The sequence below is a fragment of the Aurantimonas sp. C2-5-R2 genome, assembly GCF_036549495.1.
Classification (GTDB): domain Bacteria; phylum Pseudomonadota; class Alphaproteobacteria; order Rhizobiales; family Rhizobiaceae; genus Aurantimonas; species Aurantimonas coralicida_A.
In genome coordinates this window covers 115344-171945 of sequence record NZ_JAZHLJ010000002.1, presented here as the reverse complement: position 1 = coordinate 171945, position 56602 = coordinate 115344, and the positions used below count along the sequence as shown (strand labels likewise).

General features: G+C 64.6%; 55 protein-coding genes, 1 tRNA gene and 2 pseudogenes (1 of these 58 running past the window's edge). 33 read left to right on the top strand and 25 right to left on the bottom strand.

The annotated features are described in order from the left end of the window. The 3 genes from clpA to VQ044_RS01820 all read left to right on the top strand — a co-directional run. On the top strand, nt 1–319 hold the final stretch of the coding sequence (clpA, locus tag VQ044_RS01830; RefSeq protein ID WP_331827595.1) for an ATP-dependent Clp protease ATP-binding subunit ClpA. It extends 2180 nt beyond the left edge of the window; 319 of the gene's 2499 nt are visible here — the last part of the coding sequence; its start codon lies beyond the left edge, outside the window; its stop codon occupies nt 317–319. 71 nt (nt 320–390) lie between these two features. Then, the gene (locus VQ044_RS01825; protein WP_327646341.1) at nt 391–1128 is read left to right on the top strand and encodes an AzlC family ABC transporter permease; all 738 of its coding nucleotides are present in this window, start codon (nt 391–393) and stop codon (nt 1126–1128) included. Continuing rightward, on the top strand, nt 1128–1484 hold the full coding sequence (locus tag VQ044_RS01820; protein ID WP_327624060.1) for an AzlD domain-containing protein: 357 nt from the start codon (nt 1128–1130) through the stop codon (nt 1482–1484). The genes VQ044_RS01825 and VQ044_RS01820 overlap by 1 nt, the downstream gene beginning before the upstream one ends. Nucleotides 1485–1513: 29 nt before the next feature. Here the strand turns inward: VQ044_RS01820 and VQ044_RS01815 are convergent, their stop codons facing one another. The 4 genes from VQ044_RS01815 to VQ044_RS01800 all read right to left on the bottom strand — a co-directional run bounded on the left by VQ044_RS01815 (nt 1514) and on the right by VQ044_RS01800 (nt 4501). Further along, a complete protein-coding gene (locus tag VQ044_RS01815) occupies nt 1514–1936 on the bottom strand; it encodes an HIT family protein (RefSeq protein ID WP_327646342.1) in 423 nt (140 codons plus the stop codon). A gap of 96 nt (nt 1937–2032) precedes the next feature. Continuing rightward, nucleotides 2033–3259, bottom strand: coding sequence for a GNAT family N-acetyltransferase (locus VQ044_RS01810; protein ID WP_327646343.1), 1227 nt, complete (start codon nt 3257–3259; stop codon nt 2033–2035). A 38-nt stretch (nt 3260–3297) separates the two neighbouring features. Then, entirely contained in the window at nt 3298–4032 is a 735-nt protein-coding gene (locus VQ044_RS01805) for a glycerophosphodiester phosphodiesterase family protein (protein ID WP_327646345.1), read from the bottom strand. Between the two features lies 1 nt (nt 4033). Further along, a complete protein-coding gene (locus VQ044_RS01800; protein ID WP_327624064.1) occupies nt 4034–4501 on the bottom strand; it encodes a RidA family protein in 468 nt (155 codons plus the stop codon). 135 nt (nt 4502–4636) lie between these two features. Between VQ044_RS01800 and VQ044_RS01795 the strand changes: the two genes are divergently transcribed. The 11 genes from VQ044_RS01795 (at nt 4637) to VQ044_RS01745 (ending at nt 17519) form a co-directional block, all read left to right on the top strand. Beyond that, complete coding sequence (locus VQ044_RS01795) at nt 4637–5470, top strand: EipB family protein (protein ID WP_327624065.1); 834 nt, start codon at nt 4637–4639, stop codon at nt 5468–5470. Nucleotides 5471–5680: 210 nt separating this feature from the next. After that, nucleotides 5681–6577, top strand: a complete 897-nt coding sequence (gene rpsB / locus VQ044_RS01790) for a 30S ribosomal protein S2 (protein ID WP_327624066.1) — start codon at nt 5681–5683, stop codon at nt 6575–6577. Nucleotides 6578–6916: 339 nt separating this feature from the next. After that, nucleotides 6917–7843 (top strand): translation elongation factor Ts, encoded by a 927-nt coding sequence (gene tsf, locus VQ044_RS01785; protein ID WP_327624067.1) that lies wholly within the window; start codon nt 6917–6919, stop codon nt 7841–7843. A gap of 334 nt (nt 7844–8177) precedes the next feature. Then, nucleotides 8178–9746, top strand: coding sequence for a DegQ family serine endoprotease (locus VQ044_RS01780; protein ID WP_327690977.1), 1569 nt, complete (start codon nt 8178–8180; stop codon nt 9744–9746). A 91-nt stretch (nt 9747–9837) separates the two neighbouring features. Next, complete coding sequence (locus tag VQ044_RS01775; RefSeq protein ID WP_327650888.1) at nt 9838–11100, top strand: replication-associated recombination protein A; 1263 nt, start codon at nt 9838–9840, stop codon at nt 11098–11100. Nucleotides 11101–11254: 154 nt separating this feature from the next. Then, nucleotides 11255–12871 (top strand): BCCT family transporter, encoded by a 1617-nt coding sequence (locus VQ044_RS01770; RefSeq protein WP_327646349.1) that lies wholly within the window; start codon nt 11255–11257, stop codon nt 12869–12871. Between the two features lie 96 nt (nt 12872–12967). Beyond that, on the top strand, nt 12968–13345 hold the full coding sequence (gene crcB / locus VQ044_RS01765) for a fluoride efflux transporter CrcB (protein WP_327624070.1): 378 nt from the start codon (nt 12968–12970) through the stop codon (nt 13343–13345). Nucleotides 13346–13380: 35 nt separating this feature from the next. Continuing rightward, a complete protein-coding gene (locus VQ044_RS01760) occupies nt 13381–14367 on the top strand; it encodes an RluA family pseudouridine synthase (RefSeq protein ID WP_327624071.1) in 987 nt (328 codons plus the stop codon). Beyond that, nucleotides 14367–15068, top strand: coding sequence for an HAD-IA family hydrolase (locus tag VQ044_RS01755; protein WP_327624072.1), 702 nt, complete (start codon nt 14367–14369; stop codon nt 15066–15068). The genes VQ044_RS01760 and VQ044_RS01755 overlap by 1 nt, the downstream gene beginning before the upstream one ends. Before the next feature lie 45 nt (nt 15069–15113). After that, complete coding sequence (locus VQ044_RS01750) at nt 15114–15836, top strand: ATP12 family chaperone protein (protein ID WP_327624073.1); 723 nt, start codon at nt 15114–15116, stop codon at nt 15834–15836. Between the two features lie 150 nt (nt 15837–15986). After that, entirely contained in the window at nt 15987–17519 is a 1533-nt protein-coding gene (locus tag VQ044_RS01745; RefSeq protein WP_327624074.1) for an acyl-CoA carboxylase subunit beta, read from the top strand. An 11-nt stretch (nt 17520–17530) separates the two neighbouring features. Here VQ044_RS01745 and VQ044_RS01740 read toward each other — a convergent pair whose 3' ends face one another. The 3 genes from VQ044_RS01740 to VQ044_RS01730 all read right to left on the bottom strand — a co-directional run bounded on the left by VQ044_RS01740 (nt 17531) and on the right by VQ044_RS01730 (nt 20410). Continuing rightward, nucleotides 17531–18484, bottom strand: a complete 954-nt coding sequence (locus VQ044_RS01740; protein ID WP_327646351.1) for a sensor domain-containing diguanylate cyclase — start codon at nt 18482–18484, stop codon at nt 17531–17533. Nucleotides 18485–18842: 358 nt separating this feature from the next. Next, nucleotides 18843–19625, bottom strand: a complete 783-nt coding sequence (locus VQ044_RS01735; protein ID WP_327646404.1) for a molybdopterin-binding protein — start codon at nt 19623–19625, stop codon at nt 18843–18845. Next, complete coding sequence (locus VQ044_RS01730) at nt 19625–20410, bottom strand: cytochrome b/b6 domain-containing protein (RefSeq protein ID WP_327646353.1); 786 nt, start codon at nt 20408–20410, stop codon at nt 19625–19627. The genes VQ044_RS01735 and VQ044_RS01730 overlap by 1 nt, the downstream gene beginning before the upstream one ends. 240 nt (nt 20411–20650) lie before the next feature. Here VQ044_RS01730 and VQ044_RS01725 point away from each other — a divergent pair, with 240 nt between their 5' ends. Beyond that, on the top strand, nt 20651–21709 hold the full coding sequence (locus VQ044_RS01725; RefSeq protein ID WP_327646354.1) for a type III polyketide synthase: 1059 nt from the start codon (nt 20651–20653) through the stop codon (nt 21707–21709). Continuing rightward, nucleotides 21702–22247 carry an isoprenylcysteine carboxyl methyltransferase family protein gene (locus VQ044_RS01720; RefSeq protein WP_327646355.1) on the top strand — a complete coding sequence of 182 codons (546 nt, stop codon included), beginning with the start codon at nt 21702–21704 and terminating at the stop codon, nt 22245–22247. The genes VQ044_RS01725 and VQ044_RS01720 overlap by 8 nt, the downstream gene beginning before the upstream one ends. 6 nt (nt 22248–22253) lie before the next feature. Here VQ044_RS01720 and VQ044_RS01715 read toward each other — a convergent pair whose 3' ends face one another. Beyond that, nucleotides 22254–22706, bottom strand: a complete 453-nt coding sequence (locus VQ044_RS01715) for a YaiI/YqxD family protein (RefSeq protein WP_327624080.1) — start codon at nt 22704–22706, stop codon at nt 22254–22256. Nucleotides 22707–22784: 78 nt separating this feature from the next. Between VQ044_RS01715 and VQ044_RS01710 the strand changes: the two genes are divergently transcribed. Beyond that, nucleotides 22785–23738 carry a DMT family transporter gene (locus tag VQ044_RS01710; RefSeq protein ID WP_327646356.1) on the top strand — a complete coding sequence of 318 codons (954 nt, stop codon included), beginning with the start codon at nt 22785–22787 and terminating at the stop codon, nt 23736–23738. A gap of 19 nt (nt 23739–23757) precedes the next feature. On the opposite strand, the gene VQ044_RS01705 is transcribed toward VQ044_RS01710, so the two are convergent. Beyond that, entirely contained in the window at nt 23758–24114 is a 357-nt protein-coding gene (locus VQ044_RS01705) for a helix-turn-helix domain-containing protein (RefSeq protein ID WP_442872876.1), read from the bottom strand. Nucleotides 24115–24303: 189 nt separating this feature from the next. Here VQ044_RS01705 and VQ044_RS01700 point away from each other — a divergent pair, with 189 nt between their 5' ends. Together VQ044_RS01700 and VQ044_RS01695 are read left to right on the top strand one after the other, a co-directional pair. Continuing rightward, a complete protein-coding gene (locus VQ044_RS01700; protein ID WP_327646358.1) occupies nt 24304–26319 on the top strand; it encodes an acetyl/propionyl/methylcrotonyl-CoA carboxylase subunit alpha in 2016 nt (671 codons plus the stop codon). Further along, nucleotides 26316–26593 (top strand): annotated as a pseudogene (locus tag VQ044_RS01695) (acylphosphatase). Before VQ044_RS01700 ends, VQ044_RS01695 begins: the two are co-directional and overlap by 4 nt. Here the strand turns inward: VQ044_RS01695 and lipB are convergent. Further along, a complete protein-coding gene (gene lipB / locus VQ044_RS01690; protein ID WP_327646359.1) occupies nt 26590–27318 on the bottom strand; it encodes a lipoyl(octanoyl) transferase LipB in 729 nt (242 codons plus the stop codon). The pseudogene VQ044_RS01695 and the gene lipB overlap by 4 nt on opposite strands. 182 nt (nt 27319–27500) lie before the next feature. Between lipB and VQ044_RS01685 the strand changes: the two genes are divergently transcribed. Continuing rightward, nucleotides 27501–27585: transfer RNA gene (locus tag VQ044_RS01685), tRNA-Leu, on the top strand. Nucleotides 27586–27601: 16 nt separating this feature from the next. Next, the gene (locus VQ044_RS25610) at nt 27602–27937 is read left to right on the top strand and encodes a DUF6538 domain-containing protein (RefSeq protein ID WP_442872878.1); all 336 of its coding nucleotides are present in this window, start codon (nt 27602–27604) and stop codon (nt 27935–27937) included. A 17-nt stretch (nt 27938–27954) separates the two neighbouring features. Here the strand turns inward: VQ044_RS25610 and VQ044_RS01675 are convergent, their stop codons facing one another. Further along, nucleotides 27955–28719, bottom strand: a complete 765-nt coding sequence (locus VQ044_RS01675; RefSeq protein ID WP_327646361.1) for a triose-phosphate isomerase — start codon at nt 28717–28719, stop codon at nt 27955–27957. A 65-nt stretch (nt 28720–28784) separates the two neighbouring features. After that, nucleotides 28785–29714, bottom strand: coding sequence for a sugar phosphate isomerase/epimerase family protein (locus VQ044_RS01670; RefSeq protein WP_327646362.1), 930 nt, complete (start codon nt 29712–29714; stop codon nt 28785–28787). Between the two features lie 225 nt (nt 29715–29939). Here VQ044_RS01670 and derI point away from each other — a divergent pair, with 225 nt between their 5' ends. Together derI and VQ044_RS01660 are read left to right on the top strand one after the other, a co-directional pair. Continuing rightward, nucleotides 29940–30401: a D-erythrulose-4-phosphate isomerase gene (gene derI, locus VQ044_RS01665; RefSeq protein ID WP_327624090.1), complete on the top strand. Its 462-nt coding sequence runs from the start codon at nt 29940–29942 to the stop codon at nt 30399–30401. 180 nt (nt 30402–30581) lie between these two features. Continuing rightward, the gene (locus VQ044_RS01660; protein ID WP_327624123.1) at nt 30582–31475 is read left to right on the top strand and encodes a sugar-binding transcriptional regulator; all 894 of its coding nucleotides are present in this window, start codon (nt 30582–30584) and stop codon (nt 31473–31475) included. Nucleotides 31476–31485: 10 nt separating this feature from the next. Here the strand turns inward: VQ044_RS01660 and VQ044_RS01655 are convergent, their stop codons facing one another. Together VQ044_RS01655 and VQ044_RS01650 are read right to left on the bottom strand one after the other, a co-directional pair. Further along, the gene (locus VQ044_RS01655) at nt 31486–32991 is read right to left on the bottom strand and encodes an FGGY-family carbohydrate kinase (protein ID WP_327646364.1); all 1506 of its coding nucleotides are present in this window, start codon (nt 32989–32991) and stop codon (nt 31486–31488) included. A gap of 79 nt (nt 32992–33070) precedes the next feature. Next, on the bottom strand, nt 33071–33985 hold the full coding sequence (locus VQ044_RS01650; protein ID WP_327624093.1) for a sugar-binding transcriptional regulator: 915 nt from the start codon (nt 33983–33985) through the stop codon (nt 33071–33073). Nucleotides 33986–34158: 173 nt separating this feature from the next. On the opposite strand from VQ044_RS01650, the gene VQ044_RS01645 reads away from it, so the two are divergent. The 8 genes from VQ044_RS01645 (at nt 34159) to VQ044_RS01610 (ending at nt 42502) form a co-directional block, all read left to right on the top strand. Next, nucleotides 34159–35505 carry a sn-glycerol-1-phosphate dehydrogenase gene (locus tag VQ044_RS01645; RefSeq protein WP_327646365.1) on the top strand — a complete coding sequence of 449 codons (1347 nt, stop codon included), beginning with the start codon at nt 34159–34161 and terminating at the stop codon, nt 35503–35505. 2 nt (nt 35506–35507) lie between these two features. Continuing rightward, a complete protein-coding gene (locus tag VQ044_RS01640) occupies nt 35508–36350 on the top strand; it encodes an HAD family hydrolase (protein WP_327646408.1) in 843 nt (280 codons plus the stop codon). Then, a complete protein-coding gene (locus tag VQ044_RS01635; protein ID WP_327624095.1) occupies nt 36340–37017 on the top strand; it encodes a class II aldolase/adducin family protein in 678 nt (225 codons plus the stop codon). Before VQ044_RS01640 ends, VQ044_RS01635 begins: the two co-directional genes overlap by 11 nt. 106 nt (nt 37018–37123) lie before the next feature. After that, entirely contained in the window at nt 37124–38017 is an 894-nt protein-coding gene (locus VQ044_RS01630) for a carbohydrate ABC transporter permease (protein WP_327624096.1), read from the top strand. Beyond that, complete coding sequence (locus VQ044_RS01625) at nt 38017–38892, top strand: carbohydrate ABC transporter permease (protein WP_327624097.1); 876 nt, start codon at nt 38017–38019, stop codon at nt 38890–38892. The genes VQ044_RS01630 and VQ044_RS01625 overlap by 1 nt, the downstream gene beginning before the upstream one ends. Before the next feature lie 91 nt (nt 38893–38983). Continuing rightward, nucleotides 38984–40528 carry an ABC transporter substrate-binding protein gene (locus VQ044_RS01620; RefSeq protein ID WP_331827594.1) on the top strand — a complete coding sequence of 515 codons (1545 nt, stop codon included), beginning with the start codon at nt 38984–38986 and terminating at the stop codon, nt 40526–40528. 138 nt (nt 40529–40666) lie between these two features. Continuing rightward, the gene (locus tag VQ044_RS01615) at nt 40667–41392 is read left to right on the top strand and encodes an SDR family oxidoreductase (protein WP_327624099.1); all 726 of its coding nucleotides are present in this window, start codon (nt 40667–40669) and stop codon (nt 41390–41392) included. A 42-nt stretch (nt 41393–41434) separates the two neighbouring features. Further along, complete coding sequence (locus tag VQ044_RS01610) at nt 41435–42502, top strand: ABC transporter ATP-binding protein (RefSeq protein WP_327624100.1); 1068 nt, start codon at nt 41435–41437, stop codon at nt 42500–42502. Nucleotides 42503–42594: 92 nt separating this feature from the next. Here the strand turns inward: VQ044_RS01610 and VQ044_RS01605 are convergent, their stop codons facing one another. The 11 genes from VQ044_RS01605 to VQ044_RS01555 form a co-directional block, all read right to left on the bottom strand. Next, on the bottom strand, nt 42595–43446 hold the full coding sequence (locus VQ044_RS01605; RefSeq protein ID WP_327646367.1) for a TIGR01459 family HAD-type hydrolase: 852 nt from the start codon (nt 43444–43446) through the stop codon (nt 42595–42597). Next, nucleotides 43443–43739, bottom strand: a complete 297-nt coding sequence (locus tag VQ044_RS01600; RefSeq protein ID WP_327646369.1) for a hypothetical protein — start codon at nt 43737–43739, stop codon at nt 43443–43445. The genes VQ044_RS01605 and VQ044_RS01600 overlap by 4 nt, the downstream gene beginning before the upstream one ends. Next, entirely contained in the window at nt 43736–44848 is a 1113-nt protein-coding gene (locus VQ044_RS01595) for a class II aldolase/adducin family protein (RefSeq protein ID WP_327624104.1), read from the bottom strand. The genes VQ044_RS01600 and VQ044_RS01595 overlap by 4 nt, the downstream gene beginning before the upstream one ends. Further along, nucleotides 44841–46418 carry a glycerol-3-phosphate dehydrogenase gene (locus VQ044_RS01590; protein WP_327646409.1) on the bottom strand — a complete coding sequence of 526 codons (1578 nt, stop codon included), beginning with the start codon at nt 46416–46418 and terminating at the stop codon, nt 44841–44843. The genes VQ044_RS01595 and VQ044_RS01590 overlap by 8 nt, the downstream gene beginning before the upstream one ends. A gap of 92 nt (nt 46419–46510) precedes the next feature. Further along, on the bottom strand, nt 46511–47551 hold the full coding sequence (locus VQ044_RS01585) for a 2-hydroxyacid dehydrogenase (RefSeq protein WP_327624105.1): 1041 nt from the start codon (nt 47549–47551) through the stop codon (nt 46511–46513). Next, nucleotides 47551–49134, bottom strand: coding sequence for an FGGY-family carbohydrate kinase (locus VQ044_RS01580; protein ID WP_327646371.1), 1584 nt, complete (start codon nt 49132–49134; stop codon nt 47551–47553). Before VQ044_RS01580 ends, VQ044_RS01585 begins: the two co-directional genes overlap by 1 nt. Continuing rightward, the gene (locus tag VQ044_RS01575) at nt 49131–50285 is read right to left on the bottom strand and encodes an ABC transporter ATP-binding protein (protein ID WP_327646373.1); all 1155 of its coding nucleotides are present in this window, start codon (nt 50283–50285) and stop codon (nt 49131–49133) included. The genes VQ044_RS01580 and VQ044_RS01575 overlap by 4 nt, the downstream gene beginning before the upstream one ends. Next, nucleotides 50282–51388: an ABC transporter ATP-binding protein gene (locus tag VQ044_RS01570; protein ID WP_327646375.1), complete on the bottom strand. Its 1107-nt coding sequence runs from the start codon at nt 51386–51388 to the stop codon at nt 50282–50284. Before VQ044_RS01570 ends, VQ044_RS01575 begins: the two co-directional genes overlap by 4 nt. A 4-nt stretch (nt 51389–51392) precedes the next feature. Beyond that, nucleotides 51393–52250, bottom strand: coding sequence for a carbohydrate ABC transporter permease (locus VQ044_RS01565; protein WP_327624109.1), 858 nt, complete (start codon nt 52248–52250; stop codon nt 51393–51395). Between the two features lie 11 nt (nt 52251–52261). Further along, the gene (locus VQ044_RS01560) at nt 52262–53197 is read right to left on the bottom strand and encodes a carbohydrate ABC transporter permease (RefSeq protein WP_327624110.1); all 936 of its coding nucleotides are present in this window, start codon (nt 53195–53197) and stop codon (nt 52262–52264) included. A 104-nt stretch (nt 53198–53301) separates the two neighbouring features. Then, the gene (locus VQ044_RS01555; protein WP_327624111.1) at nt 53302–54747 is read right to left on the bottom strand and encodes an ABC transporter substrate-binding protein; all 1446 of its coding nucleotides are present in this window, start codon (nt 54745–54747) and stop codon (nt 53302–53304) included. Nucleotides 54748–55185: 438 nt separating this feature from the next. Here VQ044_RS01555 and VQ044_RS01550 point away from each other — a divergent pair. Further along, nucleotides 55186–55739, top strand: a pseudogene (locus tag VQ044_RS01550) (integrase core domain-containing protein); the annotation flags it as partial. 341 nt (nt 55740–56080) lie between these two features. Beyond that, nucleotides 56081–56398, top strand: a complete 318-nt coding sequence (locus tag VQ044_RS01545) for a hypothetical protein (RefSeq protein ID WP_327646377.1) — start codon at nt 56081–56083, stop codon at nt 56396–56398. Nucleotides 56399–56602 lie beyond the last annotated feature (204 nt).

Genomic DNA, 56602 nt, shown 5'->3' with positions numbered 1-56602 from the left:
GGCGGATGAGGTGCTGTTCGGCAAGCTCAAGCATGGTGGGACGGTCAAGGTCACCGTCGTCGAGGCGGAGGACGGTGAAAAGCAGCTGAAGCTTGAGGCGATCGCCGACGTGGTTCCGCCCAAACCGAAGCGTTCGTCCAAGGCGAAGAAGCGGGTGAAGGTCGCGGCCGACGGACCGGACTTCGACGACGCTCCGTCCGAGGATGACGACGATGCGGCCGGCGGGGGCGACGCCGAAGGCGAGCTTGCAACGGTGGTGGCGGCGCGCGCCGGAAAACGCCCCGGCACCGTGCCGAAGGTCCCACGCAAATCCTCCTGATCCGCAAATCCAAAAGGGGTCGCTCCATCGGCGACCCCTTTTTCGTGCACATCCTTCCAGAGACCTGAACCATGCATGGTGAGACAGCCGCACGAGATCGTTCGTCCCTGTTCTGGGCGCTCCGGGGCATCAGGGGAATCGCCAGCCCGCCGGCGCTGATCCTGACCACCGCCTTTGTCGGCTTTGCGGCACTCTGCCGCGATGCCGGTCTGACCTGGGTCGAAGCCTCGTTCATGACCGCCACGGTCTGGGCGTTGCCGGCGAAAATCGTTCTGGTCGGGGCCATCACAGCCGGTGCCTCGCTCCCGGCGACCGCGTTGGCGGTCGGACTGTCGTCGCTGCGGATGATGCCGATGGTCGTCGCGTTGATGCCGGTGATCAAAGGACCGAAGACCCGAACCGGGACGCTGCTCTTCCTGTCGCATTTCGTCGCGATAACCGGGTGGATCTTCGCAATGGAGCGGATCGAGACCGTGCCGCGCGACAAACGCACCGTCTTCTTCGGCGCCTTCGCCGTAACCCTGACGACGATCAACACCGTCCTCGTCGCCCTTGTTTTTAATTTGATGGGCCAATTGCCGGCCCTGGCGACAGGCGCGCTGGCGTTTCTGACGCCGGTCTATTTCCTGACGTCGCTCTTCGGAACGGCTCGCGAAGCATCCGGCCGTATTGCGCTGTTCACGGGAATGGCGGCTCTGCCGCCGGCCCATTGGTTCATACCCGGCTTTGAACTCCTGGTCGCCGGAATTGCCGGCGGGACGGTCGCCTATATGGCCGGCCGGATCATCGAAGGGCGGCGGCTCGCGTGATGGGCGATTTGAGCTTCACCGCGATTGCGGAGCCCTGGTGGCCCTTCGTCTTCATCCTTTTGGCGGGATGGCTGCCCACCGACATATGGCGTTATCTCGGCGTCCTGTCGGCCGGCCGCATCGACGAGCACTCGCCCTTCGCGGCCTTTGCACGGACGATCGCGACATCGCTGGTGGCGGCCGTAATCGCGCAGCTGGTACTGTTTCCCACCGGTTCGCTCGCCGCGATCGCCCCGCTCATCCGGGTCGGAGCTCTTGCGGCGGGCTTCGCGGCTTACCTGCTGTTGGGCCGGCGGGTGCTGGTCGCCATTCTCATCGCCGAGGCGATTCTCATCGGCGGCGCCGTCCTGACCTGAGCACAATCTGCGGGCCAGGTTGCGGACAATCAGCCGAGGGCGGCGCGAATGCGGTCGGCCTGCTCGGAGAGGACAGCCTGGTCGAGCATGCCGCCGGCATGACGTTTCAACGGCACCCCGTCATAGATCGGCACCACATGGAAGTGCAGGTGAAAGACGGTCTGCCCCGCCGGCGTCTCGTTGAACTGCGCGATCCGCACGCCATCGGCCTCGAAGGCTTTCTTCACCGCGCGGGCGAGCTTCGCCACCACCGGCATGACCTTCGCCAAGGTCTCGTCCGTGGCATCGAGGAGATTGCGTGAGGGTGCCTTGGGAATGACCAGGCAATGCCCCTTCGACTCCGGCATCACATCCATGATCGCGATAGCCGCCGCATTCTCGTAGAGCGTCTGGCTCGGGAGTTCGCCGCGAAGGATTTTCGCGAAGATGTTGCCGTCGTCATAGGTGTCCATGAAAATCCTTCCCCTCTGTGCTCACCCGACGTGCGGGGATTGCCTCCACAGATGCGGCACCGCGCGGCTTTTGTCGACTGTGCCGCTCGCCGCGCATCAGGACGCATCTTTCTTGTAAGGCGTATGGCCGCCCAGAATCTCGCCGACACGCGCGACCTCGGTGCGTTCATGATCGAGATAGTCCTCGATCGCGCGGCGCAGGCCCGGATGGGCGATCCAATGGGCCGAATGCGTTGTCACCGGCTCGTAGCCGCGGGCCAGCTTGTGCTCCCCTTGGGCACCTGCCTCGACGACCGCCAGCCCATGTGCGACCGCATAGTCGATCGCCTGATGGTAGCAGACCTCGAAATGCAGATAGGGGTGGTCTTCCACGCACCCCCAATTACGGCCGTAGATCGTATCGGGGCCGAGGAAATTCAGTCCGCCGGCGATGTAGCGGCCGTTGCGCTTGGCCATCACCAGCAAGATCTGCGCGCCCATCCGCTCGCCGACGAGGCTGAAGAATTCGCGATTGAGATAGGGACGACCCCATTTGCGGCTGCCGGTGTCCATGTAGAACTCGTAAAAGGCGTCCCATACGGCCTCGGTGAGGTCGCGCCCGGTCAGCCATTCGATCGAGATGTCGTTGACGAGCGCCTGTGCCCGCTCTTTGCGCAGGGCTTTGCGCTTGCGCGAGGCGAGGGTGCCGAGAAAGGCTTCGTAGCTGTCATAGCCCCGATTGTGAAAATGAAACTGCTGGTCGGTGCGGTGCAGCCAGTCCGCGTCTTCAAACGCAGCCCGATCGGCCGGCCGCAGGAAGGTCGCATGAACCGACGACACGCCGGTCCTGGCGGCGTAGCTCTTGGCTCCCTCGGCAAGCGCCATGCGGCGGGTTGCCGCGCCACCGTCGCCTCCGACCAGAAGACGTGGGCCGCTCGCCGGGGTGAAAGGCACCGCCATCTGCAGCTTTGGATAATAGCGACCGCCGGCCCGCTGGAACGCGTCGGCCCAGCCGTGATCGAAGACATACTCGCCTTGACTATGCGACTTCAGATAGGCGGGCGCGGCCGCGATGGGCTTCCCGCCTGGGCCTTCAAGAACCAGATGCTGGGGCAGCCATCCTGCCGGTTGGCTAACGCTGCCGCTGTCTTCCAGCGAACTAAGAAAGGCGTGGGAAACGAACGGGTTGATGGTGGTTTTTTGTGTGTTGACGGAAGCCGAATCGACCGCAACTGCCGCCAACTCGTCCCATCGCTCGGCCGCGACCGCGCCGATCGTATCGACGATCCTGATCGTGAATATGTCGTCGCCCTCGACTGGAGCGCCCTGCGGCTTTTCCATCATGGCGGAGAGTTATGTCGCCGGTGGCGCGACGCAAGCCTTCAGGACTCAGGTGTAAAGCCCTCGAAGGTCATCTGGTCGCAATAATCGCGGCTGCGGCGAACGTCTTCAGCCGTGCGGACCGTCCAGGAGATCACCGGCGCGCAGTGCTCGCGCCGAACCCAATCGACGAAGGCGTTCGGCAGATGGTGGACGTTGTAGGAGCAGAAGTCGCAGCCGCCTGCATAGATCTGCCGATGCGCCGCCAGAACCTCGGGCCGGGTTCCCTCGGCCGTGAGGCCGATCGGGCGGTTTGGGCGCGCTTCGAGCATTTGGCCGATGAGCCACGAATCGAACGACATCAGCGCGAGCTGGCCGGCATAGGCTTCGACGATCGGGCCAAGCCGATCAAAATAGCCTTCGTCGCGGGCCGGATCGAGCCCTTTCAACTCCATGACCACGGGAACGCGACCATCGACCATCTCGAGAAACGCCGAGACTGTCGGAATGCTGACCCCGGTGACGGCGAGGTCGAGTTCCTGGATCGCAACGTCTCGGGTCGCGCGAAACGCGCCTTCGCGGCCGGTGAGCCGGTCGAGCGCGGCGTCGTGGAAAATATAAGGCGTGCCGTCAGCGGAGAGCTGGACATCGCATTCGATCGCCCAGCCCGACGCGATCGCCGCCTGTGCCGCCGGAATTGAATTCTCGGCGACGGCTTGATTGCCGTCATGCAATCCCCGGTGGGCGATCGGCCGCTCGACCAGCCAGCCGAGCGGACCGCTATAGCGGGCGATCATGTCAATCGATCTCGAAAAGCGCTTCGATTTCGACCGCTGCGTCCAGGGGCAGCGCCGGGACACCAACCGCCGAGCGCGAATGGCGGCCCTTGTCGCCGAGGATCTCGACCAGGAAATCCGACGCGCCGTTGGCGACCTTGTGCTGTTCGGTGAAGCTGGCGTCGCTCGCCACGAACACGGTGAGTTTGAGGAGGCGGTTCACCCGGCGCCAGTCGCCGCCGAGCGCGGCATTGGCCTGCGCGAGAATGTTGATCGCGCACAGGCGCGCCGCCGCCTGACCCTCTTCCAGCGAGACGCCGGCGCCGAGCTTGCCGACGACGGCTAGCTTGCCATCCTCGATCGGAAGCTGGCCCGATGTCTGCAGCAGCCGGCCGTGTACGACGAAGGGAACGTAGTTTGCCGCGGGGGCCGCCGCCTCCGGCAGAGTCACACTCGCGGCGCGCAGACGGGTCTCGATCGAATCGGCCATGATATTGTCTTCCTTCGTCTTCAGGGATAGGAGCGCCGGATGGGTTTATCGCCCATCACGGCCCACGGAATAGGGTGCTGCGAAATTCGATCGATCGGTAGCCCATCCGTCGATCCAGCGAAAGATCATCCCGTCATGCGAGCGACAACCCTTCCGCTTTTGATCAGTATCGTTGGGGTGTTTTCCGCCGTTGCCTCGGCGCAGGAACTGGTGCCGCACCGGGCCTCCTACGACCTGTCGATGCGTGAGGGGGATAGCGACCTGGTCGACGCGCAGGGCCGGATCGCGATCGAGATGCGCCGGAAGACCTGCGACACATACGACCTCGACTATCGCTTCGTGGCGCGCTTCCAGCAGGAGCAGGAACTGATCGTCACCGATCAGCAGACGCGCTCCACCGAAAGCGCCGACGGCGAGCGTTTCGACTTCGAGACCAAGACCTTCATCGACGCCAGTCCGGAAAATGCGGTGATTGGCACCGCGTCGACGCGAGGCGACGTGACGCGGGTCGCCCTGACAGCCCCCAAGGTCCGGACCGTCGAGGTACCAAAATCCCTGTTTCCGATGCAGCATACGATTGCGCTGATCGGGCAGGCGAAGGCCGGCGCGCGGATCGTCGAGACACGGCTCTATGATGGCGACGAGGAGGTCGAGAAGCTTTTGACGAGTACCGCGGTGATCGCGCCGGCTTCGGAGTCTGGCACGGGGCGCGACGGGAAGGTGGCCGAGGTGACGCCAAGCGACGGGCGCGCGTCTCTATCTGACCAGCTTACCGGTCTCGCCGCCTGGCGTATCAGCGAATCCTTTTACAATTCCGACAGCGACCCGGACGGTCTGCCGATTTTCGAAACGGCCTATACGCTCTACGAGAACGGCGTCTCCGATGATTTGGTGCTGACCTTCGACGGCTATACCTTGGCCGGCGGCCTCGCGAGCCTCGACCTTTTTGAAATACCTGACTGCCCCTGAACCGACGGGGCGTAGCAACGCCGTGCCGTTAGAGGCAAGCCAAACGCGCGCTTGGCTTGCCTCGTCGCGGCTTTTGGTGTATCGGCGCGTCCATTCCACACACGGAAGTCGGGTTTCGACGGTCGAGTTCTGCTCGAACGACGCAATCCACCGGTGGCGGCATCCGGCCGCTTCTTTCCGTGGAGGCTCAACCGGTAAAGGAAACATACCATGGCATTGCCAGACTATTCCATGCGCCAGCTTCTCGAAGCGGGCGTCCATTTCGGCCACCAGACTCACCGCTGGAACCCGAAGATGGCGCCCTATATCTTCGGCGCGCGCAACAATATCCACATTCTCGATCTCGCGCAGACGGTGCCGCTTCTGCACCGCGCTCTGCAGGCGGTCTCTGACACGGTCGCCCGTGGCGGCCGCGTGCTCTTCGTCGGCACCAAGCGCCAGGCGTCGGACATCATCGCGGACGCGGCGCAGCGTTCGGCCCAGTACTACGTCAACGCCCGCTGGCTCGGCGGCATGCTGACCAACTGGAACACCATCTCCAAGTCGATCCAGCGCCTGCGCAAGCTCGACGAGATGCTCTCTGGCGAGGCCCAGGGCTTCACCAAGAAGGAGCGTCTGACGCTGCAGCGCGAGCGCGACAAGCTCGACCGGGCGCTCGGCGGTATCCGTGACATGGGTGGCGTCCCGGACATGATCTTCATTATCGACACCAACAAGGAGTCGATCGCGATCGAGGAGGCCAAGCGGCTGCATATCCCGATCGTCGCGGTAGTGGATTCGAACTGCAATCCAGCATCGATCGATTACCCGATCCCGGGCAATGACGACGCCGCTCGCGCGATCACTCTCTACTGCGACCTCATCGCCCGGTCGGCGGTGGACGGCATTGCCCGCCAGCAGGGCGATTCCGGCGTCGACATCGGTGCGCTCGAAGAAGCACCTGTCGAGGAGGTGATCGAGGAAGAGACGGTTGCTGCTTCGGCAAGCGAAGAAGCTGCCCCGGCAAGCGAAGAAGCGGCTCCGGCTGCAGCCGCCACCGAAGAGCCGGTCGCTGCTGAGCAGGCTGAGGCCGCCGGCGACGAGAAGACCGAGGCGGCTAGCGCCTGAGCAAATGTCGAAGAGCAAGGGTTCCGGCGTGGTTGACGCCGGGACACTGCCTCGAGCGTTGCATGAGCAAACGGATGCATGGTCCTGTTTGAAAGTCTCGATCGATTTTCAGGAGGCATGCCGAGATCACACCGAATTCGGACCGCACGGGTTCAACGCCGGCACCGTGATCGCATCGAATGAGTGAGCGGAGGCGGCGGAGAACCAGCTCCCGTTTTTCTTTGCCCGGCTCTCGCGGCCGCGACTCGACCCACCAAGGTGCCGTAACCGAGGCGCCACATGTCCGGCGCACCCGTTCCCATCGAGCCGGTGCGCCCAATTATTTCTGAAGAGGCAAACATGGCAATCACCGCTTCAATGGTCAAAGAGCTGCGCGACCTGACCGGCGCCGGCATGATGGACTGCAAGACCGCTCTGGCCGAGAACGACGGCAACATGGAAGCGGCGGTCGACTGGCTGCGCACCAAGGGCATCGCCAAGGCGGACAAGAAGTCTGGCCGCACCGCCGCCGAAGGGCTGGTCGGGGTCGCGGCCGAGGGTTCCAAGGCCGTCGTCGTCGAGGTGAACTCGGAAACCGATTTCGTCGCCCGCAACGACGCCTTTCAGTCGATCGTGCGCGATATCACCAATGTCGCCCTGACAACCGATGGCTCTGTCGAGGCGGTCGGCGCGGCGACCTATCCGGGTTCGTCCAAGAGCGTGAACGACACGATCAAGGATGCCATCGGAACGATCGGCGAGAACATGGCCCTGCGCCGTTCGACGATGCTGAGCGTCGGCGAAGGCGTCGTGGCGACCTACATTCACAATCAGGTAGTCGACGGACTCGGCAAGCTTGGCGTTCTCGTGGCGATCGAATCGGCCGGCGACAAGGCGGCGCTGAATCAGTTCGGCCGTCAGGTCGCCATGCATGTCGCCGCGACCAATCCGCTAGCATTGTCCGCTGAAGAGATCGACGCGGCCACTGTCGATCGGGAGCGGGCAATCTTCGTCGAGCAGGCGCGGCAGTCGGGCAAGCCGGAGAACATCATCGAGAAGATGGTGGAAGGACGCCTGCGCAAATTCTACGAGGAGGTCGTGCTTCTCAAGCAGGCCTTCGTCATCAACCCGGATCTGACCGTCGAGAAGGCGCTGGCCGAGGCGGAAGCCGGTTTCGGGGCTCCTGCCAAGATCGTCGCCTTTGAGCGATTTGCGCTCGGCGAAGGGGTCGAAAAGGAAGAGACCGACTTCGCCGCCGAGGTCGCCGCGGTCGCCGGCAAAAAGTAAGCATCGCCCGGCATTCCGTCATCGGAATAGGCCGGAGCAGACGGGAAGAGGGTGGCCGCTTTTGAAGCGGCTGCCCACGACATCAAGAAGATCGCGATGGCGCTCGCCGCAAAGCCAGCCCCACGCACGAGCTGCGCCAACACACCCAACCGGCGCCGTCTCACGAACCCGCTCAGACAAACTTCGCCGCTCGAAACAAAAAACTCCGCCGAAAATCGACGGGGTCTGTCAGCACTCTGACGGGCCTCGATAAGGCCCCTTTTTCATGGCTCTCGTCTGGTTTAAACCGGAGCCGACTTCCAAAGGCGAGTCGGCGGGGAACGACAAGCGGGTGATGCGGTCGCAACAGGTCTTATGGGTCGCTTTGATCGCGACCTTTCTAGCAGCCTCGCCAACTCTGGGGGCTGATCACGGCTGGAGCGTGGGCGGCTGGATCGACGGATTGCTCGGTGAGCAGACGCCGGACCGCGATGGTGGCAGGGTCGACAGGCAGCAGTCCTCGGGCGAGCCCGGGACGCGCACCAGCGCTGAAGACGATCAAGGGCCGGTCGTTTTGGCTCCTGATAAATCTGCTGGCAAGGCGGAAGCGGTGCCGACCAGCCGGGCGGAAATCGATCTCTCCTTCGCGCCGCTCGTCAAGGAAACGGCGCCGGCCGTCGTCAACGTCTATGCCGCGCGCGTGGTCCCGACACGGCAATCACCCTTCGCGAACGATCCCTTCTTCGGCCAGTTTTTTGGCCAACGGTTCGATGACCGGCCACGCATGGAGTCGGCGCTCGGTTCCGGTGTGATCATCGATTCATCTGGCCTCGTCGTTACCAACAACCATGTCGTCGAGAACGCCGACGAGGTGAAGATTGCCTTCAGTGATGGTCGCGAATTCGAAACGAAGGTGCTTCTCAAGGACAAGAAGGTCGATCTGGCGATCCTTGCGATCGATGGCGCCGGGCCGTTCCCCTCGCTGCCGATCGCCGACTCGGACGAATTGGAAATCGGCGATCTCGTCTTGGCGATCGGCAATCCGTTCGGCATCGGCCAGACTGTCACCACCGGTATCGTCTCGGCGCTGGCGCGCAACCATATTGGCGTCAACGATTTCGGCTTCTTCATCCAGACGGACGCGGCGATCAATCCCGGCAACTCCGGTGGCGCCCTGATCGACATGAAGGGGCGGCTGGTGGGCGTGAATACGGCGATCTTTTCGCGTTCCGGCGGCTCCAACGGCATCGGCTTCGCGATTCCCTCCAACATGGTGGCGAGCTTCCAGCGCGCCGCCAAGGCGGGCGGGCGTTTCGAGCGTCCCTATGTCGGCGCAACCTTCGCCTCGGTTACGCCCGATATCGCCGATGCGCTCGGTCTTCCCCGGCCGACCGGTGCGCTGGTACAAGCGGTGGTGAAGGATAGCCCGGCCGCAGAGGCCGGCATCACGGTTGGTGACGTTATCTTGTCTGTCGACGGGTTTGCGATCAACAATCCCGATGCCCTCGGCTACCGGCTGGCGACAGCAGGCGTCGGGCGCACGGCGAAGGTGAGCGTTTTGCGTGGCGAGGATCGGGAAACCATCGATCTCCCGCTGCAAGCGGCTCCCGAAAACCCGCCACGAGATGAGCGCAGCCTGTCCGGCAACAACCCGTTTTCCGGCGCGACCGTGCTCAACCTGTCGCCGCGCGTCGCCGAGGAGCGGGGACTGCCAGCTGACAAGACCGGGGTCGTCGTGGCGACCGTGGAACGCGGATCGTTGGCGCAGCGCTTCGGCCTGCGGCCAAACGATATTCTTCTGACCATCAACGGCGACGTCATTGCCTCGACGAAGTCGTTGGAGGAAATGCTGAAACGGCGCTATCGCGGCTGGCAATTCGAAGTTGAGCGGGACGGTCGTCGCATGACCCAAATGGTGCGCTGACTTGGCGGATCTCTTTGGCGGCGGCGATCCGGGACCGTCGACCGGCACAGGGAAGGGCGCGCAGACGCCGGCCGACGATCCCTCGCGGCCGCTGGCTGACCGGCTGCGGCCGCGCGCGCTTGCCGAGGTCGCCGGTCAGGAACATCTGACCGCGGAGGGCGGCGCGCTGTCGCGCATGCTCGCAACCGGTAGCCTTGGCTCCATGATCTTCTGGGGACCACCCGGCACCGGCAAAACCACCGTCGCACGGCTTCTCGCCAATGAAGTCGATTATGCTTTCGAGCAGATCTCGGCAATCTTTTCCGGTGTCGCGGACTTGAAGAAGGTCTTCGAAGCGGCGCGACTGCGCCAGTCCAACGGCAGGCGAACGCTGCTGTTCGTCGACGAGATCCATCGCTTCAACCGGGCGCAGCAGGATTCGTTCCTGCCGGTGATGGAAGACGGCACGGTCGTCCTCGTCGGCGCCACGACCGAAAACCCGTCCTTCGAGCTCAACGCCGCGCTTTTGTCGCGGGCCCGGGTTCTCACCTTTCGCCCGCACGGGTCGGAGAGTCTTGCCAAGCTGCTCCTGCGGGCCGAGGCGGCGGAAGGCCGGCCCTTGCCGCTCGACGAGGAGGCGCGGGCGGTGCTGCTGCGGATGGCGGATGGTGATGGTCGCGCGATCCTGACATTGGCGGAGGAGATCTGGCGTGCGGGGCGGGCGGGCGAGGTTTTCGACGCGGCCAGCCTGCAGGACATCGTCCAACGTCGGGCGCCGGTCTACGACAAGGGCCAGGACGGTCATTACAACCTGATCTCCGCTCTGCATAAATCGGTGCGAGGATCGGACCCGGACGCGGCGCTCTACTGGCTTTGCCGAATGCTCGATGCCGGCGAGGATCCGCTGTATCTCGGGCGCCGGCTGGTGCGAATGGCGGCTGAAGATATCGGGCTGGCCGATCCGCGGGCGCTTGGCATCGCGCTCGCAGCCAAGGACGCCTACGACTATCTCGGCTCGCCGGAGGGCGAATTGGCGCTGGCCGAAGCGACCGTCTATCTGGCGGCGGCGCCGAAATCCAACGCTGTCTATGTCGCCTACAAGGCGGCGATGCGCGCCGCCAAGGAACGCGGTTCGCTGCTGCCGCCCAAGCATATCCTCAACGCCCCGACGACGCTGATGCGCTCGGAGGGCTACGGCGCCGGCTATGCCTACGATCATGACGCGCCGGACGGGTTTTCCGGGCAGAGCTATTTCCCCGAAGACATGGGACGGCCGGTTTTCTACCGCCCGACTGAGTGGGGGGCGGAGGTTTCAATCGGCGAACGTCTTCGATATTGGGCGGAGCTGCGGGGAAAACGGCACGCTCAGGACTAACGCTTCGGCCGATTCTGTGGGATTTACCTAATCAGGCCGCGCCGGGTGCCCAGAGGCCACGTTTTGTGGCAGACTGGTTGCGAGTCCCCATTCGTAAGGACCGCTGTTTTTCTTTACGATCCAATTGCAGTACTGATTTGAAAGTGAGGTTTCGATGTCGCTCGAACCTGGCCAGTTAGCCGAACATTCCGTCACCGACTATGAGGTCGGGCAGGATAATCTGCGGAAATACGGTTTGGATATCCACAATCCGGTGTTCCCGGTTTCTGCCGGACTGATCATCGCCTTCGTTGCTTTCACGCTGCTGTTTCCGACCGTCGCCGACGATTTCTTCGGCTGGCTGCGTCCTGCACTGACCGCGAATTTCGACTGGGTCTTCCTCATCGCGGGCAACATTTTCGTCCTGTTCTGCCTGTTCCTCATCGTGTCGCCCTACGGCTCGATCCGGCTGGGCGGCAAGGACGCCAAACCGGAATATGGCTATTTCGGCTGGTTCGCGATGCTGTTCGCGGCCGGGATGGGCATCGGCCTGATGTTCTACGGCGTCTCGGAACCGATCTCGCATTTCTCCACCTCGCTCGCCGGCGATTCCTGGGCGCCCCTTGGTGGCGCCGTTGGCGATACCGAGGCCGCCCGCCGGCTCGGCATGGCTGCGACGATCTATCACTGGGGGCTCCACCCCTGGGCGATCTACGCGGTGGTCGCCCTGGCACTGGCTTTCTTCAGCTATAATTGGGGCCTGCCACTCACCATGCGCTCGGCCTTCTACCCACTGCTGGGCGAACGCGTCTGGGGCTGGCCGGGTCACATCATCGATACGCTGGCCGTCTTCGCAACCCTGTTCGGTCTCGCCACGTCCCTCGGTCTCGGCGCGGAGCAGGCAGTCGCCGGATTGAACTATCTCTTCGGCGTTCCCGCGACGACGCTCAGCAAGATCGTGCTGATCGTACTGATTACCTGCGTCGCACTGGCTTCCGTCGTTGCCGGCCTCGATGCCGGAGTGAAACGGCTGTCCGAGATCAATATGGGTCTCGCGCTGCTCTTGCTGGGGTTCATCTTCCTGGTCGGGCCGACCATGGATATCGTTCGTGGCATCTTCGGCAATTCGGTTGCCTATCTGCGCGAGGTCATCCCGCTCTCCAATCCGTTCGGCCGCGTCGACGACAACTTCAGACAGGGCTGGACGAGCTTCTATTGGGCCTGGTGGATGAGCTGGTCGCCCTTCGTCGGCATGTTCATCGCGCGGGTCTCGCGCGGCCGCACCATTCGGGAGTTCTTGACCTGCGTCCTGATCATCCCGACCGTCGTTTCGATCATCTGGATGACGGTATTCGGCGGGACGGCCCTTACCGAGACGATCGACGGCTTCGCCGGCATCGTCGACGCGGCGCTCGAAGTGAAACTCTTCGTTATGCTCGGCCAATTGCCGCTGACGTCGATCTCATCCTTTTTGGGCATCGTCCTGGTGATCGTGTTCTTCGTCACCTCGTCCGACTCCGGCTCGCTGGTCATCGATACGATCACGGCCGGCGGCAAGATCGACGCACCGGTGCCGCAACGGATATTCTGGGCGACCTTCGAAGGCCTGGTGGCGATCGCGCTGCTGGTCGGCGGCGGGCTCGCTGCGCTTCAGGGTGCGGCGATCGCGACGGGCTTTCCGTTCGCGTTCCTGCTCCTGGCGCTGTGCTGGTCGACCATGCGCGGGCTCCATGCCGAACGGCGGCAGCCGTTCCTGGAACAGGCGAAGGCCGAGGCGAACGCCGCGGAGTAGCGGTTCCGTCACGGTTCGCGGCGGCGCCGACAATCTAAGCTCGGCGCCGCCGCCGCGTGGCTAGCCTCACTTCGATGGGGCGGCTATAGAGGCGGCATGTATCACCTCATCCTCGTTGCCGCGGGCGGCGCGATCGGTGCGAGCCTTCGACACTTGTCGAACCTTGCGGCGCTTCGTTTTCTCAGTCCGAATTTTCCGTTTGGTACTGCCTTCGTGAACGTCTCCGGATCATTCCTGATGGGTATCGTGATGGAGATCGTTGCGCGCCGCTTCGGTGCGTCGAATGAATTGCGGCTGTTCCTCGCCGTCGGGCTGCTGGGCGGGTTCACCACCTTCTCGTCCTTTTCGCTCGATGCGGTGGCGCTCTATGAGCGCGGGGCGTTCGGTTTGGCGGCGTTTTACGTCATCGGTTCCGTCGTCGCCGGAATCGCGGCGCTGTTTGCCGGATTCGCCGCGGGACGGGGGCTAGTCTGATGGCGGCTGAGGCAAGCCAAGTAAAGGAAAAGACAATGGCGTCTGTCGAACAGCGACGGATCGAGGAGGACGAGGCCGGCTTGCGTCTCGACCGCTGGTTTAAGCTGCACTATCCGGGCCTCGGCTTCGGCCATCTGCAGAAGTTGCTGCGCTCGGGTCAGGTGCGGGTCGACGGCGGCCGCGCCAAGTCGGACACGCGCGTTCTCGCGGGGCAGATGGTCCGCGTGCCGCCGATGGGAACCGACTCGGCACGGGGGAAGGTCGGCCCGCTGACCCGCAACACGATCCGCGACCAGCACGATGGCGACGTGTTGGCGCAGATGCTGATCTACGAGGACGCCAAGGTCTATGTCTTCAACAAGCCGGCCGGCCTTGCCGTTCAGGGTGGCTCGGGCGTCTCCCGGCATGTCGACAAGATGCTGGAGGCCTGGCGCAGCCGTAAGGGCGAGAAGCCCCGCCTCGTCCACCGCCTCGACCGCGACACGTCCGGTGTCCTCGTCGTTGCCCGCACGCGCGGCGCTGCGACAGCGCTGACCAAGGCGTTTCGCGAGCGCGACACCAAAAAGGTCTATTGGGCGGTCGTCAAAGGCGTCCCGACACCGCGGGACGGGCGCATCTCGACCTTCCTTGTCAAAGAGCAGACGGAGGACGGCGACCGAATGCGCGTCGCCAAACACGGCGAGGAGGGGGCCGACCACGCACTGACCCATTACCGGGTGATCGAAAATCTCGCCCAGAACTTCGCCTGGGTCGAGTTCGAGCCCTATACGGGGCGGACCCATCAGCTGCGCGTCCACGCTCTCCATATCGGGCATCCGATCCTCGGCGATCCGAAATATTTCGAGCACGACACCAATTGGGAGTTTCCCGGCGGCGTCCAGAAGCGGCTGCATCTGCATGCGCGTCGCATTGTCATTCCCCATCCGGACGGCGGTGTCGTCGATCAGATCGCGCCGCTGCCGCCGCATATGGTGCAGACCTTCAATCTCTTCGGTTTCGACGAAGGCGCGTTGGGCGACTGATGCGCGCGGTTCTGTTCGATTGTGACGGCACCATCGCCGATAGCTGCGGCCTGATCTGCGACATCATGCGGCGGGTCTTTGCCGAGCACGGATTACCCGAGCCGGAGGATGCCGAGACGCGCGGCATCATCGGCCTGTCGCTGGACGTCGCGATCGGCCGCCTGCATCCCACCGCCGAGCCGCCATTGCTCGCCGCGATGGTCGAGGGCTACCGCCGGACTTTTCGCGCATCGCGGGCGGACGAGCGGTTTCGCGAGACACTGTTCCCGGGCATGAAGGCGCTGATCGATCGGCTTTCGGCCCGCGAGGACGTGCTGCTCGCCATGGTGACTGGCAAGTCGCGTAGCGGCGTGGCGGCGATCTGCGAGACGCATGGCATGGAGTTCCATGCCGTGCGCACGGCCGACGATTGTCCATCCAAGCCGCATCCGGCCATGGTGGAGGAGTGCTGCGCCGAATTCGGGCTGGACCCGCGCCATGCGCTCGTCGTCGGTGATTCCGTCTTCGATATCGAAATGGCGAGAACGGCCGGTGCCCCCGCGCTGGGTGTCGCCTGGGGCACCCACGAAGCCGCGCCGCTGCTCGCCTCCGGCGCTTACGCCGTTGCCGAGACGGTCGACGAACTCGGGGCGTTCATTGACGCCTGGCTGCTCGGCGACCCGCTCCAGGCGGAACGCGGCCGTCGGGTGACGATCGACTGATGCCGCGAAGGGTTCGGCTTTCGCCATGACGACAGGAGACACGCGATGACCACCGGCACGGGTCGATCCGGACTGCCCAAACGGTTCTATCAGACCGTTACGCTGGCGGAAGCTGCCGGCGGGTTCTCCGTTCTGCTGGATGGTCGCCCGGTCAAGACGCCGGGCCGCCGGCCGCTCGCTGTGCCGCTTCCCGCGGCTGCGCAGATGATCGCGGCCGAATGGGAGGCGCAGCGCGAACGCATCGACCCGGCGACCATGCCGATGACGCGGCTGGTCAACACCGTGATCGAGGCGATCGCCGACGATCCGGTTCCGGTGCGCGACGATATCGGTCGCTACGTCGAGACCGATCTCTTGTTCTATCGAGCCGGTTCGCCGGAACGACTCGTGCAGCGCCAGCGTGAGGGCTGGGACCCGATTCTCGATTGGGCCAAGGACAGCTTCGGCGGCCGCTTCGTCCTCGCCGAGGGCGTCATGCATGTCGCGCAGCCGCCGGCCTCAATGGAGGCGTTTCGTGCCTGGCTGGCGAAGATCGACGATCCGTTCCGCATCGCCGCGATGCATCAGGCGACGACGCTCACCGGCTCGGCCCTGCTGGCGCTCGCGGTCGCCGAAGGACGGCTGTCGGCCGAGGAAGCGTGGTCGCTCGGGCACCTGGACGAGGACTGGAACATCGAACAATGGGGCGCCGACGAGGAGGCGGCGGCGCGGCGGCGCCAGCGCTGGGAGGAGATGCGCGTGGCGGCGGTGTTCCTGGGGCGCGCGTAGCGCAAAAGGGCGTATCGCTTTCGCATTCCTCGGCCTATTCGACTTACCGCCGATTGCCGGCGTCGTTCGATGCATTTATCCGGGTATGATGATGCCGTGAGGCAGGCGCATCGGCCGACATCAAAGCCGAGCGGGCAGGGGGGACGAAAGATGCACGAGATGCTGGCCGAACTGGAAGTCCGGCGCGAACGGGCGAGGCAAGGCGGCGGTCAAAGGCGCATCGATGCCCAGCACGAAAAGGGCAAGCTGACCGCCCGCGAGCGTCTCACGGTGTTTCTCGACGAGGGTTCGTTCGAGGAATTCGACATGTTCGTCCAGCACCGGGCGACGGATTTCGGCATGGCGGAGCAGACGATACCCGGCGATGGCGTCGTCACCGGGTGGGGCACCGTCAACGGCCGCACCGTGTTCGTCTTCGCCAAGGATTTCACCGTCTTCGGGGGCTCGCTCTCCGAGGCCCATGCCGAAAAGGTCCAGAAGGTCCAGGATCTGGCACTGCGCAACCGCGCGCCGATCATCGGCTTCTACGACGCAGGCGGCGCGCGAATCCAGGAGGGTGTCGCCGCGCTCGGCGGCTATGCCGAGATCTTCCAGCGCAACGTGCTGGCCTCGGGCGTCATCCCGCAGATTTCGGTGATCATGGGGCCTTGTGCCGGCGGCGACGTCTATTCTCCGGCGATGACCGACTTCATCTTCATGGTTCGCGACACGTCCTACATGTTCGTCACCGGGCCGGACGTGGTGAAGACAGTGACCAACGAGACGGTGACGGCCGAGGAACTCGGCGGCGCCTCGGTCCACACCGTCAAATCCTCGATCGCCGACGGCGCCTATGACAACGACGTCGACGCGCTGTTGCAAATGCGCCGGCTGATCGACTTCCTGCCGGCATCGAACACCTCGCCGGTACCCGAACTCGACTTCACCCAGTCGGTGTTCGAGGAGGATCGCTCGCTCGACACGCTGATCCCCGACAACGCCAACAAGCCCTACGACATGAAGGAGCTGATCCGGAAGACGGTCGACGAGGGCGACTTCTTCGAGATCCAGCAGGCCTTTGCCGGCAACATCGTGACCGGCTTCGGGAGGATAGAGGGTCGCACCGTTGGCATCGTCGCTAACCAGCCGATGGTGCTGGCCGGCGTCCTCGACGCGGATGCGAGCCGCAAGGCGGCGCGCTTCGTGCGCTTCTGCGACTGCTTCTCGATTCCCGTCCTCACCTTCGTCGACGTGCCGGGCTTCCTGCCGGGCACGGCGCAGGAATATGGCGGGCTGATCAAGCACGGCGCCAAGCTCCTGTTCGCCTATGCCGAGGCGACGGTGCCGAAGGTCACGGTGATCACCCGCAAGGCGTTCGGAGGCGCCTATGATGTGATGGCGTCGAAACACCTTCGCGGCGACATCAACTATGCCTGGCCGACGGCGCAGATCGCGGTGATGGGCGCCAAGGGCGCGGCCGAGATCATCCACCGCAAGGATGCCGCCGATCCGGACAAGATCGCCGCTCACGCCGCCGCCTACGAAAAGCGGTTCCTGTCGCCCTTCGTCGCCGCCGAACGCGGCTATGTCGACGAGGTGATCATGCCGCACTCGACCCGCCGCCGGGTCGCGCGAGCGCTGGCCATGCTCCGTAACAAGGATCTCGACAACCCCTGGAAGAAGCACGACAACATTCCGTTGTGATCAGGTTGCCGTCACGCGGCAGCGGCAAAATTCGCGACGATTCGGTTTCGGCCGCTCTGCTTGGCGCGATAAAGCGAGGCATCGGCCACCGCAATCAGCTGGTCGAGCGAGGTCGCGCTCTTCCCCTTGGTGGCGACGCCGATGCTCAAGGTAACAGTCATCGGGCAGCTCGGAGCCGGATGGGGTATGGCCGCATCCCGCATGGTCGCGAGAATACGCCGCGCAATTTTCATCGCCTCGCCATACGAGGCGCCGGGTAGAACGACCACGAATTCCTCTCCCCCGTACCGGGCGACGAGATCGGAATCTTGGCGCGTCTCCGCGACAAGAAGCTTGGCCACCTGCCGCAGGCACTCATCGCCGCGCTGGTGTCCGCTGGAGTCGTTGTACGGTTTGAAGTGGTCGATATCGAGCATGAGAAGCGAGAGCTCGGTCCCCGAATTGATCGCGAGAAGCCACTCTTCCTTGAGATGTTCGTCGAAGCGACGCCGATTGGCCAGACCGGTAAGGCCATCTTGGCTCGCCAGAGTCTCAAGCGCGTCCTGGGCATTTTTCTGAGGCGTGATGTCACGGAGCGTTTCAACGACGGCCATCAGCGCCCCGCTCTGGTCAAAAACCGGACCCGCGTCTATCGCGAGATAACGGCGGCCGGAGCCGTTTGGTAAAACACACCAGTTTTCCGCTGCGAGAATGCTGAAGCGACCGTCTTTCGCCTGTCCATCGATTTGCCGCCAGTCGCTACGGTCGACGGTATAGAGAGCCTCGATCCTTGCCGATCCCGTAGCCTCCAGCACCAGATCGGCTAGACAAGGCCGTGGGTCCTCATAGAAAGCAGCCCAGTGCCGTTTGGTGCCGAGAACCGCTGAGGCACAGACGCCGGTCAGCTTTTCGCAAGCGCGATTCCAGATGATCACATGGCCGGACGCGGCCAGCACGAATGTCGGGACGACGAGATGCTCCAGCAACTGGTTCGCAAATTTGGTGTCGCTTAGAGTCCGTTTCGAAACTCACTGCGGCGGGTTCAAAGGCCCCTCGGATGGTCGCTCCGCAATGACATGATACCCGATTTCCGCGGGTTTGGGCGTCCCGGGTGAACCATGGAGGCTGGTCTTGGCAGGGTTTCGAAACGGCCTCTTAGATCCATTGTCACCATGTTGCGGCCCTCCCAGTCGAATCCTCACCATAGGGAAGTCACAGTAATCACCCAAACTTAAGAAAATATTCTCGTCTCCGGAAAACAAAGAGGCAAAGTCGTCGAGCTTGCTGCCGGCAACCGAACCAAAGGACCAAATCTTGGGGGAGAATTGCCCATGGACAGGAGATTCAGATCCCGGCAAACCACTCGTAGCCATTGTCCTCCCAATAGCCACCGCCGCCCTGGCCGTAGCCGTCGAGCGTGTCGGTGACGCGGATGGCGCGGATGTATTTCGCCATCTTGTAGCCGAGCTGTCGCTCGATCCTGACACGCAGCGGCGCTCCGTTTGATATCGGCAGGGTCTGGTCGTTCATGCCATAAGCGAGGATCGTCTGCGGATGCCGGGCGTCGGTGAGGTCGATCGATTCGTAATATTCGATCGGGCGCAGGAAGCCGCTGCCCATCGAATCAAAGCATTCGAACACCACGAAGCGCGCTTCCGGCTTGACGCCGGCCTGATCGAGCACGGCGGCGAGCGGCGTGCCGGTCCATTTGGCGATGCAGCTCCATCCCTCGACGCAGTCGTGCCGGGTAATCTGGGTGCGGGCGGGCATGTTGCGGAGTTCGTCGAGCGAGAGGCTGAGCGGTTTTTCGACGAGGCCGTCGACAGGCAGGCGATAATCGGAGAACTCCGCCTCCGCGAGGGCGCGATAGGCCGGGTTGCGCGGGTTGGTCGAGCCGTTCGGCCGCATCGGCTGGCGAATCTCGCTTTCGGAAAATTCGCGGGCGAGGGTATCCGAGCCGAGCAGGAAGCGCTGCACCCGGTAGGTGAGGGAGTTCGCGGTTTCGAGAACGTCGCGGATCTCGTTGTCGCGGACCCCAAGAAAGTCGAAACAGCCGGCGAGCGGTGCGGTCGAGGCGATCGTCGCCCCGGTGAGAAAGCGCCGGCGGGTGATCTGGGAGCGGGTCATCATTCGGACTCCGGATCGGCGCGGTACCAGCCGGTGATCATCGAGCGCAACTCGTTGAAGGGTCCGGCGAGGACCATCATGACGATGTGGACGACGAAGAACAGAACCAGATACAGCATCAGGATGAAATGGATCGTGCGCGCTGTCTGGCGGCCGCCGAAAACATCGAGCATCCACGGTGCCCATGCATTCACACCCGGCGACATGGTGAGGCCGGTCGCGATGATCAGCGGCAAAGCGATGAACAGCACGCTCGCATAGGACAGCTTCTGCAAGGCGTTGTAGCGGGCTTCGCGGGAAAAGCGCAGCCGCGCGTGGTCGGCGGCTTCGCGCGGCAGGTGACGGATGTCGTCGCCGCTCGGAAAAAGCTCCTTGATGTGACGGTTGATCAGGCTGGCGACTAGCCAGATGAGAAGCGTGATGGCGAGGCCCCAGGCGAAGAACAGATGCACGACCCGGCCGGTCGCCAGATCCCGGTAGCCGGGGATGGTCAGCCAGGATGGAAAGCTCTTCGGCTGTAGTCGGTCGCCCTCCCAGACCGCGCCGAGCCAGCCGGTGGTGTCGAAGGCTTGGCCGAACAGGATCGTCCGGCCCTTCATCGCGGCGCCATCCATAAAGGCGCCGATCGACAGGATGGTGTTGTCGTAGGCAAAACCGGATTCCTGGCCGATATAAAGATCCGGTCGCGCCATGAATATCTGCAGGCCCGAGAGAAGCAGGAAGAACAGGCAGAGCGTCCAGGCCCAATGGGTGATCCGCGTCCACAGCCGCTGCCGGTAGATCAATGGTCGCTCGAAGCACGATGAAACGGTCAGTTTGAAGCCTCCCTCGGGTATCCGCGGCGATTGGCCTCGCTCCAGGTCGCCGCCTTGGACACCAGTCTTGAGGGTCGAAGGCTGCGTGGGTCAAGACGTTTGGGATCACCACCGGTCGCGTGCGGTGACGTTTTCGTGTCAGCGGTATGCGCAACGAACACTGCCGCGCGCCGTTTGCGGGGAGTATACTCGATCCGGATCGGATTACTCTTGGCCCAACCGTCTGAACATTCGCCGCGCATTGCCGGCCTCGCCACCGCCGTGCCGCCCTATCCGCTGCCGCAGAGCGAGGTTGTTGCCCACGCCGCCGAAACCTTCGGTAGCCGGTTTCGCGATTTCGAGCGACTGCGCCCGGTGTTCGAGAGCACCGGCATCGCCATGCGCTATTCGGTGCGCCCGTTCGACTGGTTTCACGCCCGGCAGGATTGGCGGCAACGAACCGAGGCGTATCTCGAGGGTGCCACGGCGCTGTTCATCGAAGCCGCCGAAAAGGCGATCGCCGCCGCCGGCATCCTGCCGTCGGACATCGACACCGTCGTCACCGTGTCGTCGACCGGCATCGCCACGCCGTCGCTGGAAGCCCGCACTCACGGCGTGCTTGGCTTCCGGCCCGACATCCGCCGGGTGCCGGTCTTCGGGCTCGGCTGCGCCGGCGGTGTCTCGGGCCTCTCGCTTGGCGCGCGGCTCGCCCGCGCCGAACCTGGCTCCAAGGTGCTCGTCGTTGCGGTGGAGATCTGCACGCTGGCTTTCCGCTCGGACGAACTGACGAAAAGCAATATCGTCGCCACCGCCCTGTTCGGCGACGGCGCGGCCGGCGTGGTGCTGACCTGCGACAAAGCTGCGGGGCCGCGGATCGTCGCCACCGGCGAGCATCTGTGGCCGGACACGCTCGACATCATGGGCTGGCAGGTCGACCCGATCGGCTTCGGAGCAATCTTCTCCGCCTCGATCCCGGACCTCGTCACCGAGAAGATGCGGCCGGCGGCCGAGAATTTTCTGGCGCGACATGGCGAAGTGATCGATGATCTGGATGGCTTCGTCTTTCATCCCGGAGGGACCAAAGTGGTCCAGGCGCTCGAAAACTCGTTTGATCTGCCTCAGGGCGCGCTCAACATCGAACGCGAGACGCTGCGCGACTTCGGCAACATGTCGGCGCCGACCGCCCTGTTCGTCCTGAAGCGCAAGCTGGAGGACGGGCTTGCCGGGCGACACCTCGTCTCGGCGCTCGGCCCCGGCTTCACCGGCAGTTTCGCGCGGCTCGATGCTTGAGACGGTCGAGATCTACCCGAGCGTCTGGGCGACGGCGGCGATCCTCGCCTATGTGACGCTGCAACGGGTGATCGAGCTCAGCATCGCTCGCCGCAACACCAAACGGCTGCTACGCGAAGGCGCCTTCGAGGTTGCGGCGCCGCAATATTCGCTGCTGGTCGCATTGCACGCGGCTTGGCTTGGGCTACTGTGGCTCACCGCCTTTGGCGAGCCGATCAATCTCGTGTTTCTCGGGCTGTTCGGCCTCACTCAAGTGCTGCGCTTCTGGACGCTCGCCTCGATCGGCAGGCGTTGGACGACGCGCATCATCGTCAAGCACGGGGAGGCGCTGGTCACGAAGGCGCCATATCGCTTCATGGCGCATCCGAACTATGCGGTCGTGGTGCTGGAAATCTTCCTGCTGCCGGCAGTTTTCGGGCTTTACGCGCTCGCGATCCTGTTCTCGCTGCTCAACGCCGGCGCGCTGGCGATCCGTATCCAGGCGGAACAACGCGCGCTCAAGAAGCACACGCGTGGGCGGAAAAACCTGAAATTATGAGCCGTTTCAGTCGTTTGCCGCCGTGCGCCTCAACACCAGATCGAGCGTTTGGCGAAACCTTGAGCGGTCGGTGGTCGTGAAGGCGGCGTTATAGCCCTTGCTCTCGCCGGTTTCGCGCAGATGCTGCTTGAAAGCCCGCATTGACAAAGCGGTGCCGATCGATTCGCTGGTGAACTCGTGCCCCGTCGGGCCGAGAGCGGCGGCGCCTTTTTCAAGAGCCCGCGCGGCCAGCGGGATGTCGGCGGTGATAACGACGTCTCCCGGATTGGCGGCTTCGGCAATCCAGTCGTCGGCCGCGTCCGCGCCTTCGGACACGACAATGATCCGGGCGTCGGGATAGCGCGACGGCCGCATACCGCCGTTGGAGACCAGCACCGCGTCCGCGCCATGCCGGACGGCGACCTCGATCGCCTCGTCCTTGACCGGGCAGGCATCGGCATCGATCAGGACTGTGGTCATTCAGATATCCTTCCAGGCCAAGGCTAAGACGATTCCATTTCTCGTGGCAGCCATAACGCGATTGTGCCATGGACGAACATGACCTCACTTGCCGAGACCTTCGAGAACACACCCGCCGAGATCGTTCGCGGCATCGTCATTCTCGTCGTCGGCTCGGCGATCATTCCGTTGCTCGACGCCTTCGGGAAAATTCTGGTCACCACCCATGACATTTCAGCGGGCGAGGTGGCTTTGGTCCGGCTCTTCTCGCAAGCTGCGATGATCCTGCCGTTTCTGCTGTATGTCGACGGCCCGGGTGCCCTTAAGACGCGTCGTCTCGGGCTCAATCTTCTGCGCGGGGCGTGTCTGGGCCTGGCGGGACTCGCCTTCTTCGCCGCGCTGCGTTTCATGCCGTTGGCCGATGCCACGGCCGTGTTTCTGATCGAGCCGATGATCCTCACGCTGCTGGCTGCGTTCCTTCTGAAGGAGACTATCGGCTGGCGGCGGATCGTTGCCGTCGTCGTCGGCTTCTTCGGTGCGCTGATCATCATCCGGCCGAGCTATTCGGTGTTCGGTATCGTCTCGCTGCTCCCGGTCGCGGCGGCGTTCTTCGTCGCCCTCTACCTCATTTTGACCCGCCGCGCGTCGCGGGGATCGACCCCGCTGGCGATGCTGTTTTACGCCGGTGCCGGAGGGGTGCTGGTTTTGTTGATCGCCATGATCATAGGCCATCCGCTGGGAATCGCCGATCTGACGTTCCGCTGGCCGGATCGCGGGTCGACCTGGATGCTCCTGATCGGCGCCGGTCTGATCGGCACGGCCGGCCATCTCATGTTCATCCAGGCGTACAAGCTTGCGCCGGCCTCGGTGCTCGCACCCTTCGGCTACGTGGAGATCGTCTCCGCCGTGTTTCTCGGATATCTGATTTTCGCGGACATGCCCGACGGCCCGAAATGGCTCGGCATGGCGATCATCGTCGGGTCCGGGCTGTTCATCTATTTTCGCGAGCAGCGCATCGCGCGTCATCCGCAGAAGCCGCCGATCGTGCGCTAACGCGAGTCCGGCGAATGGATCAGCCGGATTTCGCGGCCAGCGCTTCGAGCCTGGTGATTTCACCGTCGAGCACATCGCGGCGCGAGCGCAAGAGGTCGAGCTTGGCGGCGCGGCCGGTGTCGTCGAGATTCACGTCCTCCGCACCCTCGCCATAGCCGCCGATCAGCCAGGCTGGGCTGACGCCGAGAATGCCGGCGAGCATGATCAGCTTGTTCGCCCGCGGTTCGGCGCGGTCGCGCTCCCAGCCGCGCATCGTCTCCGGCTTGACACCGAGCTTGGTCGCTAATTCTGCAATGTCGATCCCGAGCGCCTCGCGGCTGCGGCCAATCCGTCCGCCGATCGTGTCATCGTCCTGCTGTGTCATCGGTTTGGTCAAATCTGTCTCCTCTTAACGCCGGCCGAAATCCGGATTCTCGCCTAGCGCGGCCGTGACGGACCGCGGCAAGTGCGATCGGATCGCGACATTCGTTTCTTAGACGAGTGTCGGCTTGCAGGATTTCCGCCCAAAGGTCAAAACGGACCGGTCGAGAAGACGCCGCCGCCCTGTTTCGGAGTACCCGCCGCCATGTTCAAGAAGATCCTGATCGCCAATCGCGGGGAAATCGCCTGCCGGGTCATCAAATCGGCGAAGGCCATGGGCATCAAGACGGTCGCGGTCTATTCCGACGCCGATCGCAACGCAGTGCATGTGGCGATGGCCGACGAAGCGGTGCATCTCGGGCCTCCGCCTGCGGCCGAAAGCTATCTCCTCGGCGATAAAATCCTCGAGGCCTGTCAGGCGACGGGCGCCGAGGCGGTGCATCCGGGCTACGGCTTCCTGTCCGAACGCGCCGCCTTCTGCGAATTGCTGGAAGACAACGGCATCGTCTTCATCGGCCCGAAGCCGAAGGCGATCCGCGCCATGGGCGACAAGATCGAATCGAAGCTGTTCGCCCAGAAGGCGGGCGTCAGCATCGTCCCCGGCCATCTCGGCATCATCGAGGATGCCGACGAAGCGACAAGGATCGCCGCCGAGATCGGCTATCCGGTGATGATCAAGGCCTCGGCCGGCGGCGGCGGCAAGGGCATGCGCATCGCCTTCGACGAGAAGGAATGCCGCGATGGCTTCGACCGCGCCCGCTCGGAGGCGCGCTCGTCTTTTGGCGACGATCGGGTGTTCATCGAAAAATTCGTCGTCGAGCCTCGCCATATCGAGATCCAGGTGCTGGCCGACGCCCACGGCAACGCGGTTCATCTCGGCGAGCGGGAATGTTCCATCCAGCGGCGCAACCAGAAGGTCGTCGAGGAGGCGCCGTCGCCGTTCCTTGATGCCGATACCCGCGCATCGATGGGCGAGCAGGCGGTCGCGCTGGCCCAGGCCGTCGACTACCAGAGCGCCGGCACGGTCGAATTCATCGTCGACAAGGACCGGAACTTCTACTTCCTGGAGATGAACACGCGGCTGCAGGTCGAACACCCGGTGACCGAACTTGTCACCGGCGTCGACCTCGTCGAGGAAATGATACGGGTGGCGGCGGGCGAGCCGCTCAGGCTTCGGCAGGATGACATCAAGCTCAACGGCTGGGCGGTCGAGAGCCGTATCTATGCCGAGGACCCGTTTCGGGGCTTCCTGCCGTCGATTGGCCGGCTCACGCGCTATCGTCCGCCCGCCGAAGGCCCGCTCGGCGAGGCCACCGTGCGCAACGACACCGGCGTGACGGAGGGCTCCGAGATTTCGATGTTCTACGACCCGATGATCGCCAAGCTTTGTACCCATGCCGACACCCGCGAGGCCACGATCGACGCGATGCGCGACGCGCTCGGCCAGTTCGAGATCGAGGGAATCGAGCACAACATCCCGTTCCTCGCCGCCCTGATGGCCCATCCGCGCTGGCGCGAGGGGCGAATCTCGACCGCCTTCATCGACCAGGAATACCCGGACGGCTTCGAGCGGCCGGCGGCGTCGGACGAAACCCGGCGCATGGCGGCGCTGATCGCGACGACGATCGAGATCGCCCGCAAGCAGCGGCTCGATCATCATATCGACCGGTTGCGCGAGCATTCAGGCGCGCTACCGCCCGCCTGGGTGGTGAAAGTCGATGGGGACTATCTGGCGGTCGACGTGGCGCGGACGATGACCGGGGAGGGCGGCGACGTCCTCTATCGAATGACCACCGATGGACAAACCTTTACCGTCTCGACAGATCATCGGCCCGGCATATCCCCTTGGTCGGGTTCGATCGACGGGGAAAAGCGGACCGCGCAAATTCGCTCGCGGCCGAACGGGATGGCCCTTTTTCTCGACGGAATATGGCTGGAGGCCAAGGTGGTGTCGCCGATGATCGCCGAACTCGAGAAGCTGATGCCGGTGAAGCTGCCACCGGATACCTCGAAGTTGCTGCTGTGTCCGATGCCGGGTCTCGTCGTGTCGATCGCGGTGGAGGAAGGGCAGGAGGTCAAGGCCGGCGAGACGCTGGCGATCGTCGAGGCGATGAAGATGGAGAACATCTTGCGGGCCGAGCGCGATCTGACCGTGGCGAGCCTCAAGGCGGCGCCCGGCGATAGCCTGGCGGTCGACGCGGTGATCATGGAGTTCCAGTGACCACCGCGATACATTGTCTGGTGCGAGGCCGGGTGCAGGGCGTCGGCTACCGCGCATGGTGCCAGGGCGAAGCCGTGACACGGGGCTTTCCGGCTGGGTGCGCAACCGCCGATCCGGCGACGTCGAGGCGGTGTTGGCCGGGCCATTGGACGTGGTCGACGAAATGCTGGCGGCGCTGTGGACCGGGCCGGCCGGCGCTTCGGTGTCGGCGGTCGAAGGAACGCCGACGGAGGAACGTCCGCGTGGCGATTTCGACGTGAGGCCGACGGTTTAACGGGTCGCGTCAATCGTCGGGCCGAACACCGCCTCGAATTGCCGTCGAAGCAGGATATCGACCTGCGGCATTGATGCGAGAACGCCGAGATCGGCAAGACTCGTCACGCCGTGGCCGCGAATGCCGCAGGGCACGATGCCGGAGAAATGCTCCAGCTCCGGGTCGACGTTGAGCGAGATGCCGTGGAAGGTCACCCAGCGGCGGACGCGGATGCCGATCGCCGCGATCTTGTCTTCGGCAATGCTGCCGTCGACCATGGTCGGACGCTCCGGCCGTCGCACCCAGACCCCGACGCGGTCTTCACGTCTTTCGCCCTTGATCTGGAAGTCGCCGAGCGTCGCGATGATCCAGGCCTCCAGCGCTGCCACGAAGGCGCGCACGTCCTCGCGCCGTCTTTTCAGATCCAGCAGCACATAGGCCACGCGCTGGCCGGGGCCGTGATAGGTGTATTCGCCACCGCGGCCTGCGGCGAACACCGGGAATCGCGTGGAATCGACGAGGTCTTCGTTCCGGGCACCGGTGCCGGCCGTATAGAGCGGCGGATGCTCCAGGAGAATCACCGTTTCAGGCGCCGTTCCGGATGCGATCTCCGCGACCCGGGCCTCCATCATCGCCAAAGCCTCGGGGTAGGGGGTCGGGCCGTCGATGACGTGCCACGCCACTTGCGCCGAACCGGGCCGCGCCAGGAAGCGCTCCGCCACGGTCGATAGCCGGGAGCCGCTCATCGCTGTCTCGATCGTCGCTGTCATGGAGGGTGTTTAGCTGGTCCGAACGCCGTCGAAAAGCGTTGGCCGCGCGCCCGTGAGGACAATGCCGACCGGGATCGGCCGAATAGCCCTTGTGCGACCGGGTAAGTCTTGTTACATGCCCGCCACCGATGGCCTCGCGCCCTTGGTAGACACGGCGTGCGGTCGTGGCGGAATTGGTAGACGCGCAGCGTTGAGGTCGCTGTGGGGCAACCCGTGGAAGTTCGAGTCTTCTCGACCGCACCAGCCTTTCTCATTGGAAATGTTCGAGTTTGGCATCTACGCCGAAGGCCGATTGCATTTTCCCACCAGTTGCATCGAATTTTGCGCCACACGCTTTCAAAATGAAGGCCTGCAGACGATGGCCTCGTTCCTTAAGCGGCGCGGGATGCGGTGGATATTCCACTTCTTTCGACGTGTACCCCCTGACATCGTTGATTTGGTGGGTTTTTCCTTCTGGGAACGATCTCTCAGAACCAGTGACGAACAGGCTGCTGCGATAAAGGCGCGAACCTTGGCAGTGGGGACTGACGAAGTCATTAGCCAGCCCCGTGCAGACGAGATAACGGTTGATCGATCTTGGCCGGCCAGTTCGTAGCGTTGTTTTGCGAGACATCAGCCGAGCGCCGCGACGACGGCGGCAACGATGCCGAGATATCCGTTCGCCTCCCAGGCCGAGCGGCCGATGAAGAGCCCGTCAATGTTGTCGCGGCGCGCGAGGTCCACGCAATTGCCGGGATTGACGCTGCCGCCATAGAGCACGGGCAGCGGGCGGCCGATCAGCGATGCGACCAGCGCCTTGACGTTCGCCTGCTGATCGTCGGCAAAGTCGGGATCGGCCGGCGTCCCCCCTTCGCCGATCGACCAGACCGGTTCGTAGGCCAAGATCACCTCGGCGCCCTCGGTCCATTCCACCTTCGACAGCGCCGCCTCAGTCTGTCGCTTGAGGACGGCGGCCGTTTGGCGGGCTTCGTATTCGGCGCGGGTGTCGCCGATACAAACGAGGGCCGTGAGCCCATGATGGACTGCGGCGGCCGTCTTCAGCCCCACCGTCTCGTCGCTCTCGTTGAAGAATGTCCGCCGTTCGCTGTGGCCGATCTCGACGAGGGTTCCGCCAGCATCCGCGACCTGGATCGGGGAAATCTCGCCCGTCCATGGGCCGGAATCCTGCCAATGGACGTTCTGGGCGCCGACCGTGACACGGGTGCCTTCGAGTGCTTCGGCGACCTGCGTCAGCACGGTGAAGGGCGGGATGACGAAGAGACGTGCGGCGTCGCTTCCGGCCCAGTGGGACGAACGCAGAATATCGCAGAAGGTCGCCGCCTCTGCGCGGGTCTTGTTCATCTTCCAACTGGTGCCGATGAAGGGGCGGGTCGCCATGGAGAGGCTCCTTGAGGACTGTCGCAGAAGGCGATCGTGACAGGCAGAACGCGGATGAAGGCGGTTCAGGCCACCTTGGGTCTTCCGACTTCCGTGTGCGAGGACCAGAACGCAACGGACTCGGCCATCGCCGCGACGACCTCGCGATCGCTCGGCTCGCGTTCGCGGAAGGCCAGTTCCAGGCAGAGCTCGTTATCCGTTCCGCCGCCGGCGCGGATGCTCGCCAGCAACTTGTCCGGTATGATGCGTCCGTCCTCGTTATACACCTTGGTGAAGGGCCAATGCCCGCCCTTGTTCATCGAGCTCTGCTTGATGTGGATGATCGGCGAGGCTTTCGCGAACCGCTCCGCCCAGGCGTAGGGATCGGTGTCTGCGGGATCGGGCGAGGACACGTCGCCATGGTCGATGTCGATCATCGGCTTCAGCGGAATCGGCAGACCGCCTGCGTCGATCCAACGCTGCAACGCGGCGCAATCCTTGAGCGTGTGGCCGAACTCGCGGCCAATCGACATCGGCTCCCAGAACATCGAGGTCAGGCCGCGTCGGGCGGCGTGCTCCGCGACCTCGCGCCAACACTCAAGAGCGACCCGCAGCAGCGCTTCGCGCCGGTCGCGGTCGTCGAAGTCCCGGTAGGTCAGAATGGCGAATTGCGTCCCGATCGCCGGGCAGCCGAGATCGGCGGCGACGTCCGCCAGGGTCTTGAACCAGTCGACATAGTAGGCGCGCACGCCGGCGTCGGGATGACCGAAATGGTTCAGCCGTCCATAGGGCCCGGTCATCATCGATGTGATGGAGACGCCGTTGGCGTCGGCTGCGGCGGCCATCCGCGCTACGATGGGAGAGAGCGTCTTCGCCGGCCAGGACGGGTTGACAAACTCGTGCGTCAACTGGACATGGCCGATGCCGATCTCCGCGGCGATGATCGCGATCAGGTCTTCCGGGTCGGCAAAGCGGTTGACCAGAGGGTTTGTGCTGATCGATAGGGTGAAGGGCATGGAAGCTTCTTCGTAACGGGTGGTTGGAACCGGGCAAAAGCACTGGCGCCCGTGCGATATGAAAAACTATGCATGTGCCGCAATATTTTGCAATTTTCCTTCCGGTGACCTAGCATCTTTCTCGATGTTTCGGCGCTGGCGCCCGCGTGGACCAACCATCCGGCGATGGGGATGGCGCGGGCTGCGCTTTCTGTCGGGCCTCGAACGGTGAAGAAGGAAACGCATATGAAGATCATCATCGGCGGTGATGGCGCGGGGCAACCGCTGGTCAAGGCGGTTGCCGCGTATCTTCGGACCCGCGAGGACGTGGAATTCGACGACGCCAGCGCGGCGCCTGCAAACGCCGACGAGCGCTACGCCGCGACCTCCGAGCGGATCGCCATGGCGATTCTCGACGGCGCATACGACCGCGGAATCTTGTGTTGCGGAACCGGGATCGGCGTCTGCATCTCGGCCAACAAGGTGCCCGGCATTCGCGCGGCGCTGACCCACGACACCTATTCGGCCGAGCGCGCCGTCAAGAGCAACAACGCGCAGATTATCACCATGGGCGCTCGCGTGATCGGACCGGAGCTCGCCAAGGCGATCGTCGAGAAGTTCCTGGATTCGGAGTTCGATCCGCAGAGTTCTTCGGGTGCCAACGTCGCCGCCATGAACTCGCTCGACGACAAGTACCACGCGCGCTGAGCACGCATTATCGACACTGTGGCGGACAGATAGCGACGTGGAAGCCCCGCGGTTCGGTCCGCCGCTGAAACGCCTTGGAACCAGGAGGACGCCGTGCTGAACGAGGCGCCACATCGCCACGACGAAAATGGGGAGGCCGGTCTCGCGGCGCGTGCGGCGTGGCTCTATTTTTCCGGCGGCATGACGCAGGGCCAGATCGCCAAGCGGCTCGGCGTCACCAGCATCAAGGCGCACCGGCTGATCGCGCGCGCCAACCGCGATGGCCTGGTGCGGGTATTCGTCGATGCGGAGGTGGCCGAGTGCCTTGACCTGGAGGAGACGATTCGCCAGCGCTTTGGTCTCGACTTCTGCAGCGTAGCGCCGGATCTCGGCGAAGAGACGCCGCTTCCTCTCAGGGCGCTCGGCATCGCCGGCGCCAACTTCCTGAAAAACGAGATCGAGCGCGGCGAGCACGCCCTCATCGGCGTCGGCCATGGCCGCACGCTCGCCGCCGCGGTCAACGCCATGCCGGCAGTGGCGACCGGACGGACCCGCTTCGTCTCGGTGCTCGGCGGCTTTACCCGCCGTTTCGCCGCCAACCCCTACGATGTCATTCACCGCCTGGCCGAGAAGACCGGCGCTGAAGCCTTTCAAATCCCGCTGCCGACCTTTGCCAATACCGCCGAGGACAAGGCGGTACTTCTCAGCCAGCCTGGCGTCGCGGAAGTGTTCGATCTGGCCTGTTCGGCGCCTTTGGTCTTTGCCGGCATCGGCGATGTGACCGAGGATGCATTCCTGTTCGCCAACAGCATGGTCGGCACCGACGAGATCGGCGAGATTCGCGCGGGCAGGGCGGTCGGCGAACTTCTCGGCCACTACTTCAATTCCGACGGTCAACCGGTCGCGGAAGCTGTCAGCGCCCGGGCGCTGTCCCCGACATTGGCTCATCTTAGCGCATCCCGCGTCGTCGCCCTTGCCGGTGGCGCCGACAAGGTTTCCCCGACCCTCGCCCTCCTGCGCAGCGGCTTTCTCGACGGCTTGGTGACCGACGAGATCACCGCTCGCGCGATTCTGGCAAAGGGCGGCGAGCGGTGAGCGCGATACCTCATCGCCCATCGATCGTGCCGCGCCCATACGCTCTCGTGTCCGCATAGATTCGCCCCTGACGCGCGCAGAGCGACTTCCACTGGGAGGCGAATTCGGGTCGGGGATAGACCGTCTGGTCGATCGCCGTCATCGCCGCGGCGGCGATCGGGTAGTCGGGGAACCAGCCAGCGCCGACGGCCGCGACGATGCCCGCGCCGAGCGCCGAGGCTTCCACGGTGCGACTGCGCTCGACTGGCAGGCCGGCGGCGTCGGCGAGCATCTGTAGCCAGAGCCGGCTTTGCGCCCCGCCGCCGATCGCGCGGATTCGCTCGAGCGCCAGACCCTCGGCGGCCATCGCCTGGATTCCGCGGGTGATTTCGGCGGTCAGAGCCTCGAGCGCTGCGCGATAGAAATGCGCCCGCCCGTGGTTGGCCGAAAGGCCGACGATCGCGGCGCGGGCGGCCGGGTCCCAATGCGGGTTCATGACGCCGATAATGTGCGGCGTCATGGTCAGTCCCTGCGAGCCGATCGGCAGCTGGGCCGCAGCCTCCTCCAATCGATCGAAGGCCCCGGGATCATCGCGCCCCCCGGCGAAATTGTCCACGACCCAATTGACGAAGAAGGCGCCGGCCTTTTGTAGTGCTTCGAGGAAATAGCCCTCGCCGGTCGGGGCCGTCATCGTGCGCCAGTGCAGGTCGGTCGCCGGCGTTGGGGAATAGACCCCGGTGACCGTCGCGGTGCCGAGATTGAGATAGACCGTCCCGGGCTCCATGGCATTGGTGCCGAGGCCGGCGCATTGGCCGTCGCCGCCGCCGGCAAAGACCGGGGTGCCGGGCCGCAGGCCGGTTTGTTGCGATGCCGCCTCGGTGATGGCGCCGACACCACTGCCCGGCTTCAACAGATCGGGGAGCTGCCGCCGCCCCACGCCGACACTGTCGAGAATGCGGTCGGACCAGTCCATCGCCGTGATGTCGAAAATGCCGAAGGGGTCGGCGCTCGACCAGCTCGCGGCCTTGCGGCCGGTCAGGCGCCCGGTCAGGAAGGCGTGGACGTCGACGATGTGCCGTGCCGCGTCGAGAATGGCCGGGTCGTTCCGCCGCAACCAGTCCAGCCGGTAGACGACGGGGATCGTGTCCACCGGCTTGCCGGTCGTGCGGTGCAGCCAGTCGCGGCCCATTTGGTCGGCATAGGCGGCATAGCTGCCGAGCGAACGCTCGTCGAGCCAAACCATCGCCGGGCGCAGCGCGCATCCGTCCGCATCGAGAAAGGCCACCGTCTCGCGCTGGTTGGAAATCGCTACCGCGTCCACCGTATCGGCGCCGACTGCGGCGACCGCCGTGCTCACCGAAACCGTCAGCGCGTCCCACCAGTCTTCGCAGTCCTGCTCCGCGTAGCCCGGCTGCGGCGTCGACAACGCGATGGTCGCGCGCCCTTCCGCGACCGCGCGCCCGTCTTCGTCCCAGACGATCGCCTTGGTGCTCTGGGTCGAACTGTCGATGCCGATGACATGCCGTTTCCGGGCCATTTTTCCTCCTCACGCAGAGCCGGCATCGCATCCTCCCGAACGCCGCCGGACCTGGCGCCTGATCGCGCTCCGTCGCCCCTCAGCCCGATTCCAGCAGAGCGGTCGCTGTATCGGAGTCGGTGACAAGGTGGGTCGCGTATCCCCCGTTGAGCGCCGCCAGAAGGGCATCGCGCTTGGCCGGCCCTCCGGCCAGGCATAGGCGAAACGGAACGCTTTTCAGATCGGCGAGCGAAATCCCGACGATGCCGTCATCGATCGGGCAGGGGACCGGGGCGCCGGCCGCGTCGATCAGGCGGCCGATGATCACGGCCTTGGCGCGCCCTTCGGATTGAATCTGCCGCAAGGCAACCGGATCGAGCATGTCGCTTTCGGCGAAGGTGCTTTTCCGACCGAGTTCGCCGACGCCGAACACGACCTTCGTCGCCGATCGGATCAGCGCGAACTGCCGTTCCAGAGACGGTTCGGCGAGAAGCCGGTCGCGCAGGTCCCGGCTCGACAGCACGGCGGGCGCGTGCAGGTTGACGCAGCGGGCACCGAGCTGGTTGGCCAACAGCGTCGTGCACAGCTCCGGCGAGAAATCGGCTGAACTCGCCGAGCTGCCGGACACCTGGACGATGGTCAGGTCCGGTATTCGGCTGGCCTCGGTGGCCCGCGCCGCCGCAAGGATCGTGCGGCCCCAGGCGACGCCGATAATGTCGCCGGGCTCCAGAACGTCGGCCAGCACCCGTGCCCCCGCGGCGCCGATGCGTTGTTCTGCGGGGTGGTTTGGCAGAGCGGGAACGACAGTTGCCGCAACCAGCGCAAACCGCTTCGCCAGCGCCTTGGACAAAGCCGTGCGTGCGACGGCCGCGCTGTCCACCCGAATGGTTACCCGACCGCTTCTCCGCGCTTCCTGCAGGTAGTTGGCTATACTCGCCCGCGAAACACCGAGGCGAGCGGCGACCGCGGCCTGGGTCAGCTCGTCGACATAGTAGAGCCACGCGGCCCAGGTCACGACGTCGTCGAACTCCGGCGGCGGCTTTGGCGTCCCGCGACTCGGGCCGTGAAGGGTTGCAGGCTGATCCATCCGGTCGAAAATGCCATGTCTCTGACTTTTGTCAAACGGTTCTGTCATTTGTTTGACAAATGCGAAACGTCGGTGTCAGATGTCGATAAATGGGAGGCGACATGTCGGAGATCCGGGAGCCACGTTCCGTCGACGATGAGCGGAATTGGACGTCGCTCATCGATGAGATCATCGACGGGCGGTGGATCCATCCGGAGACCGGCGCGCCGGCCGCGGTCGATTATGACCGCGTCGTCATCGCAGAGAGTCTGGCGGGACGGGAAGCCGAACTCGTTGACGCGATGAATCTCGGCGGCCGGATCGCTCTGATCGCCGACGCGGCTACATTTGCGGCGCTGGGCGATCGTGTCGCAAAGGCGCTGGTCGGATGGGACGTCACCGTCATCCTGCTCGATGATCCCCATGCGGACATGGCCCATATCGCTGCGCTCAGGCAGCGGCTCACAGGATTCGACGGCGCCATCGCGGTCGGCTCCGGCACCGTCAACGATCTGGTCAAATACGTCGTCGCGGAAGACAAGCGGCCCTATTGCGTTTTCGGCACCGCCGCCTCCATGAACGGCTACACCTCCTCGACCGCCTCGATCACGCTGGACAGCGGATTGAAGGTGTCGTTGCCGTCGATCGCGCCGCGCGGCTTCTTCGTCGATCTGGGCGTGGCGGCGGTGGCGCCGCGGCGACTGGCGGCAGCCGGCTTCGGCGATTGCCTGGCGCGTTCGGTCGCGCAAATCGACTGGTGGATCTCGCACCGGCTGCTTGGCACCGAATACCAGCAGGTGCCCTACACCATCCAGGAAGCCGATGAGCGCGAACTGAACGCCCGCGCCGCCGGTATAGCGGCCGGAGATGTGGAGGCCATCGGCTATCTCTACCGCGTCCTGACGCTGTGCGGCCTCGGAATCGCCTTTACCGGCGTCTCCCATCACGGCTCCATGGGCGAGCATCAGATCTCCCATTATATCGACTGTTTTGCCGGCGACCGGCATCCCGGCACGCTGCATGGCGAACAGGTCGGCGTCGCCTCGCTGACCATGGCGTGGTTGCAGCAGCGCATCCTCGCCTCCGACACGCCGCCGACGGTGCGCCCGACCCGTATCGACGAGGCTGGCATGGTTCGGCGGATGGGCCCCGAGATCGCCGCCCAATGTCTGGAGGAATACCGCAAGAAGGCGCTCGACCAGGCGGGCGCGGACCGGCTCAACGCCCGTATGATCGCGATATGGCCGGAGCTTCGCCAGGAATGCCTCGGCTTCGCGATCCCGGCGGACGAGATGGAGCGGCTGCTGCGGGCCGCGGGCGGCGCCACCACTGCGGGCGAACTCGGTGTGCCGGTGGATTTCTATCGCGAGGCGGTGCTCCATTGCCGCGAGATGCGCAATCGCTTTTCGGTCCTCGACATCGCGGACGACGCCGGTCTCCTGGCCGATTTCGCGGCGGGGGAGCGTTGATGATGCGCCCGATCTCGCAGATGCCCTCGGATGTCGCAGCATCGATCATCGGCGTCTTCGCCGACATCGACGACACGTTGACGACCGATGGCCGGCTGCCCGCCGCGTCCTATGCCGCGCTGGAAGCTTTGCATGACGCGGGGCTGTTCGTCGCGCCGATTACCGGCCGCCCCGCCGGATGGTGCGATATGGTCGCCCGCTTCTGGCCGGTAACGGGCGTCGTCGGCGAGAACGGCGCCTTCTATTTCGCCTATGACGGCGCGCAACGGCGGATGCGCCGCTCCTTCTTCGCAAGCGATTTCGAGCGCGCCGCCAACCGCAAGCGGCTCGAAGCAATCGCCCGGCGGATTCTCGTGGAGGTGCCGGGCGCAGCGATCTCCGCCGATCAGCTCTATCGGGAAGCCGATCTCGCCATCGACTTCTGCGAGGATGTCGCACCGCTTGGAAAGGCCGATATCGCCCGGATCAAGACGATCTTCGAGGAGGAGGGCGCGGTCGCGAAAATCTCCTCGATCCACGTCAATGGCTGGTTCGGCGACTATGACAAGCTGTCGATGACCCGGCGCTTCGCGGCCGAGATTCTGGGCATCGACCTCGAGGCCGAGAAACATTGGATCGTCTTTGCCGGCGACAGCCCCAACGACGCCCCGATGTTCGGCTTCTTTCCCAATAGCTGCGGGGTTGCGAACGTCCTCGATTTCACCGGCGAGATGGATGCCGAACCGTCCTTCGTCGCCGCGCGAGCGGGCGGCGAGGGCTTCGTCGAGATCGCCGACGTCATCCTGTCGGCCCGCGATCGGAACGAGGGCAAGGCGCGGCACAGGGAGGCGGCCGATGCGCGATAGCGAGCGGGCTTTGCGGCAGAAGATCATCGATCTCTGCCTGGAGATGAACCGGAACGGCATCAACCAGGGCACGTCCGGCAACATTTCGGCGCGCCACGGCGATGCGATGCTTTTGACCCCGAGCGCGACCCCCTATGAGGAGCTGACGCCGGAAAAGATCGTATTCATGCCCCTCGATGGCGACGGCACGGACTGGTCGGGACCGCTGAAGCCGTCGACCGAATGGCGCTTTCATCGCGACATCCTGCGCGCGCGTCCCGATGCTGGGGCGGTCGTCCATGCCCATCCGACCTTCGCTACCACGTTGGCGATCACCCGCCGCGCGATTCCCGCCTGTCATTATATGGTCGCGGTGTTCGGCGGCACCGACGTCCGCTGCTCGGGCTACGCACGCTACGGAACGCCGGAACTCTCCCATGAGGCGCTGACGGCCCTCGAAGGCCGGACGGGATGTCTGCTCGCCAACCACGGCGCCATTACCATCGGCAGCGATCTCGACAAGGCCATGTGGCGGATGGTGGAATTGGAAACGGTGGCCAAGCAGTATCATCACAGCCTGCAGCTCGACGGCGGCCCGGTGATCCTCAGCGACGCGGAAATCGCCGAAGTGCTGGAAGGATTCGGCAGCTACGGCCTGCAGTCTCGCAAGGGGGCGTCGAAGCGATGAGAGCAGGGACCGCACCCCGTCTCGGCATCTCAATCTCGGGCGCGGCGGCGCGGCGAAGGTGCCGTTCGCCGTGGGCCGGTGGCCGCCGGGCGGGGAGGTCGTGCGCTTGACCCCGTCGCCCAATCTTGCCCGTCGCTTCGTTATTTCGGACCACCCGCTGCCGTGGCTCCTGCCGCTGATCGCGCTTCTCGTGGTCTTCACCATCTTTCCGCTGATCTACAATATCTGGCTGAGCTTCCACGAATTCGTGCCGCGCCGGCGGGTGCTGGAATATGTCGGCGGACAGAACTGGGTGCAGCTGTGGGAGGACAGCCGCTTCTGGCAGTCGCTCGGCGTGACCTTTCTCTACTTCATCATCGCGCTGGTCTTCGAACTGGCGCTCGGCATGGGAATCGCGCTGTTGCTCGATTCCGACGAGCCGGGCTTCGGCATCCTGCGCGCTCTCTTGACGATGGCGCTGGTCGTCCCGCCCGCGATCGTCGGCATGATGTTTCTCCTGATGGAGGATTCGCAGTTTGGCGTGCTGACCTTCTTCCTCCAGATGATCGGCGTCCTCAGCCCGGAAACGCCGATCCTGTCGACGCCGTCGCTGGCGCTCGCCGGCGTGCTGCTTGCCGAGATCTGGCAGTGGACGCCGTTCATGGTGCTGATCCTCCTGGCCGGTCTGCGCGCGCTTCCCACCGAGCCCTACGAGGCCGCGATGATCGACGGCGCGAGCCCCATCCAGACCTTCGTGCGGCTGACCCTGCCGATGATGTCCAAGGTGATTGCCATCGCCGTCCTGATCCGCGGCATCGATCTGTTCCGGGTGTTCGACTACGTCTTCGTGATGACCTCGGGCGGGCCGGGCACCGCCACTTACACGCTCAGCCTCTATGCCTGGCAGCAGACCTTCTCCTTTATCAAATGGGGATACGGCGCGACGCTCAGCCTGGTCACGCTCGCGATCATCCTGGTTCTCGCCAATCTGTTCATCAAGCTCGCGAAGGTGAAGTGGTGATGCAGACCGCGTTTTTCCCACGGATGCTCCGCATTCTTTTCGCCTGGGTCGTGGTGGGGCTGTTCTTCTTCCCCATCTACTACTGGACGAGCGTGGCGTTCCGCGACGGCCGCGACATCTTCTCGCGCCCGCCGATCGTCTTCGACTTCGCTCCGACGCTCGACAATTTCCAGAAGGTCTTCGGCATCACTTTCGGCGATGGCGGTCGCCTGACCGTGACGCCGGGCGGCGGCAATTTCTTCATGGGCCCGCGGCTGTGGGATTCAATCGTCATTGCCACCGGTTCAACGCTGCTGGCGCTGGTCATCGCGACACTCGCGGCCTATGCGCTGTCGCGCATCCAGTTCCGCGGCCGTCATGCCTTCGTCGGCTGGGTGCTGTCGACGCGCATGATGCCGCCGGTCGCCGTCGCGATCCCGATGTTCTTCATGTACAAAACGCTCGGCCTGCTGGACACCTATCTCGGCATGATCCTCATCCACGCGCTGATGAACCTGCCACTAGCCGTGCTCTTGATGAAGAGCTTCTTCGACGACATCCCGGCCGAGATCGACGAAAGCGCCATCATCGACGGGGCAAGCCGCTGGCTGATATTCCGCCGCGTGGTCCTGCCGATGGCGCGCGGCGGCATCGCCGCGACGGCGGTTCTCTGCTTCATTTTTTCCTGGACGGAATTCCTGTTCGCGCTGACGCTGACCCAGACCGACATCAAGACGGTCCCGGTGGTCTCGACGACCTTCGTCACCTCGGTCGGAACCGCCTGGGGCAACATGGCGGCGCTCGGCGCGGCCGCGATCGTTCCCGCCTTCATCTTCGTGCTGGCGGTGCAGAAGCATCTGGTGCGCGGCCTGACGATGGGCTCGCTCAAGCAGTAATCCGCGTCCGCCTCCGAGGAGGGAGGCGGTGCGGCGCATACCCGCGAAGACAGGCGGGCCCCAACTGTCGCTAACGGAGGAGAACGAGACCATGAAAGACTGGCAGCGCAAGAATTATCTGGCGTCGGTGACCGACCGCTACGTCAATGGCCGGATGGACCGGCGCAGCATCCTTCGCTCGGCCGGCAAGCTCGGCCTTTCGGTCGGCGCGCTCGGCATGGGCTTCGGCATGGGCAACGGCCGGCCGTTCCTCAACCTCGCCCCGTCGGCCTTCGCGCAGGATTCGCTAGAGCCCTCGGCGGAAATGATGAAATGGCTGGCCGATGTCGGCAAGCCCTTCGCCGGGACGACACTTCGCCTCGCAACGGAGTCGACGCCGCCTTCCAACGCCATCGCCAACAGCCTGAAGGGCTATTTCGAGGAGGCGACCGGTATCAAGGTGGAGATCGAGGTGCTGCCGCTGGAGCAGGTGCTGCAGAAGCTGACCCTCGACGTCGCCTCGGGCCTCGGCACCTACGACCTCTATTACATCGATCAGAGCTGGGCGGCGAGCTTCAGCCAGGATGTCTTCGATCCGCGCGAGCAATATGAGGAAAAGCCGGACCTCGCCTATCCCGACTATAATATGGATGATTTCCTGCCAGCGCTGGTCGACGGCATCGCCAAATACGAAGATCGCTGGGTGGGCGTTCCCTACGATATCCCGATCTTCATCATGCAGTATCGCAAGGACATCTATGACGAGCTCGGCCTGAAGGCGCCGGAAACTATGGACGAGCTTCTCACCAACTCCAAGGCGATCACCGACGCCAAGGGGCCGGAGATGTACGGCACCTCCGGGCAGATGAAATCCGGTCACTACAGCCTGGAATGCGACTGGACGGCTTGGCTGTGGGGCCATGGCGGCCAGATTTTCGATGCCGACAACAACTTCGCCGGCAACAACGAGGCCGGCCTCGCGGCGATGGAGTACTGGGACAAGCTGAAGGCGACGATGCCGCCGGGCGTCGATGGCTGGACGTGGGACGGCCAGGGCCAGTCGGTCAGCCAGGGTGTGGCGGCGTCGATGCTCTCCTGGGGCGAGTTCTTCCCGTTCTTCGACGATCCGAAATCGGGCAAGATTTCCGGCCTGATGGAAGCCGCGATCCCGCCAGCGGCGACGAGCCTGATAACGCCGGACAAAACCGGTTTCGGCGAGATTCCGGGTGTGGGTCACCAGGGCGGTTCGAGTCTCGCGGTGTCGAAATACTCCAAGAGCCCGGACGCCGCATGGGTGTTCATGCAGTGGGCGACATCGGCCGACACCCAGGCGCTGATCACCGTCCTCGGCGGTGGTACGGGACCGACCCGCGCCAGCGTCTACGACGATCCACGGGTGCTCGCCAACGCCAAGGTCGGCGCCGGCACCACCCGGCATCTGCCGGTCGTCCGCGAGACCATCGCGAAATACATGGGCTCCGAGCCCGATCTGCCGGAATGGGCGGAAATCTCCAGCGACACGATCCCGGTCGGACTCGGCCGCTACTTCGCCGGCGAGTTCGATANGCTCCGAGCCCGATCTGCCGGAATGGGCGGAAATCTCCAGCGACACGATCCCGGTCGGACTCGGCCGCTACTTCGCCGGCGAGTTCGATAGTCCGAAGGCCGCGATGGACGAGATCGCCGCCAACGTTTCCTCGGTCCTCAAGGGCTGAGGCGGCAGAGGCCGTCCGCCGCGCCTCTCCCGCGCGGCGGACGGCCCATCTCCAGATAAGCAGAAACGGGACGAAGCTGCATGGCTGACAAACCCCTTATCGCCATCACAGGAGCCAGCTCCGGCATCGGCGAGGCAACGGCGCGGGTCTTTTCCGAGGCCGGCTACCCATTGCTGTTGATGGCGCGGCGCATGGACCGGATGGAGGCGCTCGGCCTGCCGAACGCCGTCCTGGCCAAGGTGGACGTGCGCGACCGTGACGCGATCAAGGCGGCGGTCGCCGAGGGCGAGGCGAAATTCGGGCCGGTGGACCTGATGTTCGCCAATGCCGGTGTCGCCCATCTCGCCGATATCGCCACCCAGCCGCCGGAGGAATGGGACGCGATGATCGATATTAACACCAAGGGCATGATGAACACCGTCCATGCCGTGATGAACGGCATGATGCAGCGTCAGCGGGGCACCCTGGTGATGATGAGCTCGATCGCCGGGCGCAAGATCTACCCCGACCATACCGTCTATTGCGGCACGAAGTTCTTCGTCCACGCCGTCGCGGAAAGCTTGCGCGAATACCTGTCGGGCTACAATGTCCGGGTGCAGGTGATCTCCCCCGGCGTCATCGAGACCGAGGTGTTGTCCGGCGTGCATGACCCGAACACGCTCGCCGCCTACCAGGCGAACAAGCTCGCGATCGGCGGCGGCATCGGGCCGGAGCATGTCGCCGACCTGATCCTGACGACCTACCGGATGCCGCAAAACGCGCTGGTGCAGGAAATCGTCCTGACGCCGACGCGCCAGCGCCACTGACCCGCCGCCACCGCGTTCGTAGCCACCGAGGAAGATCGTCCCATGTCCAGCGTCGAATACAAGAACATCGGGAAATCTTACGGCTCGGTCGAGGTGATGAGGGACATCTCGTTCCGCATCGAGGATCACCAATTCGTCGTGCTCCTGGGGCCGTCGGGTTGCGGGAAGACGACGCTCTTGCGCATGACGGCCGGCCTCGAGGCCATCTCCGCCGGCGACCTCGAAATCGACGGCCGGCGCGTCAACGACGTGCACCCGCGCGACCGCGATATCGCCATGGTCTTCCAGAACTACGCGCTCTATCCGACCATGCGGGTCTACGACAACATCGCCTTCAGTCTGGAGGTCGCCAGGAAGCCGAAGGCGGAGGTCAGAAAAAAGGTCGAGTGGGCGGCTGAGGTCCTCAATCTGACGGACTATCTCCACCGTTATCCCAAGGAACTGTCCGGTGGCCAACGCCAGCGTGTCGCCATGGGGCGGGCGATGGTGCGGGACGCGGGCGTGTTCCTGTTCGACGAGCCGCTCTCCAATCTCGACGCCAAACTGCGCGCCCACATGCGACTGGAAATCCGCCAACTCCACGACCGGCTGAAGGCGACGACGGTCTATGTCACCCACGATCAGATCGAGGCAATGAGCATGGCCGACATCATCGTTCTGATGCAGGGCGGTCGGATCGTCCAGATGGGCACGCCGGACCAGATCTACGAGAAGCCGAACTCGATCTATGTCGCCGACTTCATCGGTTCACCCTCGATGAACTTCATCGACGGGGAGATCGCCGCCAGCGCCGACGGCTCGGTCTTTCAGGCTCCGGGCGTCCACGTCCCGCTGCCGGCGTACGCCACGGCCCGACACGGCCAGAAGGTGCTTCTCGGCGTGCGCCCGAACGATCTGGCGGTTTCCGAGGACGGCCCGATCCGCGGCAAGGTGATCCTTTCGGAAACCACCGGCGCCGACGTGCAGCTGCATGTCGAGGTCGACGGGAGGGACACGATCGTCGTCGTGCCCCGCGCCGAACGCCGCCAGTCCGGCACGCATGTGGGGCTGACGGTTGCGGAAAGCGCCATCCACCTGTTCGACAAGGCGACGGAAAAGCGGGTCGTCTGATTGCGCGACCGTAGAGGCGGCTCCGGTTTCCCCCACGTGCCGGCGCCGAGGTTGCGTTTCCGGTTGACCCGGGGCCGCTTGCCGCCTCTGCCTCACCAGCGAAGACAGGCAAGATGATGTTCGACGGTGAGGCCCTTTTCCGCGACTCGTGAGGCGATCACGCCTTCGTCCGTCTCCGCCAGAATACCCGTGCGCACGAGCGCCTTCGCCGCGCCGAAGGCAGCGGCGCCGGCCATGTCGTGGTCAATGCTGTCCCCGATGCAAAGGATGCGCGGCCTCTGGACGGTGGCGATAAGCGCGTGGGCCGCCGCGTAGATCTCGCTATAGGGCTTGCCGACGAAGGTGACGACGCCGCCGAGCGCCGCGTAACGGTCGGCGATCGCCCCGGCAGCCGGCACGAGACCTTGCGGCGTCAGCATCTGCCGGTCGGGATTGGTGCAGATGCAGGGAACGCCCCGGCTTGCGGCGGGCCGCATGGCCTCTTCGTATTCGGTCATCGCGATGTGGTCGGCCTGGCTGCCGGCGATCACCACGAGATCCGCCGCGTCCGCCGCCTCGACGGATATGCAGCCGAGCCGGTCCGACAGATTGGTGTCGCCGGGGCTCGACAGGGTCAGGCAGCGGATCCGCCGGTCTTGCGGCAGCCGGATCGCGCCATCCTCGCACAGCCGGATGGCAACATCGCCGGAGGTGACGCAGGCGAGATAGCTGGACCGCGCAATGCCGAGGCGAGCCAGACGGGCCTCGTTGAAGGCCGCCGGCCGGCCGGAATTGGTGACGAAAAGCACAGGCTTGCCGAGGCCGGCAAGCGCGTCCACCGCCGCGGCCGCGCCGGGATAGGCGTGGGTGCCGTCGTGGACGACGCCGAATTGGTCGAGGAAGAACGCATCGTACCGGCCGGCGATATCGCGAAGTCTGTCGAACCGCATGACGTCGCCGGTCATGGGACCGCGCTCGGGCTAAGGGTCAGCCGCGCCGCGATCGGCATTCCGACGGCTTCGATCCAATCGGGCCATGCCTGGGCGGATGCGTCGTAGCCGGTCTTCCGCACGTTGTTGGCGTCGCCGGCACCGTCGAAGCCGGTGATGATCGCCGCATCCTGGCGGGGCTCGTTGTACCTGATCGCCGAGCCGACCGGCGCGCGCTCCGCGCCGAGCGCGCCGACGCGGACCCCGGATGTGCCGACATCGATGCCGATCGCGACGGAGCGCGCCGACTGGACGGCGGTCCCGTTCATGCGGCGTCCGGTGTGGGGGCGCCCGGTCGGTCGAGTGCCTGCCGGTATGTCTCGGCTTCCCAGTGGGTGAGATGATGGACATCGCGCTCGCTCAGCGGCTGCAGGGCGACGTCCGAGGAGATCCGGGCCGCCACGTCGGCGAGGCAGCCGACGAGGGCTTCGCCGCCGGCGGTCAGCCGCTCGTGGACCAGGACGCCAACGCCGCGCACCAGAAGCAGGCTCGGCGCCGGATGCGGCCCGGCCTCCCGCAACGCCAGGAATTCGCGGATCGCGCCGGCGTCGGGCGTGACGGTTCCGATCGTCTCGCCGAGGAAGATCACATGGTCGGGATAAAGCGGGCCGGCGAGGGCGACCCGTAGCGAATCCGGATCGCGCGCCAGATGATGGACGCTGTGATCGGATGGCAGGCGGTAGGGCGTGTCGGCGGCGAGGTTCGCAAGCGTCTCTGTATCCAACGATCCGGCCGTTAGGCGCGGCGGAATCGCCAGTGCGGCAACGACCGAATCGAGGCGTTCGGCAGCGTCCGCGACGCTGGTTCCGGCGACAATCAGCCCGTGATTGCCGAGGACCACGACGGCGATCCGGTCGGAAGCGATGCGCTTGATCTGCCGGGCCAGCGGAACGCCCGGTCGGCAGTAAGGGATGTATGCGAAGCGGCCGTCGAAGCCGGCGTCGGTCAGCCGCTCCGCAATCCGCGCCTCCGCGTCCTGGGTGACGGCATGGGCGATGGTGTTCACACAGTGGACATGCAGGACGACCGGCTGTGGCATCGCGGCGTGGACCGCCGTCTCGATCGATGGCCTGAGCTCGCTGGCGGACAGCTCCGAGGCGACGAAATCGGTGGCCTTCTCGGCGCGGGCATCGCCGGCGCGCAAGGCGTCGAGGAGCGGGGCGATTCGTACCGGCACGAAGATGTCGCGCGTTTCGGCATCGGCGAGCCACGTGCCGGATGCCTTCACCCACAGGATGCCGTCCCGCTTCAGGGAGGTGTTGCCGCCGGCGGCCTGGGTCAGCGTCCTGTCCCGCCCGATCGCGCGCGACAGGCGCCGCAAAGCGCCCAGCCCGTCGCCGATCGCGGTCCCAGGCTGTTGGTTCGTTCGGTCAATCAACGCTTTTTCCGATCCTTTCGTCCGCATATCGCGGCTCGGCCTGGTCTCGATCCGGTGCCTCGGCGGTACGCCGCGTCCGCGCGGCCAGGAAGTCGCGCACGGCCTGGCGTTCGCTGTCGGCCAGAGCGAGGCCGTGCTTGGTCCGCCGATCGAGGATATCCTCGGCCGTCTTCGCCCATTCGGTCTCGATCAGATAGTCGATCTCGCGTTCGTGGAGGGTTCCGCCGAAGTGCCGGCCCAGATCCGCCAGGCTCCTTGCGGAACCCAGCAAGACCTTTGCCCGCGTTCCATAGAGCCGGGCATAGTGGTGGGCGAGGGGGCGGGGAAGCCACGGGTGGCCGGCTCTGAGGCCGGCCTCGAAACTTTCGAAATCCGCGTTCGCCATGTCGCCGCCCGGCAGCGGAATGTCGTGCGTCCAGGCGGCGCCCATCCCCGGGAAGAAAGGCTTCAGCCGGTCAAGCCCGCGTTCGGCGAGTTCGCGGTAGGTGGTGATCTTGCCGCCGAAGATGGAAAGCATCGGTGTCTTGCCGTCCGCCGCGTCAATGTCGAAGACATAGTCGCGCGTCACCGCCGAGGGGTTGTCCGCATCGTCTTCCAGCAGCGGGCGCACGCCGGAGAAGGAATGGAGGACGTCGGCGCGGGTCAACGGCGCCTTGACGTAGCGGTTCACCGCGTCGAGGAGGTAGGTGATCTCGCTTTCCTCGACCGCGACGTCGCCAGCATCTCCCTCATAGGCAAGATCGGTGGTGCCGATCAACGCCTTATCGCCCTGATAGGGATTGACGAAGATCACGCGCTTGTCGGTGTTCTGGAAGAGATAGGCCTGGCTGCCGTCCCAGAATTTCGGCGTCACGATGTGGCTGCCCTTGACCAGCCGCACCCGCCGCGTCGAGTTCGCCCCGATGACGTTCGCGAGCACCGTGTCGACCCAGGGACCGGCGGCGTTGACGAGGCCGCGCGCCGAGACGCGGTAGATCTCGCCGTCTTCGCCACGGAGCGTCGCCCGCCAGACGTCGCCGTCGCGCGTCGCCGAAACCGCGGTGGTGCGGGTGAGGATCGTCGCGCCGCGCTCCCCGGCGTCGAGAGCGTTGAGGACGACCAGCCGCGCGTCGTCCACCCAGCAGTCGGAATATTCGAAGCCCCTGGCGTAGCGGTCCTGGATCGGCGCGCCTTCCGTCTCGGTCCGAAGATCGATGCTTCGGGTTGCCGGCAGCTTTCTGCGGCCACCGAGATGGTCGTAGAGGAAAAGGCCAAGGCGGATCAGCCAGGCGGGGCGCTGCTCGGGCGAATGCGGCAGGACGAAGCGCATCGGCCAGATGATGTGCGGAGCGGCGCGCAGCAGCACCTCGCGCTCCCTAAGCGCCTCGCGGACCAGGCGAAATTCGTAATATTCGAGGTAGCGCAGGCCGCCATGGACCAGCTTTCCCGAACGCGAACTGGTGCCCTCGGCCAGGTCACCCTTCTCGCACAGTACAACGGAAAGCCCCCGGCCCACGGCATCGCGGGCGATACCGGTGCCGTTGACGCCACCGCCGATGACCAGAATGTCTACGGTGCCAAGGTCTCGCAACATGCCGATCTCAGGCCGTCCTGCTGCGGTCGTCGGACAAGACCATGGTGGTGTCTCCTGTTGCTGCCAATGCTTCCCGCGCGATCGGCGGGTCAGCAGGGGTTGACGGGCGGTTCGCCGGCCAGATACCGGCGCACCTCCTCGGCCGCCTGGTCGGCGGCGAACTTGACGGTCTTGAGCGATGCGCCCGCGATGTGTGGCGTCAGCGTGACATTTGGAAGCTTCAGGAGCGGCCAATCTTCCGGAACCGGCTCAACGGCGAAGGTTTCCAGCATCGCGCCGCGCAAATGGCCGCGACCGAGCGCTTGGGCCAGGGCGTCGTAATCGACCAGCGGCCCGCGGGCGGTGTTGACGAAGGTGGCGTCCTTTTTCATCCGGGCGAGGGCCGCGGCGTCGATGAAGCCGGTGGTCTCCTCGGTGACCCGGGCGTGCAGGGTGACGACGTCCGACTCGTCGAGCAGCCGCTCCAGCCCGACCAGTTCGACGCCGTCCCGCGCGTCCTGGGGGGACAGCTGCACATAGGGATCGGTGACGAGGATTCGGCAGCCGAAGGCCTTCAGGAGCTTGACGACCCGCGTGCCGATCGCCCCGTAGCCGACCACGCCGACCGTCATCTCCGATAGTTCCCGTCCCGTGGTGTCGGCGCGATAGAGATCGCCGCGCCAGTCGCCGCCGCGCAGCGCGTCGTGCCCGCGGGAGATGTTGCGGGTCTCGGCCAGGATCGCGCCGAGGGTGAACTCGGCGACCGCACTGGCGTTGCGGCCTGGCGTGTTGACCACGGTGACGCCCCGTTCGCGTGCCGCCGCCATGTCGATATTGACCGGTCCGCCACGCGAGACTGCGACAAATTTCAGGTGGGGCAGTCGCGCGAACATGTCGCGAGAGAGGGGGGCGAGGTGGGTGACGAGCAGCTCGGCCTCGCCGATCATCGCCAGCGTCGCTTCGGCGCCGCCCTGGTATTCCTTGAGGCCGTCCATCCCCTGGACGGCATAGCCATGCTCCATCGGCTCGTCCGGCCAAGGCAGCCGATGCAGCACCATCTCCGGGACCGCCTTGTTGGCCGCCGTGATGGCCTCGGCGAAGACTTCGGGCAACATGAAATTGTCGCCGATGATCGCGATGCGCGTCGCCATTATGCCGCCTTCCTCGCCCGGTCAGCCCGATCGCGGATCGCCGCGAGTCGTGTCCAGATTGGCGGGAGTTGTTCTCGAATCTCGCGGTAGAGGCCGAACGCCGAATCATAGAGCGGCCTCAACGCGGCGTCAGGCAGCGTTGGCTCCGAGAACCGGCCTCGGGTCCACACGGCGGTGCATTCCTCGATCGAGGCAAAGAAGCCGCGATTGACGGCGGCGATCATCGCCGCGCCGGCCGCGCCCGCTTCCTCGCGCTGGACCGTCCTCACCGGGCACCCAAGGGCGCTGGCCAGAAACAGACGCATGGCGCGGGAGCGGGCGGCGCCGCCGGTGAGCTTGATCTCGTGCGGCACGCCGCCGGTCCCCTCGAAGCAGTCGCGCGCGGCGAAGGCGAGACCTTCGAAGACCGCGCGCATCAGGTCGTCGAAGCTGGCCCCGTAGTGCAGGCCGGTAAATTGCGCGCGGGCCAGCGGTTCCATGAACGGTCCGCGTTCGCCGGCTTCCGAAATGTACGGATGATAGATGGCCGAGACCGGCTCGGCCGCCAGGACGCGGTCGTCGAGATGCGCCATAAGCTGGCCGCGATCGCGTTCGACCCCCTCGCTCTGGAGAAATTTCCACGCGAGTCCGACGATCCAGTCGATGTTCAGCGTCGCCGCCATGTTCGACTGAAACTGGACGAGGCCCTGCTCGGCGGGGAGCGGCATGACGTAGCCGCTGCGCATGTCGTTGAGGACGATCTCTTCGGCGCTTCGGACGTGGCGCATGTGGACGCCGGTCGAGCCGAGAATCGAGCAGCCGGTGCCAGGCGTCTCGCCGACGAGGCCGCTGCCGACGCCGGTCGCGACGATGTCGACATAGCCGAGGACGATCGGGACGCCGCGAGGAAGCCCGGTCGCGTCCGCGACGGCGCGGAGCAGCGGATGCGACGTCGTGCGGCCGTCGACGATCGGGGGCAGCAGCCGCGCCTCTCCATCGAGGCCCAAGTTTCCGATCACCGCGTCGCTGTAGCGGCGGGTACGGAAATCACCGAAGGTGAACGACGCCTCGGACGGGTCGGTGGCCCGCTCGCCGGTCATATTGAAATAGAGCCAGTCCTTGCAATGGAACGCGGTCGTCGCGCGCGCCAGTCTCTCCGGATGCCGCCGCTTCATGACCAGCAGCTGGACGCTCTGCTGGCAGGTGTTGATGCCGGTCCCCGTGCGTTCGTAATGCTCCCGGTGTCGTTCGCTTGCCGCGAATTCTCGGGCGATCTTGCCGCCGCGGCCGTCGAGCCAGAGCCAAGCGGGGCCGACGGGCAGTCCGTTCGCGTCGATCAGCCATGTGCCGTCGCCTTGGCCGGTGATCGCGACCGCGGCGATCGCCGTCGCCCGTTCGCCGAGCTGAGCCGTCAGATCCTTCAGCGTCGCCACGGCGTCGGCCCAGGTTGCGGCCATGTCCTGTTCGACGCTGCCACCTTCCCCCGAAGAATACGTGTTCTTGCGCGAGGCGACCGCGATCTGCTCGCCGTCGGTGGTGAAGGCGACGGATTTGAGCACCGAAGTGCCGGCGTCGATGCCGATCAGGATGGATTCCACCGTCATCCCTCTACCTGCCTCCCGGAAAGGCGGTGACCGTGCGCCAAGGCTTCGCCGCTCGCCGCGAAGACGTGCAGCTTCTCGGCCGGCACGTCGACCGAGAGCGCATCGCCGACCTTTCCGGGGCACCGACCGTCGAGGGTCGCGACGATAACGCCGCCGGCAAACTCCGCCTCCAGATGGGTCTGGTCGCCGATCCACTGGTTCGAGACGACCCTGGCCTGGCTCTCGCCACCGCCGACATGGACGTCATGGGGACGGATGCCGATGACGATCTCCGACAGCGACTGGATCGCAGCGCGCACCGGGGCGGTGACCGCATCGGCCGAATAGCCGAGCACTTCGCCATCTTCCCCGCCGTCGCCGGTCTTGCGGAAGGAAACGCGACCGTCGGCAAAGACGGGCCGCACGCGGTAGACGTTCATCGGCGGCTCGCCGATGAAGGTGCCGACATAAAGGTTGGCGGGCCTCTCCTTCAGCTCTTTCGGCGAGGCGAATTGTTGCAACTCGCCGCCTTCCATCACGGCGATCCGGTCGGCCAGCGCATTCGCCTCGGTCTGGTCGTGGGTGACGAGAACGGCGGTCATGTCGTGTTCGCGCAGATACCGTTTCAGCCGTCCGCGCAGGACGGTGCGCAGCTGCGACTCGAGCTGGCCCATCGGCTCGTCGAGGAGATAGACGTCGGCCTTGCGCACCAGCGCCCGGCCGAGGCTCGCCCGCTGCTGCTGCCCCGCCGACACGGTCGAAGGATAGCGGTCGAGGTGGACCCCGAGTTCGAGCATCCGGGCGATATCGTCGACCCGGCGCTTGCTTTCCGCCGCGTCGAGCCGCTCCGATTTCAGAGCGAAGGCGATGTTCTCGCGCAGCGTCAGCGGCGGGTAGAGTGAATAGCCCTCGAAGGCCATGGCAACGTTGCGGTCCGAGGGCCGCAATTTGTGGATCGGTCTGCCGTCGATCAGGATTTCGCCCGTCGTCACCTCCTCGAAACCGGCGATCATGCGCAATGTCGAGGTCTTGCCGCAGCCGGACGAGCCAAGCAGCGCGACGATCTCGCCAGGCTTGATTTCGATGTCGAAGTCGCGGACGGCGTAGATCGGGTTCTTGGCCTTCGCGGCGTAGATCTTGTTGACGCCGCGCAGCGATACCGAAGCGCTCATGCCGCCTCCCTTTGGGCCTGAGGCAAGATGCGCCGACCGCTGGCGCGGTCAAACAGAAGGATCGAGGACGGCGCGATCCGGACCGGGACGCGCGCGCCCTCCGTCGCGGCAATCTCACCGGCGTCCTGCGAGGCGTACAGTTCCTGACCGTCATCGGTGACCAGGAGGCGCACCAGCCGGTCGTTGAGCGGCAGCAGCGCCGCCACCCGCGTCGCGATGCCGTCAGCACCGCCGGAGCCGACGAAATCGATGTTCTCCGGCCGAACGCCAAGCATGACGTCGCTTCCCACGACCGACTGGTATTCGCGGCCGATCGGCAGACGGTTGCCGCCGAACACGGCCACCGGCCCCGAGGCGCCGGCTTCGACCCGGCATTCGAAGATGTTGATGCCCGGATCGCCGAACAGCCTTGCCACCTCGACGGTCGCCGGCCGGTCGTAGATGTCCTCCGGCGTTCCAACCTGGATGAACTTGCCGCCGATGAGGACGGCGATCCGATCCCCGAGCGCCATCGCCTCGCGATAATCCTGGGTGACATAGAGCGTGGTCGAGCCGAATTTTTCCAGAAGACGCGGCAGCTCGAGGCGCATCTCGAAGCGCAGCTTGGCGTCGACATTGCGCAGCGGGTCGTCGAGCAGCAGCAGTTGGGGCGCGGCGACGAGGGCGCGGGCGAGGGCGGTGCGCTGCTTCTGCCCGTTGGACAGCGCGCGAGGCGCATGATCGAGGACGTGGTCGATTTTCAAAAGGCGGGCGATGCGCCCGACGCCCTCGGCGACCTTTTCGCTGGTCGAGCGGCGCGCGCGCAGGGGGCTGGCGATGTTCTCGAAGGCGGTCATGTGCGGAAAAAGCGCGAAATTCTGGAACGCCATGCCCACCGCCCGACGTTCGGGGGCGACGCCGATCATGTCCTCGCCATCGATGAGGAGTTCGCCTTCTTCGGGCTCCGTCATCCCCGCGATCAGCCTCAGAAGAACGGTCTTGCCGGCACCGGACGGGCCGAAGATCGCCACCGTCTCGCCGTCCGCCACGCTGAGCGAAATGTCGTCGAGGACGGTTTCCTTGCCGTAGCGCTTGGTGACGTGGTCGAGGGTCAGCGTGGCCATGAGATCACCCTTTCACCGCGCCGAGCGACAGGCCCTCGACGAGATAGCGCTGGGCGAACAGGGCAAGAGCCAGGGTCGGCGTGATCGACAGGACGATCGCCGCCGCAATCTGGCCGTACTGGATGCCGGAGGCGGTGACGAAGGCGAGCGCGCCGACGGTCACCGGTTGCTTGTCGGCCGAGGCCAGCACCAGCGCGAAGACAAAGTTGTTCCACGCGAAAATGAAGGAGAGCAGGGCGGCGGCCGCGATGCCCGGCATAGCCAAGGGGATCGAGATTTTCATGAACGTCTTCGCCCAGGAATGGCCGGCGATGCGGTAGGCGCCCTCGATGTCCGGGCTGATATCCTCGAAATAGCCGCGCACGATCCACAGGATCAGCGGCAGGGTGATCAGCTGGTAGACCCAGATCAGGCCGATATAGGTGTTGGCGAGGCCGATCGCCTGGAAATAAAGGGTCAGCGGCAAGAGAACGAGCAGCGGTGGAGCGAATTTGAAGGACAACAGCGTGAAGGCGATGTCCTCGGAAAAGCGGAATTTGTAGCGGGCGAAGGCATAGGCTGCGGGAACGCCAAGGACCAGTGACAGGGCGACCGAGGACACCGACAGAATGACCGAGTTCCAAAGGTTGCTCATGAAGGCGATGTCGAGGGAACCAGCCGCGGTCCGCAGCTTACCGGTGATCAGCGCCGTGTAATTGACCAGCGTCGGCTCGAAGAACGGGCTCGGCGGAATGCGCAGCACCTGCTCGTTGGTCTGGAATGACATCAGGATGATCCAGACGATCGGGAACATGAAGAAGATCAGGACGAGGCTGATCAGGACGATCCTGACCGTGCGCTCGAGGGGGCTGACGTGATCCATGGCGGGTGACCTCAGACGTTGCCGTGCGCGCGTTCGCGCAGACGGAGCCAGTTCTTCACGAAGACGTTCGACAGGGCGAAGGTGATCGCCCAGAGCACCATCAGGAGGGCCGCCGAGCGGCCGACATTGGTGAACTGGAAGAACTGCAGATAGGATTCGACTTGGAAGACGGTCAGCGTATTGCCGGGGCCGCCCTGCGTCATCGCGTAGATGATGTCGAATTGCTGGATCGACTCAAGCATGCGGAACAACGACGCGGTCAGGATGTAGGGCATCAGCATCGGCATGGTGATGCGGAAGAAGACGAAACTCTTCGGTACCCCGTCGAGAGCGGCCGCCTCGAAGGGCTGCTTGGGCAGCGAACGAAGCCCGGCCAGGAGCAGCACCATGATGAAAGGCGTGTAGACCCAGACGTCGACCAGGACCACGGTGAACAGCGCCGATGACGGGCTGGACGCCCAGCGGAAATCAGTGAAGCCGACGAGGCTGACGAGATAGTTCAGGACCCCGAAATTCGGGTTGGTCATCAGCTTCCACATCAGTGCCGCAAGCGCCGGCGCGACCATCAGCGGCAACAGAAGCAGCATCGAAACGAGGTTGTTGAAGCGAGTCGGGCGTTGCAGCAGCAGCGCGATGCCGAGGCCCAGCAGCAGTTCGACCACGACGGTGAGCACGGTGTAGAGCAGCGAGACCTGGACGGTGCCCCAGAAGCGGCTGTCCGTGAGGAATTGCAAATAATTGTCGAACCATATGAAGCCCTGCAGCTGCGGCAGGCTCAGCCGGTAACGCAGCAGCGAGTAATAGACCGCCGTGACGAAGGGAATCAGAATCCAGACTGTCACCAGCAGGGCCGGCAGACTGAGCAGATAGGGAAGCCAGTTGGTCCGCCGCCTGCGTCTGGCTGCGACGCCCGCGCGTTCAGCTGCTGCTGGCTCTGCTGCCGACATTCCACGCCTCCCCGTCGGCCGGCGGAAGCTCCACCGGACAAGATCTCAGTTCGCTTTCGAAGAATTGGCCGCGCCGCCGTCAGAAACGGTGCGGCCAAGGATGCCTATTGCAGGCCGGCTTGCTGGAGCTGCTCGTCGATGCTGGCGGCGAGCTGGTCCAGGCCTTCGTCGACCGGCACCTCATTGGCGACCATGCGTTGCAGCATCGCCGCCCAGGCGGTGGTCACGTCGAAGAACAGCGGCTGCGGGGTGAAGTAGATCTTGGCGCCGGGCGACGACACCTCGAACTGCTCGACATAGCCGGGATATTTCGACTCGATGCGCTCGAGGAACTCCTGGTCCTTCCAAACGCTGGTGCGAACCGGGTTGACGAAGTCCATCTTGCGGGCGCCGAAGAGATCGTGCTCCTTCGAGGAAGCCCACTGCATGAAGTACCAGGTGGCGTCCTTGTTGTTGGAGAAGTTGGACATGGCCAGCGACCAGATCCACACGTTCGGCGTCGGCGCGTCTGCCGACGGGTTGGGCGCGATCGCGGCATAGGCGATGTTGCCGGCTTCCTTGTTGTCGCCGCCATTCATGAAATAGCCGAGGATGTCGGCGTCGTAGATCATCGCCGAGGCGCCGGCGCCGAGATCGGTGCCGACCTGGTACCAGGTGTAGGTCGACCAGTTCTTCGGGCCGTAATCCTGGATCATCTTGACCCAGTCGCGATGGTAGGCCTTCGACCCGTCAGTGTTCATGGCCGCGTTGAGAACGCCGCCATTGTTCATCAGGTCCTTCTCGCCGAAATTGCTGTAGCCGGAGAGGAAACCGGGATGGATGGTCGCCCAGGAACGCGAGCCGCGCACCCCGATCGGATAGATGTTGGAATCGACGCTCTTGAGCTTTTCGCAGGCGGCGAGCAACGCCGGCATGTCCTTCGGCGGCTCGACACCGGCCTTTTCGAACATCGTCTTGTTGTAAGATATGTTGTTCTGCTCGAAGCCCCAGGGGATGCACCACTGCTTGGCGTCGCCCGTGCCGAGTTCGGAGCCCGGCGTGCCGTCCCAGGCGGTCGAGGCCCGGAGGCCGGGAAGGAAATCCTCCCAATCCCACGACGCCGCGGTCTTCGCCGGGTCGTTGATGTATTCGTTGAGATCGGTGATCCAACCGGCCGGACCATAGGTCCAGGTCATGTAGGCGCCGGTCATCAGCGCGTCGTATTCGGACGACCCCGACGAAAGGGCGGCGGTGACCTTGTCGAAATAGACGTCCTCGGGGAAGACGTCGTAGGTCACTTCCATGCCGGTTAGCTCTTTGAATGCCTCGATATCGGCAATCATCGCATCGGCATAGGGATGCTTGTTCAGTAGCAATTTGAGCGATGTGCCCTTGTGCTTCATCCAGTCGAAGTCTGAGGCCTGCGCAAACGCGCGGGTCGCGGCCGAGGCCATCAGGCTCGACGCGGTAATGGTCCCGATGCCGAGATAGCCCATCCGCTTCAGGAACTCCCGCCGGCCCAGTCGGCCGCGGACGAATGAATCGACCAGATCCTTTTCCTTGTCATACATGGCTGCTTCTCCTCCTCTTTGGCCGTGTCGTTAGGGGCATGCCGGCCTCATGCTGTTTAGTCCCCCGCGCTCGCCTTCACATCCAAGTGGATCCTCCGATTTCGTCGGAGCGAGGCCGTTGCGGATGCCGCCGCCAAGTCAGGCGAGTTTCGCTCACCGCGTCTCCTGGCGTCTGTTCGGAACCATGACGCTGGCGTCGCGCGGGTAGTCGAGATCAAAAGCGGCACCCGGCTGCCGAGAGCCGCAGCGTCGATCTTCAGTTGGCGACGGCGTCCAAGTCGTACGGCGCACAACAGTCGGTCTCGAAGCATGAATGTCGCCCTGGAGACCATGCTTCGCTCCCATTACCGCTGTCCGGTTGGCGCGGGTTCTTTTCAGCGTCAGTAAAATTTTTCACCTTCTGAAGTTTTTGTCAAGCGACCTTGCCGCCGGGGTGAATTGAGAAGCGATCGCACCGCCCAGTTTGCGATCTATGACTTCGTCGAGGCCCGCACTCATGATGGACGGAAGTTCAGGATGCTCAACATCATCGACGAGCCTACCCGGGAATGCCTGGCGATCCGGATCGACCGCAAGCTGAACTCGACCAACGTCATCGATGCCTTGACCGACCTGTTCATCCTGCGCGGCGTGCCCAGTCACATACGATCGGACAACGGGCCGGAATTTATTGCCAAGGCAGTGCGCGAATGGATCGTTGCCGCCGGCGCCAGAACCGCGTTCATCGAGCCCGGCAGCGCGTGGGAGAACGGTTATTGCGACAGCTTCAACGCCCGAATCCGGGAGGAGCACTTGAACGGCGAGATCTTCTACCCGCTGGTCGAAGCCAAGGTCGTGATCGAAAGCTGGCCCGCCATTACAACACGGAACGCCCGCACTCGTCGTTGGGCTATCGGCCACCGGCACCCAAGGTCGTGCAATGGCCCGCTTCGCCATCCGGACCGGCTTCACCGGCCACGCCAGCCTTGGCGCCAAGGCCTGTCATGCACTAAGATTTGCCCCAGACCACTCGGTGGGGGCCGACCATTCCGGGGCACCCAGCTAGCTTTCAGTTAAGGCGGAACGGCAAGCGTCGATCAGGAGGATCACGCGACCGTGCTCTGCGATAGCCGCAATCGCATCATGGAAGTCGGTGAGGGGCAGCGCGGTGATCGGGGCGCTGACCATTGCAAACTGTAGCGCCGGTCGATCACTCAAAGAAGCTGACGTTCCTTCCAGACAAAATTGCTCCGAGACTTGACCGACCGCCTGAAGTCGGCCCATCAGTCGCGGCGAATGCAGATAGTGCCACAGCCCAATGCCGCACCGTGTTCTGCGCAATAGGAGCTGCGAGATGGCGCGAAAAATTCGGGACGCGAGTTGGCTTGAGAACGAGGCAACCGATGCCGAGCCTCCGGAACCGTGCTGGCTATGCGGCCGATTGCTGGGTGAGACCGTGGACCGCTTCCACCCGATCCCCAAAAGCCGGGGTGGCCGTGACACCGTTCTTGTCCATCCCATCTGCCGGGAGACCATCGACGCCAATTTCACGGCGAGCGAACTGGTCCGCCACGCAGAAAGCGGGACGCCCCTCACGGATAACCAGACGGTCGCACGCTTCGTAAAATGGGTCGCCAAGAAGCCTGCCGACTTTCACTCTGCGACCAAGTAGGGTCGTCAGCCGAACGTCGGCTTCGCCACCTCTTCTACCGGAGATAGGACCGTCCGATTCTGGCCCTGCTACGCCGTAAGTGCCCCTATCATTCCTCTTCTACCAGCGATGACCCGCACGCACCGTCCGGCAAGTGCGCCGCACGGCGTCAAGGCCTCGGTCTACATGGAGCCGTCGATCTTCTGTGAGACTTCGGCGAAGAGA

Coding starts and splice junctions, on each gene's coding strand:
- VQ044_RS01825 (WP_327646341.1), top strand. CDS start 391: ATGCATGGTGAGACAGCCGCACGAGATCGTTCGTCCCTGTTCTGGGCG.
- VQ044_RS01820 (WP_327624060.1), top strand. CDS start 1,128: ATGGGCGATTTGAGCTTCACCGCGATTGCGGAGCCCTGGTGGCCCTTC.
- VQ044_RS01815 (WP_327646342.1), bottom strand. CDS start 1,936: ATGGACACCTATGACGACGGCAACATCTTCGCGAAAATCCTTCGCGGC.
- VQ044_RS01810 (WP_327646343.1), bottom strand. CDS start 3,259: ATGATGGAAAAGCCGCAGGGCGCTCCAGTCGAGGGCGACGACATATTC.
- VQ044_RS01805 (WP_327646345.1), bottom strand. CDS start 4,032: ATGATCGCCCGCTATAGCGGTCCGCTCGGCTGGCTGGTCGAGCGGCCG.
- VQ044_RS01800 (WP_327624064.1), bottom strand. CDS start 4,501: ATGGCCGATTCGATCGAGACCCGTCTGCGCGCCGCGAGTGTGACTCTG.
- VQ044_RS01795 (WP_327624065.1), top strand. CDS start 4,637: ATGCGAGCGACAACCCTTCCGCTTTTGATCAGTATCGTTGGGGTGTTT.
- rpsB (WP_327624066.1), top strand. CDS start 5,681: ATGGCATTGCCAGACTATTCCATGCGCCAGCTTCTCGAAGCGGGCGTC.
- tsf (WP_327624067.1), top strand. CDS start 6,917: ATGGCAATCACCGCTTCAATGGTCAAAGAGCTGCGCGACCTGACCGGC.
- VQ044_RS01780 (WP_327690977.1), top strand. CDS start 8,178: ATGCGGTCGCAACAGGTCTTATGGGTCGCTTTGATCGCGACCTTTCTA.
- VQ044_RS01770 (WP_327646349.1), top strand. CDS start 11,255: ATGTCGCTCGAACCTGGCCAGTTAGCCGAACATTCCGTCACCGACTAT.
- crcB (WP_327624070.1), top strand. CDS start 12,968: ATGTATCACCTCATCCTCGTTGCCGCGGGCGGCGCGATCGGTGCGAGC.
- VQ044_RS01760 (WP_327624071.1), top strand. CDS start 13,381: ATGGCGTCTGTCGAACAGCGACGGATCGAGGAGGACGAGGCCGGCTTG.
- VQ044_RS01755 (WP_327624072.1), top strand. CDS start 14,367: ATGCGCGCGGTTCTGTTCGATTGTGACGGCACCATCGCCGATAGCTGC.
- VQ044_RS01750 (WP_327624073.1), top strand. CDS start 15,114: ATGACCACCGGCACGGGTCGATCCGGACTGCCCAAACGGTTCTATCAG.
- VQ044_RS01745 (WP_327624074.1), top strand. CDS start 15,987: ATGCACGAGATGCTGGCCGAACTGGAAGTCCGGCGCGAACGGGCGAGG.
- VQ044_RS01735 (WP_327646404.1), bottom strand. CDS start 19,625: ATGACCCGCTCCCAGATCACCCGCCGGCGCTTTCTCACCGGGGCGACG.
- VQ044_RS01720 (WP_327646355.1), top strand. CDS start 21,702: ATGCTTGAGACGGTCGAGATCTACCCGAGCGTCTGGGCGACGGCGGCG.
- VQ044_RS01715 (WP_327624080.1), bottom strand. CDS start 22,706: ATGACCACAGTCCTGATCGATGCCGATGCCTGCCCGGTCAAGGACGAG.
- VQ044_RS01710 (WP_327646356.1), top strand. CDS start 22,785: ATGACCTCACTTGCCGAGACCTTCGAGAACACACCCGCCGAGATCGTT.
- VQ044_RS01700 (WP_327646358.1), top strand. CDS start 24,304: ATGTTCAAGAAGATCCTGATCGCCAATCGCGGGGAAATCGCCTGCCGG.
- lipB (WP_327646359.1), bottom strand. CDS start 27,318: ATGAGCGGCTCCCGGCTATCGACCGTGGCGGAGCGCTTCCTGGCGCGG.
- VQ044_RS25610 (WP_442872878.1), top strand. CDS start 27,602: ATGTTCGAGTTTGGCATCTACGCCGAAGGCCGATTGCATTTTCCCACC.
- VQ044_RS01675 (WP_327646361.1), bottom strand. CDS start 28,719: ATGGCGACCCGCCCCTTCATCGGCACCAGTTGGAAGATGAACAAGACC.
- VQ044_RS01670 (WP_327646362.1), bottom strand. CDS start 29,714: ATGCCCTTCACCCTATCGATCAGCACAAACCCTCTGGTCAACCGCTTT.
- derI (WP_327624090.1), top strand. CDS start 29,940: ATGAAGATCATCATCGGCGGTGATGGCGCGGGGCAACCGCTGGTCAAG.
- VQ044_RS01660 (WP_327624123.1), top strand. CDS start 30,582: ATGACGCAGGGCCAGATCGCCAAGCGGCTCGGCGTCACCAGCATCAAG.
- VQ044_RS01655 (WP_327646364.1), bottom strand. CDS start 32,991: ATGGCCCGGAAACGGCATGTCATCGGCATCGACAGTTCGACCCAGAGC.
- VQ044_RS01645 (WP_327646365.1), top strand. CDS start 34,159: ATGTCGGAGATCCGGGAGCCACGTTCCGTCGACGATGAGCGGAATTGG.
- VQ044_RS01640 (WP_327646408.1), top strand. CDS start 35,508: ATGCGCCCGATCTCGCAGATGCCCTCGGATGTCGCAGCATCGATCATC.
- VQ044_RS01635 (WP_327624095.1), top strand. CDS start 36,340: ATGCGCGATAGCGAGCGGGCTTTGCGGCAGAAGATCATCGATCTCTGC.
- VQ044_RS01625 (WP_327624097.1), top strand. CDS start 38,017: ATGCAGACCGCGTTTTTCCCACGGATGCTCCGCATTCTTTTCGCCTGG.
- VQ044_RS01615 (WP_327624099.1), top strand. CDS start 40,667: ATGGCTGACAAACCCCTTATCGCCATCACAGGAGCCAGCTCCGGCATC.
- VQ044_RS01610 (WP_327624100.1), top strand. CDS start 41,435: ATGTCCAGCGTCGAATACAAGAACATCGGGAAATCTTACGGCTCGGTC.
- VQ044_RS01605 (WP_327646367.1), bottom strand. CDS start 43,446: ATGACCGGCGACGTCATGCGGTTCGACAGACTTCGCGATATCGCCGGC.
- VQ044_RS01600 (WP_327646369.1), bottom strand. CDS start 43,739: ATGAACGGGACCGCCGTCCAGTCGGCGCGCTCCGTCGCGATCGGCATC.
- VQ044_RS01585 (WP_327624105.1), bottom strand. CDS start 47,551: ATGGCGACGCGCATCGCGATCATCGGCGACAATTTCATGTTGCCCGAA.
- VQ044_RS01580 (WP_327646371.1), bottom strand. CDS start 49,134: ATGACGGTGGAATCCATCCTGATCGGCATCGACGCCGGCACTTCGGTG.
- VQ044_RS01575 (WP_327646373.1), bottom strand. CDS start 50,285: ATGAGCGCTTCGGTATCGCTGCGCGGCGTCAACAAGATCTACGCCGCG.
- VQ044_RS01570 (WP_327646375.1), bottom strand. CDS start 51,388: ATGGCCACGCTGACCCTCGACCACGTCACCAAGCGCTACGGCAAGGAA.
- VQ044_RS01565 (WP_327624109.1), bottom strand. CDS start 52,250: ATGGATCACGTCAGCCCCCTCGAGCGCACGGTCAGGATCGTCCTGATC.
- VQ044_RS01560 (WP_327624110.1), bottom strand. CDS start 53,197: ATGTCGGCAGCAGAGCCAGCAGCAGCTGAACGCGCGGGCGTCGCAGCC.
- VQ044_RS01555 (WP_327624111.1), bottom strand. CDS start 54,747: ATGTATGACAAGGAAAAGGATCTGGTCGATTCATTCGTCCGCGGCCGA.
- VQ044_RS01545 (WP_327646377.1), top strand. CDS start 56,081: ATGGCGCGAAAAATTCGGGACGCGAGTTGGCTTGAGAACGAGGCAACC.